The organism is Acinetobacter sp. YH12023, assembly GCF_013420135.1.
In the GTDB taxonomy this organism is placed as follows: Bacteria; Pseudomonadota; Gammaproteobacteria; order Pseudomonadales; family Moraxellaceae; genus Acinetobacter; species Acinetobacter amyesii.
On sequence record NZ_VOYU01000013.1, the window covers coordinates 1 to 55326 of the forward strand.

Consider the following 55326-nt stretch of genomic DNA (forward strand, 5'->3'; position numbering starts at 1 on the left):
TTTTTAAACTTATCAAATAAAACCCAACTTAATCAATTCAACCAAGTCATTGTTTTATCAGAAGTTTTAATCTTCATCACCGCCGATGGATGTGCATTCTACAGCATTTCACATCCGTTGCAACACCCTTTTCCATTTATTTTTAATTTTTCATTACGTTTGTTTATTTATTCTACTAAATTGAGTTTTTTTACTATTTTTTGAGCATAAAAGGCACAATATTTCCATATTTGTCCGTTAATTTATCTTTTTCATTCTTTTCTTGCCATTTTAAAGCTCGACAATCGACATATTCACAGTAGCCACCCTCCCCACACTCGATTTCGTCGTTAATTTTAATTTGATAGTTAAAGCTTCCTGCATAGCCAGCGCCGAGTCCAAATTTAAAATCCCCACGGCTCTGCGCCTGTATATGTATTTTTAGTTTGTCATTTTGGTAAATCCATTCAAATTCACGTGGTAAATACATTTTTTGCAAATTGGGGGTTTTAACCACAGGATAAACGCGCATGACTTTAAAGAACACGCCTTGGTCTGCCATGAACACTTGCTTCTGATTTAAATCTCTTAGATATAAACGTGAGCTCAAAATATTGTTATAGCGATCTCGCGTTTGCATAAAGATGATTTGACGCTGTCGGCTGAGGTTGATTACCTGATGGGTATAAAATGCTAAAGGTAAATATGGGAACTTGCGTATTTGTGCATAGGATAATACCGCCAGCTGATTTACATCATACATCTGGCCCTGAAATTTGATTTGACCTTCACATTGGCACATCACCGACCAATATTCAGCAAGACCTAATCTCAACTTAATTAAACACGAAGAAATATCGGTAGTTTGTACGGACAAATCTAAACTGAGTTCAGTATCTTCTCGATGGATTTGAAATACCGCTCCATCCCAACCAATCTGCTCTTTATCTCTAAATTTAAAGACGGTATCACTCAGACTACAGTCGTCTTTGATGGAATATGATTGTAATTGCCCAACCATATGACCGCTCACACTGGTCAATACTGTGGCTGTATTGAGTTCGTCTTGTTGAATGGACACAGGATTTTGAAAAGCGGGAATCTGAGGCTGACCGAGCCAACTTATAAAGTTAAGATAATGTAAGGGCGCAGGAAGATTCGGTAGACAGAGTCCATAATGGACTGAAGGGTAAGGCGTATTCGGCGCATGTAGATTTATTTTTTTATGTTGCATATCTGGAGCTTGATTCAATCGTCTTGATTGATCCAAGAAATCTTGAAATATCTGCATATCAAGCTCCTTTTCATTTTTATTTCATGTTTTAACTCATGCTTCAGCCTTTTTTGCCATTAAGGTTGTGACAAAGCCAGACAATGCATAAATTACTGAAATAATTAAAATACCCATTGGAATATTATACGTTACAGCAGCTAAAATGAAGACTATGATTGGCAACACCGCAAATGGAACACGGCGACGATCCACAGTTTTAAATGAATAGTATTTTACATTTGAGATCATCAATAGACCCACTGCAATAATCACTACCGCATTAAAAATCTGAATACCTGTTTCGCGTAAGTCGAAGACCGCAGGGATATCCATACCTACCCATACCAATGAAATAATCATAACGGCTGCGAGTGGACTTGCAACACCAATAAAATAACGTTTATCGACAACCCCAATTTGTACGTTAAAACGTGCTAAACGGAAGGCTGCACATGCGGTGTAAACAAAACATGCTGCAAGGCCAATACGGCCTAAGTCATTTAGACTCCAGCTATACATTAAAATGGCAGGTGCAACACCAAATGCTAGCAAGTCCGACAACGAGTCAAACTGTTCACCAAAAGGACTTTGTGCGCCGATAGCACGTGCGACACGTCCATCCAAACCATCAAATAATGCTGCAAGGAAAATGGCATAAATGGCTTGTTGAAACTCACCATTCATACTGGCAATTATTGAATAAAAGCCGGATAACAACGCTGCAGTTGTAATCAAGTTTGGCCACAGATAGATCCCACGACGTTTCACTTTATGCCCTTCATGGGTATGCTCCTCTTCTTCAACTTCAAATGTAATGCCATCAAATGCATTTTCATCCTTTGAAGAAATTTCCCGCTCAGGTTTATTTGTATTTGTCATTGTTCGATCCTAACTGTGACCTTTCTTTTTCAAGTTTAAAATTATTCGCCAACCAACCAACGTACGGCTGCATGACCACCATTTTCATTCATACGAAGATGTGGGAACAACCATTGTAATGCTTCGTCCGCATCTTCAGAGAATTTCCAAGGTGGGTTAATCACCAATAAACCACAACCATTTAGACCGACTGGAGTGTCATCTGGCCATACACAAATTTCGCAAACTAACTGACGACGAATGCCGGTTTTGTACATTTTCTTTTCAAAACGTTCAATCATCGCGCGGTCTTTAATTGGATACCATACCGCAAAAACGCCTGTCGGCCATTTTTTATAAGCAGCCACCAACAATTCTACAAGCTGTGGAAAATCTTTACGTTCTAATTCGTAAGGCGGGTCAATCATGACCAAACCACGTTTTTCTTTTGGTGGAATTACAGCCAGTAAACCTTCGTAAGCATCACGCTCATGCAAGCCTGCACGTTTATCAAAAATATTGTGGCGCAATTGTTGGAATACATCGCGCTGCATTTCAAAAATCGTTGCCTTATCAGTTTCACGCATGCCTTCAAGTGCGAACCACGGAGAGCCTGGATAAGCGCCTTTGCCAAAGTTTTCACGCATTTTTTCAACAACTTTTAAATATTGTTGAACACCTTCAGGCGCATTGCGTTTAATCGAATCATCGAGCTTAACTAAACGATGAATACCATTTAAAAACTCACCTGATTTCTGTGCTTCAGAGGTCGAAAGATCATATTTACCTGCACCACCATGTGTATCTACATAGCGATAAGGTTTATCTTTTGCATTCAGTCGACTTAATAACTGAAGCAGCAAAACGTGCTTCATCACGTCGGCAAAGTTGCCTGCATGGAAATGGTGACGGTAATTCATGTTTCTTTAATTCCTAATATCAACGGACATTTTAGCATGAAAAATAGTTTCATTCCGATGCTATTCTTGCTCTAGAATACGTCACCTTTTTTTCCACAACTTTATGGATCGTATATGGAAACAGCCTTTCTCCCAAAGTCTTGGCCGGTTGATCAAATCCTCGATGATTTAGATCAACACGGGTTTAGCATTATTGATGACGCTTATCCTGCTGAATATATACATGCACTTGTTGAAGAATGTATGTCAAATTTAAATAAATTTAGGGATGCAGCCGTACAAAATGGGGTCATCAGTAAAATTAGAAGTGATCATATTTTATGGATTAACGACACATTAGATGTCGCACAAGAACACGTTCAAGCCTTAGAACATTTATCAGAACAATTTAATCGCGCATTTTTTTCTGGCATTCACGAAGTCGAAGCACATTTTGCTTGTTATAACGCAGGTGAGTTTTATGCACTACACAAAGATAATCCTCAAGGCAAAAATGGACGTGTCATTTCAGCGGTTTATTATTTGCATGAATATTGGCAAGCCGACTGGGGCGGTGAATTGCGCTTACAAGATAAGAATGATGTTTGGCATATTTTAGAACCTAAACCGAATCGCATTGCGTTATTCCAAAGTGACCTATTACACGAGGTACTCGAAGCTAAACATCAACGTTTATCGATTACGGCTTGGCTACGTAATGACAACTCGATGTGGTAATTCGAGATTCCTCCTTTAAATCCCTTAAACTATCCTCATATATGAGTCATTCATAGATGAGGATGTACCCGATGCGTCAAAACAGTCATAAAATTATTCAGCGTATTGGCGAAACCGATCAATTATTTCTACAAGGCAACAGCCCTGAACTTGCTCTTGAGCGCGCAGACTTACGCCTGCAATTGGTTAATTTAAGTAAGAACCATCAAGAACAAGTGTATTTTCTGCAAGAAGCCATTGTTCTACTTGAGCAAAGCCGGATTGAATTTGAAGAAATGCCGATTGAGCTATACATCAATTTGTCTGTACATTTAGCCAAAGCCTATATGGTATTTTTTGAAATCACCCAAGAGCAGCGCTATGCCTTGATTACCCAGCAGATTATGAAACCGATGTCAAAAGCTGAACATGGCGACATTTACTTCTACTTGGCCTATGCCTCTGCGGTAAAACAGGAACCTGCGTTAACCCGCCACTGGTTAAATAAATACTGCAAATCTCAAGAATTCAAACTGACCACTTTACTTGAGCATCCTGCATTTAATCCTTATCGCCAAGAAGACTGGTTTTCAGAATTACGCCAAAGCAAATTGCACTAAATAAAAAAACACCTCCGAGGAGGTGTTTTTTTATTTGTGGAGAAATGAAATCTATGCTGGCTGCAGCTTATATGCATCCATATGCAACTGTTGATTCAGCTCATCAATCCAAATAGCCCAATCATCATCTTGTACTAAATGACTGATTAGAAAATCACGCTGCGCTTTATTCCAAAACGGCGCATCATGTAAATTTTCACTTGCAGCAAGCTGATGCGTACGCACGTATAACTCGATCGCAGCTGGACTGCTGGCTAACCCCAATTGAGAAAACAATAAAGCTAAGGATGGTTTATTTTGATTGAGCATCTCGCCCTCCTTATCAACTAATCTGTCATTTATTATTTAATTAACTTATATGATGCCGATAAAAAAACCTAGCGTTAAAACTAGGTTTGTTGTTTCAAATTGTATTTAGATTTTGCATGATCCGGAAAGCTTATGTTCTGTATGCAATTGTTCATTTAAAATATCGACCACTATGGCCCAGTCATCATCTTTTTTCCAATGACTGATAATAAAGTCACGCTGTGACTTCGTCCAAAATGGCGCTTCATGCAATGGAACATCCATGGTGATTTGATGCGTTTCGATAAATTGATCGATGCCTTCCGGAGTTGCATCCAACCCCAATTGTTCAAAAAATAGTTCCAACGTCGGTTGTTGATCAAACATTGCCGTTCTCCTCAAGCCAATAACATTTCTCCCATCTTTATAGTTATCTGTTTATTTGACTTTGTCAGTTGCAACAGCATCTCAACGTGTTATTTTTTGTTCAAAACTTAAGCGTGATATTTTTCGCAGGCCATAAAAAAGCACCCCAAATGGAGTGCCTTTTTATAATTTAATTTAAAAAATTAAATTATTTAACCATGTCAGCAACTGCTGCACGTTCTTCTTCAAGCTCGTTTAGAGTGAAGTTGATACGCTCACGGCTGAATTCGTCGATTTCAAGACCTTGAACGATTTTGTACTCGCCATTTTCACAAGTTACAGGGAAACCGAACATTACGCCTTCAGGAATACCGTAAGAACCGTCAGAAGGAATACCCATAGTTACCCATTCGCCGTTTGTGCCAAGCGCCCAATCACGCATATGGTCGATTGCAGCGTTTGCAGCAGAAGCAGCAGAAGAAAGACCACGTGCTTCGATGATCGCAGCACCACGTTTACCAACAGTTGGAAGGAACACGTCTTTGTTCCAAGCAGCATCGTTGATTTTGTCTTTTAAGCTTTCGCCGTTTACATTTGCAAAACGGTAGTCCGCATACATTGTTGGAGAGTGGTTACCCCAAACAGTCATGTTTTTGATGTCAGAAACTGCAACACCCGCTTTTTGAGCAAGTTGAGTTAACGCACGGTTGTGGTCAAGACGTAACATTGCTGTGAAGTTTTTCGCTGGAAGATCTGGAGCAGATTTCATTGCGATGTAAGCGTTAGTGTTTGCAGGGTTACCTACAACAAGAACTTTAACGTCACGGCTAGCAACTTCGTTAAGTGCTTGGCCTTGACCGATGAAGATTTCACCGTTTACTTTAAGAAGGTCAGCACGTTCCATACCAGGACCACGTGGACGTGAACCTACAAGAAGAGCGTAGTCAGCATCTTTGAATGCAACTTTAGGATCATCAGTACCGATCATACCTTCTAAAAGAGGGAATGCGCAGTCATCAAGTTCCATCATTACGCCTTTAAGCGCTTGTTGAGCTTTCTCAACTGGAATTTCTAATAATTGAAGGATAACTGGTTGGTCTTTACCCAACATTTCACCGCTTGCGATACGGAATAATAAGCTATAACCGATTTGACCAGCTGCGCCAGTAACGGCAACACGAACTGCTTGCTTCATGTAATTATCTCCAATTGAGGAAGGTCATAATGATTAAATAGCTGTTCTATCTAATCTTAATAATCATAAACGGCAAAGATTGTACTCCAATCTTTTGACGCTTGCATGTAAAAGAGAATGCTTTTCAACAAAAGTATGATAGGAAATATAAATAAAATGCCGAAAAAAGCTTAGAAAGAACCTTTAATTATGAAAGTTGCAGGACAATTTCCGACAATAGTCGTAGGGCAACTTTTATACTGCCCATTGTTTTTATAGCAAATTTTAATCTCGGTCAGTAAACTGCCACCACGGGTTTGCATACAGTTAAATTCAATACTTTGGGATACCAATCCGCTGTTCATACGCAACATTTTATTACGCAAGACATTGGCTTGAATGGATTGGGTTTCTTGGCTAGTCAATTCATCTGGAATTTTTAGCTTATCTGCATGATTAATAATGGTTCTGAAATACTGGCTGGCATTCATTGGGACACAGCCGCCGGTAGTGTGCCAAAGCGCCACACGAGCATTTTCATCAGGCATAATCCGTGCAACCACTTTGGCTTGCAACGGAGAAAGTTTAGCTGAACTATTGGTGGTGCAATCACGGGTAGAAGTTTCTGGATATAGTCCCGTGATATTGAGTGAATACCCTTCCAGACATTTACGTTTTTTACTTTTTAAAGGGTCATAGGCGCAAACAGCTGGCACCATTTGCACATCCATCACATAGCCATTAACCACGGGTGCTGCCGAAAGCACAGACACACCAAAGCCAGCACCACTGCCGATGAGCAGTGATGTCAGTATTCGATAAACAGGTCTAATGTTCAATTCGGCATTCATTATTTACCCATATTGCGCCTCAAAACAGGCGCGTTGCTTCAATGCTTATTGCGCATTCCGTAATGGAATCATTTGCATTCGTTTTTCAATCGATTGCGGCCCCTGACCCAATAAAAGGCCGTAATGGGTTGCATTGGTCATCACATGTTTTACATAGTCTCGAGTTTCCGTTAATGGAATCGATTCCGTATATTGGTCCGCTGCAATCGCTTGATACTCAGGCTGCCAGCGTCGAGCACGATTTGGACCCGCATTGTAGCCTGCAGTCGCTAATACTGGACTATTACTCAATTGACGTTGAATCATTGATAAATAGAAAGTGCCATAACGGATATTGGTATTCATATCCGTTAATGCAGCGGGGTTATAACTCTCCCCCATCTGACGAGCCACCAATTTTGCTGTGTCTGGCATAATTTGCATTAAACCACCGGCACCGACATGTGAACGTGCGCTAGTAACAAACCGACTTTCTTGACGCATCAAGCCATAAGCCCATGCAGGGTCAATCCCTGCATTACGACTATGACTCACCACATAATTTTGATGTGGCATGGCATAACGTAAAGCATAGTTATGCTGTTTGGTGGTTCGATCTGCTGCATAAATCGCCCGATCATACCAACCCATATCGGTTGCTCGTTTAGCTGCGGCAAGAATCATGCCATCATCATGCTTTAAATAGGCTTGACGCACCGCCCAGTTCCATTCACGGTTAATATAGCTGTCAGATGCATTAATATTGCGCAATGCAAAGGCACGACGGAAGTGAATATCCTGACTGAGACGTTGCGCATCTTGTGACGAAGGCTGCACATTTGACGGAATATTGTTATAAGACTGACCAATTTTGTCACGTGCTAACAAATTATGGTAATCATCGCCAGCAGCGAGCTTGCGATAAATTTCTTTAGCCGCACGTTTAGATGAGGCATCGCCACGTTGTTCAGAGGCACGTGCTAACCAATATTGCCAACGATCTTCTTGCTTTTGCGAAACGCTCATCGCATCAATTGCACGAATGACACTTTCCCATGCGCCAAAACGAATGGCTTGTCGCGCATAAATCTCGGCTTCTTCTGCACTAAAAGGCAAGCCATAACTCAAATCAAGATAATTTAATACTTCACGGTTGAAATTGTTTTTCATCACCGTTGTACCACCGATATACCCGACACTACGGTATAGGGCTTTTTGTACATCGGCTGGTGTGCCTTCTGCTGCACGTTTCACCGAAGAAATTGCGCCATTTAAGTCGCTATCTGCCAAGCGTCCCATCGCATAAATCAGGTATGCATGATCTTCAACTGTGGCTTTGGGTGCAGACCATAAATAATTCAGTGGATTGGCTTGAATGGTGTTGAGTTGCGATAAATTAATATTCACGCCAATGGTTTGCGCAGTCGCAATCGCTTGTCCTGACTGACCCGCTCTTAACTGTCCCCACATCCGTTGATGGCGGTCATCTTGAGTCATTAAAGGACTCGACAGCATCATACGGCCCAAGCCCGTACACGAGTCAGGTTGTGAGTTTGTGGTCAACCATACATCTTTAAATTCTGCGTAAACCAGAGGGTCGCCCGACTTTGCGCGGACTTGAGCCATGGCACATGTTTCAGCACGGTCAGCATTAGTCACATATTGCAAGACAGGCTGTGCTGTAGCGAAATCAGCTTGTTTGACTTTTTCTTCAACATAATCTGCGGCTAATTTTTCTGCCATTGCCGAATTTGGATAGCGCTGTGCAAAATTAATAATGGCACTTGCTGGCTGTGAAGCCAAATTGTTATTCAGTAACCAATATTCTGGATAATAGCCCAAAACGTCATTTTGCATGGATGATTGGTATTGTTGTAATAAACTAATATTGCCTGCATTCGCAGCACCTAAAGCATCGTTAAACTGCTCATCTGCGGCTTGGGCAAACGCAGAAATTCCGGAGAGCCCGACACTCAAAGCAAGTAATTTAGCGTAATTTTTCTGTTTAAAATTATGTTTTAACATCCACTTGCCTTCTTTCATGTCATTCTGCTCAGTTACAGCACATCGAACTTTGTTTAGGAATTAGTTTAATAATTCTAAACTATGCATTGTGTTCTGTTATGTAACCTTATGATTAGCCAATATTAATTTTCAAACATTTTTGCTTCATAAATCAATATGGCAGAGTTGTAATTTTAGGCTGTAAGTTTCTAGTGAATTACTGCTAAAATATTGCCCATTCTTAAAATCCCCTTTTTGACCTCCGCAGCTGCACAATTCAATTGATTGAATTGTCTGTCAGCCACGTATGGTTATTGATTTTCATAAAATTCCTTTAGGAGCCTACATGACGGTTCAAACCTTCATCCCCAATAGTGCCCAAGCTGCCCCAGATAACACTGTTACCCAGCCACAGCACACCCCAGCTCAAGATGGAGCAGTGAAAAAACTGTACATCGAAACGCAAGGGTGTCAGATGAATGAGTATGACAGTCAACGTATGGGCGACCTTTTAGGTGATTCTCACGGCTATGTGCTGACAAACGATCCAAAAGAAGCTGATATTCTGCTGATGAATACCTGTTCTATTCGTGAAAAAGCACAAGAAAAAGTATTTTCAGAGTTAGGTCGCTGGCGCAAACTGAAAGAAAAAAATCCAGACTTGGTGATTGGTGTTGGTGGTTGTGTTGCTTCTCAGGAAGGTGACAACATTCAAAAACGTGCGCCTTATGTCGATATGGTCTTTGGCCCACAAACTTTGCATCGTTTACCGCAAATGCTGGATCAACACACTGAACAAGTGGTTAAGCCGAAAAAAGAAAAAATTCAATTGGTGGATATTTCATTCCCTGACATTGAAAAATTCGACTTTTTGCCGGAACCGCGTGTAGAAGGTTTTAAAGCCTTTGTCTCGATTATGGAAGGCTGCTCAAAATACTGTTCTTTCTGTGTGGTTCCTTACACACGTGGAGAAGAGGTATCACGTCCACTGGATGATGTATTGGCTGAAATTGCAACTTTGGCTGAAAAAGGTGTCCGTGAAATCAGTCTTTTAGGTCAAAACGTTAATGGTTACCGTGGTGAAACCTTCGAAGGTAATATTTGCACCTTTGCAGACTTATTACGTTTAGTTGCTGAGATTCCAGGGATTGGTCGTATTCGTTACACCACATCGCACCCGCTTGAATTTAATGATGACTTGATTCAATGCTACCGTGACTTACCGCAAATGGTTTCTCACTTGCATCTACCAGTTCAAAGTGGTTCGAATGACGTGCTACAAGCCATGAAACGTAACCACACGATTGATGTATATATCGATAAAATTGCTAAATTACGTCAAGTTCGCCCTGATATGCATTTATCTAGTGACTTTATTATTGGCTTCCCGGGTGAGACTGACGAAAACTTCGAAGAAACTTATCAATTTATCCAAGATATGGACTTCGATCATTCATACAGTTTCATCTACTCAAAACGTCCGGGTACTCCTGCCTCAGAACTTGAAGACACAACCCCTGAAGATGTGAAAAAAGAACGTCTTGCAAAAGTTCAACAATGGATTAAACAATCCAGTATCGATAAAACTGATGCCATGCTGGGCACCATTCAGCGTGTCTTGATTGAGTCTGTTTCAGACAAAGATCCGAACTTGCTGATTGGTACTGCAGACAATACACGTTTGGTTAGCTTTATCGGTGATCCTGCATGGGTTGGGCGTTTTGCAGAGATTGAAGTGACCGATATTAAAACTTTGAAGTTTGTTTACGGTGAACTCTTGAATCTTGAGCCTGACGTGGCGTAATGTAAGCTTAATCGTCAGACCAATTTAAAGGAATTCTCTTGACTGCAGCGATTCGACGTACTGTAACTTTTGCTGGTATTCCACTTGACCGTTTACAAAGCATGCTCGGTGCCTATAACGGTCATCTCAAACAAATTGAACAACGTTTAGATGTCAAAATTTCTCATCGTGCAGATGCTTTTTTTGTCGATGGGGAAATCGATGCGGTAGAGAGAGCCGAAAGTCTCCTTCACCGTCTTTATGAGGAGTCCGAAACCAATCCACAGATTAGTGCGGACATTTTACACATGATGATTCAAGGCAGTCAGACTGACCGCGAAATTCAGGAAGATTTTTCTGAAAATGAGCATACCGGTTTAGACAATGTTTATCTACAAACCCGTAAAGGTCGGATCAATCCACGTGGTGCCAATCAAAAACGCTATGTACAGCGTATTTTACAAAGCGATATTTCATTTGGTATCGGCCCAGCGGGTACAGGTAAAACTTATCTCGCGGTCGCCGCTGCTGTAGATATGCTAGAACGTAACGAAATTCAACGCATTTTATTGGTTCGCCCTGCGGTTGAAGCCGGTGAAAAATTGGGTTTTTTACCCGGTGATTTGAGCCAAAAAATTGACCCTTACTTACGTCCGCTATACGACGCTTTGTATGAAATGCTCGGTTTTGAAAAAGTCGCTAAACTAATTGAACGTCAAGTGATTGAAGTTGCACCACTGGCCTATATGCGTGGTCGTACCTTAAATCATTCTTTTGTGATTTTAGATGAAGCACAAAACACGACCCCTGAACAAATGAAAATGTTCCTCACCCGTTTAGGTTTTGGTTCTCGTGCAGTAATCACGGGCGACATTACACAGGTCGATTTACCTCGTGGTCAACAATCTGGTTTGGCACATGCCTTACGTGTGATTGAAAAAATCAAAGAAATTCATATTACTCGCTTCCACTCTCGTGACGTGGTACGTCATCAATTGGTTCAAAAAATTGTTGAAGCCTATGAGGGATGGGACAGCGAACAACATCGCCTTACAGCTGAACAACGTGCAGAACGTAAAGCACGTCAGGAAGCCTTGGTGGCGGACAATGATGCTAAAGCTGATGGGCAGCATCAAGACGAAAACATTTAAGGATTCATTTTGAAACTTAATCTCTCCTTGCAGCAAAATTTTCAGTCACCTGAATTGGTGGTGAAACGTGCGCATATCAAAAAAGTCGTGGAAACGGCTTTACGTCATATCGATACACAAAGTGATTGTGAGATCGGTATTGCATGTGTGGACAATGACGAAAGCCACAAATTGAACTTGGAATATCGTGGTAAAGACAAACCGACTAATGTGTTGTCTTTTCCGAGCGATCTCCCCGATGAAATGGCTGCAGTTTTAGACTCATTTCCGATTGGCGACTTGGTGATTTGTATTCCTGTGGTTCTTCGTGAAGCACAAGAACAAAGCAAAGCACCCCTGACCCACTTTACGCATATGCTGGTACACGGTACGTTGCACCTCATGGGCTATGACCATGAAACCTCTGATGAAGATGCTGAAGAAATGGAAGCGTTGGAAATCGAGATTTTAGCCAAATTAGGGTTTGATAACCCTTATCTGGAAAGAGATTAAGAACAAAAAAGCGAGCTACGGCTCGCTTTTTTTATCGTCATAAAAACCAAGGAAGGAAAGATATGCAATATGTCGTGATTTTTAAAGCACGCATTTGTACGCTTGATGAGCTGTATTTTTCGACTGCACAGCAGCTTAGAGACAAAGCCTTGACACACTTTAACTGTCAACATTTTGAAGCGCTGACAGAGGGTGAGCATGAAATCGCCCTTTCCTACTGGAATACATTAGAAGACATTCGAGCTTGGCAACAAGATGCACAACATCTAGTGGCGCAGCAATTGGGAAAAAACCAATGGTATACGAATTTTAGCGTCGAAATCTGCGAAGTTTTGCGACGCTATCGCGACTGATTAACGCACCTCAAACTCTGCTTCTGCAGGATCAAAGCGCCAAGTACGCACAATACGAAGTTCTGAGATGTCTTTCATTTTGGCATCAAACAAACCAAAAGGTGCCGCCTTACGCACAGAGGTTTTTGCTGCTTCATCCAATAAACTTGAACCTGAACTTTCGATCAAACGAATGGCACGAATCCCGCCATTACTGTTCAAAATAACCATTAAACGTACTTCACCGCGTAGCTGTTGCTGTTTTGCCGCTTCAGGATAATAACGGTTGCCATAAAACTCGACTTTTTCGCGGAATTTTTCCATATAGGCCGCAGAAACATCTTGCTTGGCTTGAATACCATCAATGGTTTTAATTTTTTGCTGACGGCTAAAGTTTTGCTGACGTTGTAAATATTGAGCTTCGATACTCGCCACCATCGCAGCCTTGGCCTGAAACTGACTATTCAACTCCTCAACGGCTTTTTTTCGACTGTTTTCTTCCGCTTGTTTTTGCCAACTCAAGGTTGTCATCAACACTTTGTCTTCAAAGCTCAGCTCTTTCTTTTGTTGCAGTTGTTCTAAAGCTTCGCTTTTTTGCTCCCCGGCTTTTTGTTCGATCATCGGTGCAGGCATGTCACTCGACATACGATGTGACTCACGGAATGTCCCTGAGCCCTGCTGATCGGCTTGTGCTAAAAAGTCTGCATGTTCAATTTTTTCCGTCGTAGAACGTAAAGAAACTGCAATTTCTTTGGTGTTATAATCCGCCTCTTGGGGCATGGAAAATTGCATGGTTAAAAAAGCCAAATGCAACACAGCAGCAAACGCCAATGCAGTTGCAAATATGGGATCTTTCCACCACTCTTTCATCAAGGGCATGAACGTTATTTTTTTCAGCATCTCATTAAACCGACAATTTGCCGCATTCCCCAAACTGCTTAAAACAGTATAAAATAAAACTCGTATTCATTTTTTGATGAAAACGAGAAATCCATCAACACATCGATAATGCACAATTAAAATCATGAAAATGGTGCAATTTATTTTGCTAAACTGCAAGATCAAAACCTTGTGTTTTTATAGAAATCGACAAGATACACATCGTCAAAAAACATAATTTGTCAGGATGCACTTCTTATGCAAACGCTAGTTTCCAATATCGCTAAACGTATACGTCAAGTGTACCAAAAAGCTGAAGGATTTATTGAAGATGAGCGTGAATTCCCAATGTCTCAAGTGTTTTTAAATGCGACGTTTCAGCGCTTTGTGACCGATAATGTGAAAATGCTCAAAGACTTGCATGCTGACCTGCATGATGACTGGCTTCGACTGTATGCCACATTGGATTATAACGGGCTGATCATAACACTCTCTGTCGATTTAAAACTGGTACAGATGGAACTCAACAAACAAACCCAATTGATCGTATTTGAACAAATTAGTGATACACAAGTGATTGAAGCGAAGTATCCAAATGTTCTGTATAAGATGGGCGTGCGCATGGCGTTATGGTTCTATCAAAAAGTACTCAACCAAGATCCATTGGGTATGATTTTGGAAAAGCTCAATGTGATCAAAGTTAAAGATGATTTACTGTATTTAGACCTGAATCGCTGGCTCGGTAAAAGTCGATCGATTATCGACACACTGGGCAAAGTCCATGTCAACCATGCTGTTTTACGTGAGGCCGAATTGGTGGTGATTGGTAATGTTAATTTAACCGCATTGTTCACCAAGATATCGCAAGAACGGATTGAAGACTGGGATGATTCAAATTTAAAAGACGATGAAGTCACGCCAATTAAGCAAAAGGAAAGCTAGACTTATCCTGTACTTAGATATCTTGAGCCTATAAAACGCTACACAACATATACATTAGGCACGGATTTGCGACGAGATTCTCCACAATCCAGCCGCATAATAAATATATCAGGTGGTTTAGCCCACCACACTTCTATTGAATAGGAAAACCATACTTATGGCACATTCAGTTTTGAAAAATTTAGGTCTTGTTGCTGGGGTATCGACTACACTGCTTTTGACTGGTTTCTCAAGTCAGTCATTTGCCATGAGTCCATTCCAAGCAAGCTACCAGTTTAACTACAACGGCAAAAACTTGGGTTCTGCAACACGTACCCTAAAACAATCTGGGAATAACTGGACGTATGTTTTCGCAGCAAAAGCTGGTGCGATGGCCTCTGCAACTGAAACCAGTCGTTTTAGTTTAAATGGCAGCCAAATTCACTCGAACAGCTTTAGCCGCAGCAGCAAAATTTTGGTGCACAACAACACCATGAATATTAATTTTAATGCTGGCGCAAAAACCATTAATACCAAAAAAGATGATAAAGCGCGTTCATTTGCGTGGAAATCAGGTGTGTTAGATGAACTCAATGCTGAATTGCAAATTCGTGAAGATTTAAAAAATGGTGGTTTGAAATCTAATTACTACATTGCCGATGCCAAAGAGGTTGAAGCTCGTAAGTTCGTGAAACAAGGCACTGAAAAAGTGAAAACCACTTATGGAACTTTTGACACCGTGAAAGTCGTGATGCGTCATGACAAACCAGGCCGTCAAACGACTTTCTGGTTAGCACCAAAACTAGATTATCTACCTGTCAAAGTTTCCCACCAAGACAATAAAACCTCTTACGGTTTATTGTTAACGGGCTATAAAGGTGCAACAAATTAATTGATTTGATCAATTTCGCTTGCATTTTTCACGGTGCTTTTTAAAATACGCTTTTGCTTTAAAAAGCACCTGCCCCTCGAGGATTCTCCCGTGCACGCTCTGGAACAGAAAATCTTAGCTGAAGGTATCGTTCTCTCTGAAGAAGTTCTGAAAGTCGATTCTTTCCTGAACCACCAAATTGACCCTGTGATGATGCAACAAATTGGTCAAGAATTTGCCCGTCTTTTTAAAGATGCTGGCATCACAAAAATCATTACGATTGAAGCATCAGGTATTGCACCTGCAGTAATGGCTGGTCTTGAACTTGGTGTTCCTGTGATTTTTGCACGTAAATATCAATCTTTGACCTTAAAAGATGATTTGTATCGCTCAAAAGTGTTTTCTTTTACCAAACAAACTGAAAGCACGATCGCGATTTCTAAAAAGCACATCAATGCTGAAGATAAAGTTTTAGTGATTGATGACTTCTTGGCCAATGGTCAAGCGGCTTTAGGTCTTGCAGATCTTATTCATCAAGCAAGTGCTGAAGTGTTGGGTATCGGTATCGTGATTGAAAAATCATTCCAACCTGGTCGTGATATTTTGCTTGAAAAAGGTTATCGCGTTGAATCATTGGCACGTGTGAAATCGCTGGCGAATGGTACAGTTGAATTTGTTCGTGACTAGTTTACGTTCAAAAGAAAAAAGAACACATCAGGTGTTCTTTTTTTTGCTAAAAATTTGCCATTAAGGTGACATAGAGCGCACTTTTTAACGCCTTAGTTACAAGCAGACAAAACATCGGTGTGCAAAACTCGATAAAATTCAGGAAAATCGTCACATTTGATCGAATGGGTCAACTACTCATCTGTCAAATTACATTATGCTGCACCATAAATTCGGCCATTTTATTTTTTAAGGCTATGGAAAGTTATGAATACAGAAGAGCAAAACATGGAATCGACAGTTAAATGTCCAAAATGTGGATCAACCCATATTGAAAAGCGTAACCATGAACAAAACTTACAAAAAATTGGTGGTGTCTTACTCAGTGGTGCAGGAACTGCTGCAGGGACTGTTGGTGGTGCGGCATCTGGCGCATCTATTGGTGCTGCGATTGGTGGTGTGACTGCAGGCCCACTTGGCGTGATTATGGGCGGAACCATCGGGACTTTTGTCGGTGCGATTAGCGTCGGTATTACCGGCGGTTTTCTAGGACACCGTTTTGGTAAAAAAGCCGGCGTGATCGTCGATCAAAATATTTTTCTCGACTACCAATGTTTAGACTGCAAACAGCGATTTGAAGTTGAGCAACAGCCTGAAGACGCTGCAAAGACTTCGGATCAAGACTAATTTCGATATTAAAAAAGAGCGCATCAGCGCTCTTTTTTAATAGGTTATTGTTTTTCTAATATGTATTTCTAGTCTATTGAAATGCTATTCGAAACCATGGCGAATCAATTATTTTGAAACATCAGTTAAAGATTTTGAGTCCACTTTAACTTGATCTTGTTTCACTAAAAATTCTTTTTCTTCGGCTTTTTCTCTTGCGGGAAATCCATACTGTATAAACTGGCATTGCCGTACACAAGGAAGATGCAGCCAATACGGAACACAGGAAAGTCATTATAAAATTAATAATAGACATCACACACCCCAAAGAAGAAATTTAAATACAAATCATGTAATCAAAAATAAAAATAACGCGCCCAAAGACAGAGCAATATTCGACTCGAAACCATCACTGAGCAGGCTGTATTTAAAAACTTTCAATATATTGTTGATATCATTTATTTTTAATATTTCAGGAATAGTTCGACAGATTTATTTTTATATTTTGGTCGGTATACAACGACATAAATAAAAAGACGTCACACGTAAATAAAGCAAGAAAAGTGCAATATTTAAGCCTTTTCTTGCCCGTTCGCTACAAAGTTAGCGCAACTTCCTAGAGCAAGTAAGTATCAAATCAACTTTTTGACGACTTCGCCTAGGCGTTTACCCAGCTCTTCACACAAGTTACGCTCATCTTGACTCAATGACTGATCATGGCGTGGACCACTGACATGGCTTGCACCATAAGGTGTACCACCCGTTTTGGTATTCGATAATGCAGGATGGGCATTACTTAAACCCATAACCATCATTCCGTGATGAAACAAAGGTGGCAGCATGGTCAGCAAAGTACTTTCCTGTCCCCCATGCATTGAACCTGAACTGGTAAACACACAGGCAGGTTTACCATGTAATGCGCCATTGAGCCAAAGCGCTGTGGTTTGATCCCAGAAATATTTCATTTCCGACGCCATATTACCAAAACGTGTTGGCGAACCAAGGGCTAAACCTGAGCAATGCGCTAAGTCATCTAAGCTACAGTAAATATCGCCTTCGGCAGGAATACTGGGCTGCACGTCAGTCACCACAGCGGATAAATTTGGAACGGTTCGTATTTTTACCGCCATTCCAGACGCTTCAATTCCATTGGCAATCAAATGTGCCATCTCACGTGTTGAACCATATTTGCTGTAATACAGCACTAGTACATAAGCTTGCGTCATTTTTATAAATTCAATGAAAAAAGAAAACTATACGGTATTTTTCCTATTTTTTGGTTAAGCTAAGTGATGAAAATTGCATAAACATGACTAAAATAACTCGAGACTTGAACGAATGATCGAAGCATTTTTAAAAAAACTTCCCTTTTACGACAAGAAATGGTTTCAGTTTGTTTTATTTGTCATTCGACGTTTTGAAGCAGATCGCTGCCGTGAACAAGCAGGATCATTAACCTATACCACCTTGTTTGCAGTGGTACCCATGTTGACCGTATTCTTGGTCATCATCTCCTCAATTAAAGCTTTAGAACCTGCTCGTCAACAGCTTCAACAATTGATTTATAGTAATTTCCTACCGAAAACGACAATTGCTTTTGATAAAGCACTGAATGCATTCACCGATAAATCCAGTAACCTGACCGTGATAGGTGTACTGTTTTTATTCATTACCACAGTTATGATGCTGACCAGCATTGAGACAGTATTTAACCGAATTTGGCGGGTGCGTGAGACACGTGGCGGCATTATTGGCTTTATGCGCTATTGGACTATTATCTCATTAGGCCCAATCTTACTGGGTAGCGCATTTGTTGTGTCATCTACCTTGGCCTCTATGAATGTCCTCAGCAATAATTTTGCCGGCTATGAACTGGATGGGGCTTTTCTGCTGTGGATCTTGTCTTTTTCATTGACCATTTTAGGTTTTTTCATTCTGTATTGGACGATTCCCAACCGCAGTGTGCCGATTAAGGCGGCGCTGATCGCGGGTGTCTTTAGTGCGGTGGTATTTGAATTACTCAAAAACCTCTTTGGTTTTGTCATGTCAAATTTCACCAGTTATCAAATCGTTTACGGTGCTTTTGCTGCAGTGCCAATTTTCCTGCTTTGGATATTCCTTTCATGGAATATCGTACTGATTGGGGTAGAAATTAGTTATGCACTGACCGCTTTCAATTCGGGCAACGACCAAAAACGTCATCCTGTGATTATGTTGATGGATTTGCTTGAATTATTTTATAAAAAGCAAAAACTCGGTCAGAGCGTGACAGAAAAAGAAGCGCTTGAGGTTTTAGGGCGTGATGAAATCGGCCGCCTGCCAAGCTATATTTTATTGTTTGAAGAGCAACACCTGATTAAACGTACAGATGATGATCATTATGTTTTAGTTCGTAATTTAACCCAAGTGGACTTTTGGAGTTTTTACAGTAAGCTGCCCTATCCGCTCCCTAAACGGCAAGATTTAGGTCGCGTCGATCCAGATGATGTTTGGATGGAAAAAATTGGGCCGCAACTGGTCGAATCGGATGATTATCTCGCGGCCAAACTCTCGATTCCACTTGCGACTATTTTTGAAGAAAAATAACCGTACATATAAAAAAGGAGAGCCGTAGCTCTCCTTTTTTATTTATACATGATATTAGATCGCTGTGCGCTGACGTCCCATCAATTTAGACAACCACCGATGCAAGGTTACCGTCATCACTCCGACCATTACTAAGGCCGTCCCCAAGATAAAATTCAGTTCAATCGTTTCATTTAAGATCAATACGCCAAAGACCAGTCCAAAGATTGGGGTAAGGAATGAAAAAACGCCCAGACCATTGGCCAGATATTTACTTAACAGCCAAAACCAAAGCATCAGGCTAAAAAATGAAATAATGAGCACATGAAAAATCATACTGCTGATGGACAACACCGTCCAATGCACGGTCATTTGTCCTGTCAGCCACGCCACGGGTAATAAAAACACGCAACCACCAACCAACTGATAAAACAAGGTCTGAGTCGGAGGTGCATCAGAGAGTTTGGTGAGTCTTAATGAAATGGTGGTCAAGGCCCACATCACCCCAGCAAGTAATGCCATCGCATCACCCAACAGGGCTTGAGTGTTGACTGTAGTACTACTTTCACGTCCCATAAACGACAGTACTATTCCTGAAAAGGCAATAAAAATACCGACCCATTGGATCGCTGTAAGCTTTTCTTCAGGCAACTTCCAATGTAAACCTAGTGCCACGAATATCGGTGCGGTATAGAGCAAGACAACGGTATGTGATGCAGAGGTATAGCGCAGGGATTCTGCCACTAAAATAAATTCGGCTGAAAATAAAAACGCCAACCAAATACCCGGCAGCAAGTATTCGCGTGTATATAAATGTGTTCCCAGCTTGAGATGAATCAGTGGAAAGACCAACAGCGCAGCCAAACCCGATCGGATGGCAATTTGCATGATCGGCGCAATATCAACCGCGGCCAATTTCAAAATGACCTGCTGAATCCCTAAAATCATGCACAAAATAATCATCAGGCCAGAAGCTTTTGCATCTAGCGCCTTACGCTGTTCCACACTATTTACTCGACAATACGACAAGCAACACTATAGAACTGTCAGAAATAAAATATATACTTCAAAATAGACAAGTGATCTTCTTATTCAGGCAAAATTTCTCATGCGTCATAAAGCTCGTGCAGATCATACGCAGTTGCAACAACTTCCCACCAACGATGAAATTCAAGCAGCGCTGTGGATCAGTTTTCGTGACGCTCCTGCACTGTCTGTTTATCCCGTCCATGGGCATGCTTGGGGCGAGTTTGTCTATGCCTTTAATGGCGTAATGGAAGTGAACATCAACCAGATAGACTATATTACCCCTCCACCTTATGGCATCTGGCTTCCCCCACATTTAGAACATAGTGGTTTAAATCGTACAGCGGTTTCACATGGAACCTTATATGTACATGAATCGCTATGTACTCACTTACCGAAACAACCGGGGATTTTACTCAGTTCCCCCTTAGTCACCGCGATCTTCAGCCATTTGCGTCTCTTACACCAACAAGCCGACCTCATGGAAAATACGGCCGAATATCAACGCTTACTCCAAGTGATCTTAGATCAACTGCATCAAGCCAAATTGGTCAGTAGCTATTTACCGCATTCGGAACACCCTGCCCTTAAACAACTGCTTGATTATTTACATCAACATCCTGCGGATCAGAGCGCGCTTGAGCAATTAGCACAGCAGATAAACATGACGGAACGTACTCTAGCGCGATATTGTCAAAAAGAACTCGGGATGTCACTGCATGAATGGCGACAACGTCTCAAAGTTATGAAAGCCATGTCCATGCTCAACGCAGGCCAAACCGTCGAAAATATTGCCTTAGAACTTGGCTATGCCAATGCCTCGGCGTTTATTAATATGTTTAAAAAATGGATGCTTTGCACCCCAGATCAGTTTAGGAAATCCGCTTTAAAGCCCTAAATGTGTTTAAATTTAGCTATAAGTGTCTCTATAAAGTGATTCAACAATCCGTTAAGATCAAAAAATCTAGGAAAAATGATAATAATTCCATTTCGAATGAATAAAAAAACCATTTTAGCGCTGTGTTTATCTGCCGTATTTTTAACGGCTTGTAGTTCCAAAGAACAGCGTGAATTTAAATCTACACTCAAAACCGCTCAAACGGGCGATGCGACTGCACAAATGAAAGTGGGTGATTTATACCTCAGTGGAACGGGCACAGAACAAAATATCGAACAAAGTGTACATTGGTACAAAGCTGCTGCGGATCAAGGCACTACGGACGCATTCGCATGGTTGATGACTCAAGCCTACCAAGGAAACCCGTATGCAGATCAAGTGATTCGAAAGATGCAGCAAGATGGCAATATTTTCCTTGCACACTGGGTGCTAGACCTTGCAAAAAAGACTCATGATCCTGCTGCTGAATATACCGTTGGTTGGATGTACGACACGGGAAAAGGCTTAATTCAAGATAAGCACCAAGCGCAAATTTGGTATGAAAAAGCTGCCAAACAAAAGAATGTCGAAGCGATCAAAGTCTTGGGAAATCAACATTATTTTTCTGAACATCCTTCGTCTACACCCGACAAAGCAGCTGAATATTTAAGCTATGCCGCAGAACAAGGGCAAGATGCTGACGCGGCGATGAAAATGGCACATTATTATCATTATGATATTCGAGATGGTGAAAAAGCGCGACAATGGTATGCCAAAGTAGGTGCATTGGGAGACACCGACTCACAGCATATGGCCGAGACCTATGAAGCATGGAAAGATACTGGTCCTTTACAACCGAATGAGCCACCGCCATCAAGCAGTACCGAATAGATCAATCAAAAAAGGCTGCATTAAGCAGCCTTTTTTGTATTTTTTTCACAGATTATTTGACAAAAGTTGTCCAAACAAAATCCTGATTTTTGCCTTTTAGGGTCATTTTCAACTGCTCACCTGACTGTAGTGCCGCGACACCTGCAGGCGTACCCGTCATGACCACATCACCCGCCTCAAGACTAAACACTTGGCTAATATCGGCCAACAAAGTACCCACATCAAAAATCAGCAATGCAGTATCACCGTTCTGGCGCAGTTCATCATTGATATGCAAGGTGTAATGCACATTTTTCCAATCTTGAACCACCTCTTGGACATCGATCCAATCCGCAAGGATGCAAGAACCATCATAAGCTTTGGCACGTTCCCACGGCTGACCTTTTTTCTTTAAGTCATCTTGTAGATCACGCAAAGTCAGATCTAAGCCCAAAGTCACAGCTCCAACTGCTTCTAAGGCTTTGAGAGGATCAGTTTCAGCCGATAAAGGACGATCAATACGTAAACTTAATTCGCATTCATAGTGACAACTGCCCCATACAGGATTCCATGAGATGCCTTGGTCTAATGCGGTTAATGCACTTGGCGGCTTCATAAAAAGTACAGGACGGTCAGGAATTGCATTGCCTAATTCTTTGGCATGATCTGCATAACTACGACCGACGCAAACAATTTTAGATGGACGTGACTGCATACTACTCCCTCTTTTGTTATGAATAGATTGTCTTAGTGCTGAAAAGTATTGGTAAAAATCGCTTGGTCCGCAGTATTTTTAAATGCACTTTTCGGCACAATAATCACGGTTTTATTTTTCAGTTCAAGCATATAGGTCAATTTGCCTTCAGCAAAATTTGCCACTTCAGCATAATGGAAGACATTCTTACGACCATTGGCATGAATTTCTGCATAGTCTTGAAATAAATCAATACCTTGTTCACTTTTGCCTAATTGGTATTTTACAAACTGGCGTTTAAACATCATCGGTAAAAACCAATAACGCATGATGCCTTGAAGGAGTAAAAAGAAAGCACCCAGCCCAACATAGTAGGCACCAACTCCATCTACACCCAAGTAAAAACCCCAGATGATAATCCCAAGGCTAATCGCTGGTGTTAAAAAACGCGTAAATTGCTTTTTGCCAAAAGTTGCTAGTGCAAAACCATCCTGTGATTCTTCTAGATTTAAAAAATAGCGCAGCGATAATGCAGGTAGATTCTCAGACATAAGCGTATGAATATTTAAAAATGAATTGCGCTAAATACTACACCACAATTCAAACTTGCTTCATGCTTTTTAATGGTCGGTTGTAACACTTCACTACTTCCCTTCTCTCTAGAAATACGTTAAAAACAGCAACAAATAAAAGATTGCATACGCAGGATGTGACATGCAGATAACAAAAATAATCATGGTACTGGTGTTTCTGAGTGGACTGAGCATATCGACCAGTTGGGCCAAATTCGTTCAATGGCAACCCCAAATTCCTAGTAGTTTGGACTTGTTTAATGGCAATGCCAAAGCCTTGGCCAATCTTGCTGGTGATCACATCGTGATTTTTGCGCATCCCTCACAACAGATTAGTTTGCCCACGATGAAAGCAGGTCAAAAAGTCGTTGGTAAATTTCAAAGTGCCGCCGTGGTTGTCCCAACCAACAGCAAAAATGTGGCAAGATTACTCAGTAATTATCCAAACTATGCTGGCTTATTTCCCACACTAAAATCTGCTGAGGTTTTGCAACAGCAAGGTTCAACCAGCCAAGTTGAATATCGCATCCACATCCCGACGCCGATTCCAGTTTTAAACTTTAAAGAAACCGTGGTGATGCAGCACCAAATTGATCACAACAGCATTAATAGTTTGGTTCTGCAAGCACCGGTGCCCTTTGGTGCAGGAAAAATTGAATGGTTTGAGATCGATGCTCAACACACCTTGATTAGTGTGACCCAATGGGGCGATTTAAATCAGCCCAAAGGTTTTTTGTTTAGCAAAATATTAAATGCCTTACCCGATGCTAAATTAGGGATTCCTGCGGGAACCAATGGTTTTTTACTCGAATCATTACAGCGTCGATTTAAAGCTTTTAGTAGTGAAACTCTCGCTGCAAATCAATTGCCTGAACTCAAATTAAATGCCTCTCAACTCGACAAAGTCACTCAATTAAGTCAAAGCTCGAAAGAACCTGTGTCCTTTATTTTGACAGCGCAGCGCGTTCCCTTTGGGCAAAATTATGAATTGATGCGCTTTAGCACCAGTTTTCAATATTATGCACAAGAGCCTTCGAGCTTACAGCGTTGGATTAATGTGTCTTCGTTCAAGCATTTATTTCCAAGACAAGTCAAACATATGCAAGTGCAGAAAATTAATCCGCACCTCATGGATGCCGACTATAAAATTTCGGTGGGTTTAGGTGTGATCAATATTCCCTTCGATTTTAAAATGCGTTTTAACTATCCCGATTTATTGCAAAATCAATACACCGCAACCGGTGGGGACTTAAAGTTTGTCCGAGGTGCTATGCATATTCGCCCCTTACAACAAGGGTCGTTATTACAATTGACCAGTGCGGTGAAGATTGATGACAAAGCACCGTTTTTACTTCGCGCCATGCGCAGTATGCCGTATCACGACATGCTGCCGGCTTTAGGCGGTAATACAGTCTTTGCACTCAAAGTTAAACAGAAGTTAAATTAGAACCTTAATTGATAAGCTGAATTTATTGGTTTTAGCTATATTTCAGACACAAAAAAACCGCACATGTGCGGCTTTTTCAATCTTGATCAAGTTGGTGCGCTCAGAGAGATTCGAACTCCCGACCCCTTAGTTCGTAGCCAAGTGCTCTATCCAGCTGAGCTATGAGCGCGACGTCTTGATGAGGCTCATTATACGTGATTTTTATTTTTTGTTAAGAGCTTTTTCATATAAATTTAACCAAACGCACAGCAAATAAACAATTGCCCTTTAAACACGCTAAAAATCAGCCAGATTTACTTTTTTAATGGCTTTTGCATCACAAGTTTGGAATTTAAACTTAGCAATACTCACGTATAAATGCTCAAGATAGATAACAAATCTATCGCCATCATTGAATCACTGCTTTAACTCACCCAATTCTTTTTAAACTTAGATTTAAAAAAATTGCATTACTATGAATATCTGAAAAAAGGGTTATCTATAGAAGATAAGCAAAATTGAAATTTACTGATGGGTAGTTTTATGAAATAGAACGCTTAATAGAATCCAAACAAAAGACAGCTATATCAAAGCGATAAATCACAAGCACAAAAAAACCGCAACATGTGCGGTAATTTGTTCAAGTTGGTGCGCTCAGAGAGATTCGAACTCCCGACCCCTTAGTTCGTAGCCAAGTGCTCTATCCAGCTGAGCTATGAGCGCGTAACTTGTGTCGTCTTAAAAGACTACGTTTTCAGATTTACTTATTGGTGCGCTCAGAGAGATTCGAACTCCCGACCCCTTAGTTCGTAGCCAAGTGCTCTATCCAGCTGAGCTATGAGCGCGACATAAGTAAATCGTGGCGGTGAGAGAGGGATTCGAACCCTCGATACAGTTGCCCGTATGCATCCTTAGCAGGGATGTGGTTTCAGCCACTCACCCATCTCACCGTAACGTGCCGCCATAATACAAAGATCATGATACGACTGCAAGCACAGTCGTTATATTTTTTTCATTTTTTTACTCAATTAGATATTTTTTAAACGATTTTCAAAAAATTAGTGCAAAATTAGTTCAGCACGCACTGCTGTCCCCTACTTTTCAGCTTTAAACCTTATAAAATATCGGCATAAAACACTTTATTGCAATCAATTGCGTGCAGTATCTGCTTGCATGACTTATGCTAATCCTAATCTTCTGATTTGAAGCCAAATACATATGAAAAACTGGGTCGACCCTGAAGCAAAAGCTGAAGCCGAACGTTATGACAATCCAATTCCAAGCCGTACTCTGATTCAAGAGACGATTGAACAACTGAAAACTGCAATGTCGCATGCCGATCTTGTAGAACATTTTGAAATTGCCGATCAAAAAAGTATTGATGCACTGAGTCATCGTCTGATTGCGATGGTTCGAGATGGTCAGTTGATGAAAGATGGATTTAAGTTCCAGCTTGCAGCTGAGCAACCGACTCATGAAGCAACGGTTTATATCAACTCAAAAGGTTTAGGCACAGCCAATATTAGCGGTGAAGATGACCTTTTACTTCCTGAGCGTGAGTTACGTCAGGTGTTTAATGGTGACCGTGTTAAAGTCCGCCAAACTTCGGTAGACCGTAAAGGCAAAGCATGGGGCTTTATTACTGAAGTTCTACAGCATCGTGTCAAAGAAATTATCGGTAAAGTGTCTGAGTATGAAGGCGAATATTTTATTCAGCCGGCAAATCCCAATGCACACCAACCGATTACGTTAGAAAGAGAATTAATCGAGCATGCCAAAGTCAAACTCGGTGACTCTGTACGTATTGCGATTGACAGCTACCCAACCAAAGAAGAATTTGCGACAGGTCATATTGTTCAGTCGATGGCTGATAAAGCAGACACTGAAATTATTATTCCGCAAACCATTTTAGAATTTGGTTTACCTTACGAATTCCCTGAAGCAGTACAACAAGAAGCCGACAGCTTTAAAGAACCGTCAGAACAAGACCGTGAAGGTCGTGTCGATTTACGTGATTTAGCACTTGTCACCATTGATGGTGAAGATGCCCGTGACTTCGATGATGCCGTGTATGCGGAAAAACGTCCGGGTGGTGGTTATCGCGTTGTGGTAGCAATTGCCGATGTCAGCCATTATGTACGTCCGGGTAAACCGCTCGATGACGAAGCTCAAGAGCGCGGTACATCGGTGTACTTCCCTCATTTTGTATTGCCGATGTTGCCTGAAGCGCTGTCGAATGGTTTATGTTCTTTGAACCCACACGTAGACCGTTTATGTATGGTCTGTGATTTAAACTTATCTCGCGCGGGTCGTGTCACTAAGTTTGAGTTCTATCCGGGTGTAATGCATTCAAAAGCTCGTTTGACCTATACTCAAGTGGCCGAATATTTTGAGGGTAATAGTCAAGCCATTCCTGACGACCGTGATGTACGTAAATCGGTCAATACCTTATTCCAATTGTATCAAGTGTTGAAAGGCTTACGTGCTGAACGCCACGCGATGGAATTTGAAACCGTTGAAACTTATATGACCTTTGATGAGCTAGGCGGTATTAATGAAATCCTACCGCGCAGCCGTAATGATGCACATAAGCTAATTGAAGAATGTATGTTGTTGGCAAACGTCGCAGCGGCAGAATATGCATTAAAAAATGAAATTCCAATGCTGTACCGTGTGCATGAGCCACCTGAGTTTTCACGCATTCAAAAGGTTCGTGATTTTGTGAAATTATTGGGGCTGCCATTCCCTGAACAGCCGACTCAAGCTGACTATCAAGCCGTGATTGATGCCACCAAAGACCGTATTGATGCTCCAAGCATTCATGCCGTTTTACTCCGCTCAATGATGCAAGCTTATTATGGCGCGAACAATGCAGGTCACTTTGGCTTGGCTTATGAAGCGTATACGCATTTCACATCTCCAATCCGTCGTTATCCAGACTTGTTACTTCACCGTGCCATCAAAGCACAATTGAAGAAAAAGCCTTACCCAATTTCTGGTGCTTCGCTGGATGATGCAGGTGAACACTTCTCTGCGACCGAACGCCGTGCAGATGAAGCTTCACGTTCTGTCACTACATGGTTGAAGTGCCATTACATGCAGCAGCATTTGGGTGAAGAGTTTGTCGGCACCATCAGTGCGACTGCTGAATTTGGCCTGTTTGTAACGCTCAAAGACTTATATGTTGATGGCATGATCCACGTCAGCCAATTGGGTGATGACTTCTTTGTCTATGACCAACCAAGTCAGAGCTTAATTGGTCAATCTCGCGGTCAAGTTTTCAGTCTCGGCGATGAAGTGAAAATTAAAGTCGCTGGTGTAAACCTAGAAGAGCGCAAAATTGACTTTGAATTGATTCAACAATTGAGCCATGCAGGTCGCGCTATTCGCGCACGTGCCCCTCGTGTTGCAAAACCTACAGCCAAAGAAGAAGTCTTTTCAGAACGTAAAACCAACGTTGCTGAAGATAGAGAACAGCCCATACGACGCAAAAAGTCGAAATCTAAGCCCAGTTCATTCGGTAAAAAGCCTGCTAAAAAATCTGCAGGCAAATCTGAAGCGAAGGCTAAAGATAAAGTGAAGAAAAAATCCAAACCGAAAAAGAAAAAATCCAATGCAAAATCATCTGCGGATTAAGGTTGAAAGAAAAGAGCGCTTCGGCGCTCTTTTTGATTCTGAAATTAAAATTAAATGTTTGACATTTCAACAAATATTGCTATCTTCTAGCCGTCTTTTAACGGGGGTTATTATGAAAACAATATTTACTGCACTACTAACATGTTCAATTTTATTCAGCACAGGCTGTGCAACCATGTTTAATGGTTCATCTCAAACGGTCAACATTCGTAGTAACGATGCCGATGCCAAGCTCTATGTGAATGAAGAGTATATGGGTAAAAACAATGCTGTTTATACTTTTAAAAAGAAAGAAAACTATGTTTTAAAGGCTGAAAAAACAGGCTGTAAAACGACTACAGTCGTTCCTACAAAAACGTTTGACCCTACAACCCTTCTCGGGGTTTTAGTCGACTGGGGAATTATTTCTATTTTAGTGGTTGATGGTGCGGCAACAGGCTCGTGGCAGAAATTCAATCAAACAAGTTTTGTGATTGATCCTGATTGTTAATTCATCATTAAGCCTGCATTACATGTAGGCTTTTTATTTCATAATAAAGAATAAAAATATAAACCTTGATTTAACCCGCAACAAACCCTACATCTATAAATAACTCAGGATTTATATGAAGTAGAAAATATGACTTTAGAAAAGGCAACTTTGCCCGTTCCTCAATTTGATCAAATCACTTTAGATCAACTCAAAGAAAAAATTCAAAATGCGATTCAACACGGTCAACAATTTCTAAATGAACTGACAGTTATTCCAGATTCGGTACAAAAACAACTAAATACGTTAGAACAGGTCGATGATCTTGAAAATAATATGAGTGAAGCTTGGGGCGTGCTGTCGCATCTGAACGCCGTGATGAATAATGCTGAAACTCGAGAGCTCTACCAATCTTTATTACCCAGCCTGAGTGAGTACTATACGCAGCTAGGTCAACATACAGTGTTGTATCAAACGTATCAGCATGTACATGACAACAGTGTATTTGACACGCTTCCTGCAGCACAGCAAAGCGCGATTAAACTTGCGTTACGAGATTTTAAACTTTCAGGCGTAGCCTTAGAAGGTGAAGCGAAAAAACGCTATGCAGAAATATCTGCACGACTTTCACAGTTATCATCAGACTTTTCCAATCACGTATTGGATGCCACCCAAGCCTACTTCAAACCTTTAACTGAAGCGCAGCTCAAAGGACTACCTCAAGGCAGTATTGAACTTCTGAAACAATATGGTCAGCAACGCGAACTCGAACAGGCTGTAGCCACACTCGACTTCCCGTCTTATATTGCCATTATGACCTATGCAGAAGACCGCGAAGTGCGTGAAGCACTCTATAAAGCCTATACCACACGTGCTTCTGATCAGGCAGACTCTGCTGAATTTGATAATACAGCGGTCATGGAAGAAATCTTGAAACTACGTCAGGAAATGGCTAGCCTGCTTGGTTTTAACAACTACGCCGAATTGTCTTTAGCAAGCAAAATGGCACCCGATGTGGCAACTGTAGATCAGTTCCTGATTGAACTGGCAGAACATGCGCGTGCGCCAGCAGAGAAAGAAATCGCTGAACTGAAAGCCATTGCAGCGCAAGACGGTATCACTGAGTTGCAACCGTGGGATGCCACTTTCTATTCAGAAAAACTCAAAGTTAAACAATTTAATTTGTCACAAGAAGACCTGAAGCCCTACTTCCCTGCACCTAAAATTATTCAAGGCTTGTTCAGCATTGTAAATCGTCTCTATGGCATCAATGTAATCGAGCGTGAAGCGCCTGTTTGGCATCCCGATGCACGTTATTTTGAACTTGAAGATCAAGGCAACGTGATTGGCGGTTTCTACTTTGACCTGTATGCACGAAGTGGCAAACGTGGCGGCGCATGGATGAGCGGCTTCCGTTCACGCATGCAAACTGAAAATGGTCTGCAAAAACCAATTTGCTACATGGTCTGCAACTTTACCCCACCTGTCGGTGAGCAAGCTGCTTTACTCACTCATGATGAAGTAACAACGCTGTTCCACGAATTTGGTCATGGCTTACATCACATGCTTACTGAAGTCGATAATATTGCTGTGGCTGGTACACATGGCGTGGCGTGGGATGCTGTAGAGCTGCCAAGTCAATTCATGGAGTTTTGGACTTGGGATCAAGAAAGTTTAGATTTACTCAGTGAACATATCGAATCAAAACAAACTTTACCAGCCGATCTGCTAAAAGCACTGCAAGATGCACGTTTCTTCCAGTCTGGGATGCAAACTTTACGTCAAATTGAATTTGCCATGTTTGACTTAAATATCCATAAGGCCAACCCTGCTTTGGACGCTGCAGGCATCCAACAAACCTTAGATGATATTCGTCAAAAATATGCAGTTGCACCCACCACTTCGTACAACCGTTTCCAACATGGTTTCAGTCATATCTTCGCAGGTGGTTACGCTGCTGGCTATTATTCATACAAATGGGCAGAGGTTTTGGCAAGTGATGCCTTCGACCGATTCGAAAATGAAGGAATTTTTAATACTTCGACTGGCAAGTCGTTTAGACAATTTATTCTAGCAGTTGGCGGAAAAGATACGGCACTTGACGCATTTATCAATTTCCGCGGACGCGAGCCAAAAATAGATGCTTTGCTGCGTCATCAAGGTTGGACGAACGCATCTAAAAACGCTTAAACTAGGGACCTTAGTTAGATTCAAGGTAAGTATGATGACCATTAAACGACGCTTCATTGCAGGTGCAAAATGTCCAAAATGCCAAGCGATGGACCGGGTTGTCATGCTGACCTCTGGCGAAGACGAATGGATCGAATGCATTGATTGTGGTTACAGTGAAAATCGACCGACTCATGTCGATCAACCTGAACAACCTGCCGTGCCAGACGATATCGGTGTGATCCAATTTAAGCCACGTCAGCCTAAATAAAAATTAAGGTCAAGCAATGACAGAAGATCAAAGACATAATCCAAAATTGTTAGTTGGAATCATTGGGGGCTTAACGTTATTGATTGCTATCTTTTTTGCATATCAATGGTTAAGCAGCAGTACAGCAGATAAATCTGCGCTTCAAGAAGAAATGGTCGCTGCACCGGCTAAACCGCCTGTTGCAGTCCCAGTCCAATCTGAAACTGAAGCATCAGTCCCTGTCGCAGAGACTGAAACCCTTAAATTGGTCGAAGAAGACATTTTAGATGCAGCTGTACCTGAAAATGCCTCTTTAGCCAAAGAGGAAATTGCCAAATTAGATGACATTCAACAACAATTGAATGATCAGGAGCAAAGTTTAAAACAGCAGCATTCTGATGCAGATGAGCTGATTAAACTGAAAGAAGAACAAATTAAATTACTCGAAGCCCAGTTAGCACAACAAGCAAAATAACCGACTTCTGCTACACCATGCATACTTATAGGCTAGAATATCATCAGATTTTCTAGCCTTTTTGTTATGTCCACTACTACAACGCCACAAAATATCCCCAAAGCAATTGGCTTTCTCATGCTATCAGCGCTGCTTTTTTCCATCATGGGGGTTTGTATACGCTATGCATCTCACACGGTAGATAATGCCACCATCGTATTTTTTCGCAATGCGGTTGGCTTATTGATCTTTCTACCTTTGATCCTACAAAAAGGCAGCACATTTTTTAGAACTGAAAAACTGTGGATGCATACATGGCGTTCAATCGTAGGCTTGGTGGCAATGTATGGCTTTTTTTATGCCATTGCCCACTTAAAACTCTCCAATGCCATGGTCTTCACCTATTCCTCGCCGATCTTCATCCCCTTAATTGCATGGTTATTTTTAAAAGAAAAAATGACCCTGAGTATGCTCATTGCCGCAGTCATTGGTTTGATTGGCGTCCTCTTCGTCGCAAAGCCCGATGCAGGAATGTTCAATCAGTTATCACTCATCGGACTAACCGCAAGCTTCTTGGCAGCCATGGCATTTGTCACTGTCCGTGCCCTTACAGCAACTGAACCACCTGAACGCATCGTGTTTTATTTCTGCTTTTTTGGCACGTTCATATCGATGATCCCGATGCTCTGGCTCTGGCGTCCTTATAGTTTAAAGGAGTTAGCTTTTCTGATTACAGCGGGACTTTTGGCCAATATCAGTCAAATTTTTATGTCCAATGCCTATAAGCTTGCACCCGCAGGTCAAATTGGTCCTGTCAACTATATAGCGATTATTTTTGCCGGTATTTGGGGCTTTACACTGTGGCAAGAATTGCCAGATATTTACAGCCTATTCGGCTTTGCTTTTATATTTTTAGCGATTTTGCTTTGTAGTCCGATCCTACAAAATAAATTTAAAGAGTCATAATAGTCTCATTCACTTACCATCAATCGCACAGCCCCTTATTCAATAAAAAAGCACCCGAAGGTGCTTTTTGTATAGCTCACTGCGAATTTATTGGTACCAACCAAACAGTTTCAGAATATAAGGCGCATAAGTCACGATCACCAAAGCTGGGAACAATACAAGGATCGGTAAAATCCAACGTTCATAGCGATAATAGAAATTGGTGTATTGGGCTTTTGCTTCTGCATCTGCTGCCCGCACCTCCTCATCCCCGACGGAGAGTCGTGTCAACAAGTGATTCAGCGCTACAGGTGGCGAAACATAACCGAGCTCAAAGGCAACCAAAACGATCATCCAGAAGTGAATCGGATGGATACCATTTTCGTAGGCTACTGGTGCAATCGTTGCTGCAACCAAAATTACTGCCCCGAATGGATCTGTCGTCATACCAATAATCGCCAATAACAATGCGATAAAGGCCAACGAAATATAGATATTGCCCAAATGCGTTGGTAATAATTCAACGATTTCTGTCCGTTCAATCAAACCGCCGACACTTGCCGACAAGGCCATTAAGATAATTAATGCGCCAATGTGTCCAACCGTTTCTGAAGAAGCAAACCAAATTGAACTACCGAAACCACGACGGTTAGCCCCATGTCCACCATGTTCACGCATGAACTCAGAACTTTGCTCATGTTGTAAGCTGAGTTGTTCATGTGCATCTACAGTTTGCGAAGTAAAACGATCTGCAAACCAACGGTCAAACATAATGTAAACAATCAGAATAATCGGTAGAACCACAGGCGCGGTGAACTCATCCATTTGTGTATCTAAACCGTACTTGTAGAAAGCAATGACAAGCAAGGTCAGTACGATATACGGAATCACAGGAATGAACGCTTTCAGCATGCCCGGAATAGCCACTTTCGGCGATGCCACACGGAAACGTGTTTCTGCCAAGAACAGTGAAATACCCAAGAACAAGAATGCTGTGAGCCAGAACACATAGATACCGTGATCAAATAGCTCATCTGACGTCACATGGCGGCTATCAAGCATCGAGATCAGGATAATCAATAGACATGGACGGATGACCACACCTAAGGAACCTGACATTGCAGATACAGCGAGTGCGAACTGACGACGAGAGCCAGAGTTCCACACTTCTTTATAAATAATTGCACCTGCTGCTACAACAAAGATCCCCGAAGCACCGGTATAAGCAGTTGGAATAGCCGCGGCAATCAGAATTAACCACGTCAAAGTCTCAGGTGCTAAGTTCCATGGACGTAAAATCCCCAAGAACAAATCCATCACGCGCGTTTGGGTCAATAACATCCCGGCCCAAATAAACAGTGCAAGGTTCAGGAAAATCCCAGAGAATTCGACCAATTGTCCGAGGTAAATCCCCTGACCCATTGGGTAGTCCATAAAGAAGGTAAATGCTACACCCGTAATAATCGCCATAAAGGCATACAACGGTACACTCAATAGCGCAAAACCAATATTCCCCGGCCCCGGTTCTTTCGCCGCAGGTGGTTTAAAGAACTGATAAATACTGATGAGGGTGACAATACCAAACAGGGCTAGCCACAACCAATATACCGCCAAGGTTTCTGTGGTCGATTTCACCCCAGAATTTAGGACTGAATTAAACTGACTATATACCGAGAAGGTTAATAGGCCATTCCCAATCGCCATGAATAAAGCATAGACTTTATAATCCAAGCGTGTTGTTGGCGCACGTAGACCAATATGATGGAACTTCACTGAAGCAGTAATGGCAGACACCAAGACCATCAGTAAAAGAATCAATACACGGTTTTCGGAACCAAATTTAAAGATGCCAAAGAATGTCGTTTCAATCGCACGATAAGTACGAATACTTGGATGCTCATCTAAATAAGCTTTTGCTTTGTCATAAAATTGGAATTTTTCTTCACATTGCTGTACACCCGCCATGACCGATGCACGTACATCGGATTCAGATGCTGTACCAAAAATGTCAGCAAATTCATCCGCCGCATTGGCTTTCATTTGCGTTTGCACCATTTTTTCTACATCTGGGTGGCGGTCACAATCTGGCTTGGTCGGTTCTGCACGTAAAAATGAATACTGCATCCCAATGCTTTCATTACCATACAAACGCTCACCAGTACGCAGAAGCTGACCATGAATCATCTCCCCTGTCCCGATAATCAATGTAAGCAGAAGCAAGATCAACACGACTAGAGTCGAAATCCATTCTGTCCAGACATACCTTAACAGCCCGACGATGCCGGATCTGTTTTGTGCATCATTTTGCATGAGTCTTCCTATTTTTTATTTTGGAGCCTAGCGGGGCTAAGCATCCTTTTCCTTATCGGCTCGAGAAGTTCCTTTCCCTGACCTAACTGTTTTATTATTACGTTTAAATTTGCATCAATATTCAAAACATTAAAATGACAATATGTATTTTCTTTTCGGTTTTTTTTGTCAACCCAATCACCTAAAGTGCGCTAGCGATCCCAGAAATAATTACCAATAAGATAAAACACGGCGATGACAATGCCCCAAATCACCCCCAATAAATGAGCTTCGACTAAAACGGGGCTTCCTATTAATTCAGCCGTTCCGGTGTTCCCCACGGTATTTTCCCACACCAATTTTGCCAAAATCAGCAAGAGGACAAAGGCTGCAAAATTTCGCTCCCGCTTATACATTAAATGTACGCAAGCGACCGCAACATAGGCGCCATGCAAGACACCAGATAATCCTGCATAGGCTTCAATATCGGGAAGGAAAAAATAGAAACTTAGACTGATTAAAGGGGATAAAATCAATAAGATGGCAACAAAGTGCCATATTGAAACTCTTGGAAAAATAAACGGTAAGCAGATAAAGGCCAACATATTTAAAGCAAAATGAATCCAACCAACATGAACCCAATGGGCCGTCCATAAGCGCCAAAAGTCATGAAATAAATCATCTTGCCAGTAGATAAAATAGTCTTTAAATACCTGTAGCGAGGCACAGATCGAAACGAATACGGCAAGAAAGACAATTTTCGGAATTAAAAATTGTGTTTTCATTTTCGCTCCTCCTGTACCTCACATTTGGACTACATGCTTTATTAATTTGTTGCAGCACCACTCGTTTCTGTAGCACCACTGCTTTCAGCATCACCACTAAACAAATCATCAAGCTCGGAACTATTGGCACTTTCATCCCAGAAATGTTCCATACCATCATCACCGGTACGAACGCCTGTATGTTCAGTCCAATAACGATCTGAAATCCCTTTCACCATGCTTTCAGCCATACTGTCGATAAGCTTAAATTGCGGGTTAACAGGTTTTTCATCACTACGCGCTTGTGCAAAGGTACGTAAGGCATCACGGATTTTCGCATCATCGCCACTGGCTTGTGCAGCAACTGCATATAACGCATGTGACAGTCTTACGCCTTTTTGCTCACCAATTTGCGCCGATTGTTTTAAGGTTTGGTATGGATCAGGTTTTCCATCTCCTGCACCCGGCAATAACGTCCAGATCACAGCGCGGGTTGCATTTGGTGCGCCCCAGAATTTTTCATTATTCAGACACACCATACCGCGTTCAACGATCGCAGCAATGTCTTTCGGAACGTTTACCGCCCCACCTGAGTTAATATCATTGGTCATGGCCTGTAAGCCACTTAACATTCCCAACATATACACTGTTTGGTCAATGTCGCTGTTCATTTTTGGACAGCCTTCACCTAGACTTTTCTTATACTTCTTTTCAAAACGATCTTGAAATAATTGATAGCCGGTATATTGACGCTGTGCCGCAAGTGCCGCCCAACGCTTTTGCTCAACACGGGCATCCTGTGCTTCGGTCACTTGGTTGGCTTTAGATGCACGTAAATAGCGTAACTCTGCGTCCAAGGCTTTTTGTTCTGCACAAATCCCTGCTGCTGAATACATCAACACAGCCACACGTGTTGGGTCTGCGCCCATATCTTTGGTGGCCATAATGGCTGGAGTTAATGAATTACCTGAATTACACACCATTTCAGCATCTTCCATGGCTAAAATGGGTGGCACAATATGTTTTTCAGTAAATCCGAGTGCGACATTAGCACCGGTTTTTACAACCTGCGAACAACCCGCGAATAATGTACTTGTTATTGCTACAACTGCCACACCCTGGCATATTTTTTGGACGCTCGACATTTTCCTGTCCTCTATAATTGTGTTATGTCCATCACGACAAACATATCAGAAGCAAAAAATGAATAAAAGAGTATTTGCTCTAATTTGAACGACACACTGTGCCATGAATCACGCTGAATGCAATTGACTGATTTTTTAGAAAGACTAAATTTTAGGCAAAAAAAAGTAGCATAGCGACGGTTCGGCACATGCTACTTATTAACTGTGAAAGCGTTTGACTGCTTATTTTTGAGTTAACTGTTCCTTCAGCACTGTTCCTAGTCGTCCTATAACAATTGCTAACACAATCGCTATTACCAGAAACATCCAAGTTGGCATCATCATGATGATTTCCTTTAAGGGCTGTTGGTAAGGCTAATATATAGGCAGAGGATCACCGCACAGCTTAAAATTGTCTGACAATTTAAATATTTTGCCAATAAAATCCAATCCTGTCAGACAAGATTATTTTACCTACAAGATAAGATAATGAAATATTTGTATTTTATTGAATTTTAAAAAATAAGGCTGTCTAACAATTAGATCATTTTGGCCAATACTTTGAGTGATTTCCACTGTTTCAATGACAATTGATCGCGCCAAATAATCACCGGTTTTGCACGTGCATGCATAAAGTACACCACAATATACATTTGATGATCCAAAATATGGCTAATTTGAACACGTTGTACTGGGCGGTTCAGTCGTTGCAAAGACCAATCAGTTCCATCCAAATATTCTAGACTGGTGACGTGTAAATGCTTACGGAAAAACAGAACATAAACCACTAGCCCGATGAGAAAAAATATCCCCCAAAGCATGGGCGTTAGTAACTGATAAAGCAGCGTCATCAATACCGCAAAAATAAAAAACTGAAACGCATGCGATAAAAAACTGCGTTTCAGTTTGAATTGCCGATTATCCATGAACGTAATGTTTTAATTTTTGAATAAACGTTTTTAATTCAGGACGTGGCGGTTCACTAACTTCCATAAACCAATCCAACAAATCTGGATCTTCTGCAGCAACGAGTTCTGCAAACATGTCTTTTTCAGCTGCATCGGCTTGTAAATAGTAATTTTTGACGTAGGGATCAAAATAAACATCAATCTCTTTTAAACCACGACGTGCACGGTAGATCACTTTACGCTCTTCTAAGCTGATTTCATCAGTCATTGTCTTCCCCAATCTTTGAACCCGTCTAGTGTAACTCATCCACCCCATTGAAGTGGAGTGTTTTCACAGATTGACCGAATGCTTCATCGCATTTCCTGCTTTTGAATGTTCTGCACATTGCAGTCACTCGCTGCATCTTATAAGTTGAGACAAAGCCATAAAAATGAATAGGATATTCAAAATGCAATCTGGAGCGATTCGCCCACTCAACAACATGCTGCCACGTCAATTATTTAATGCAGAACATGATACATTTCGTGAAACAGTACGAAAATTTTATGAAAAAGAAGTTGTGCCCAATATCGAAAAATATGAAAAACAACAACATATTGACCGTGACTTATGGAATAAAGCCGGTGCCATGGGCTTGCTTTGTCCAACAATGCCCGAAGCTTATGGCGGCTATGGTGTAGACCGGCTTTATAGCATGATTCTGATTGAAGAGCAGGCCTATGCCATGGACTCCTCTACCGGCTTTTCACTGCATTCCGACATCGTGGCCAATTATATTCATAACTTTGGCAATGAAGAACAAAAGCTGCATTGGCTGCCGAAAATGGCTTCTGGCGAAACTGTGACTGCCATTGCAATGACCGAACCGGGCACAGGTTCAGACCTACAAGCCGTACGCACAACTGCTACAGAAGATGGTGATGACTATATTATTAATGGGTCAAAAATTTTTATCACCAATGGCTATTTATGTGACATGGCGATTGTGGTCTGTAAGACAGGCAATAGTGAAAAAGGCTCAGCTAATTTATCGCTAATTATCGTCGAGGCAGATCGCGTCGGTTTTAGTAAAGGCAAACCTTTAAACAAAATTGGCATGAAAGGTCAGGATACCTGTGAACTGTTCTTTGATAATGTCCGCGTCCCTAAAAGCAACTTACTCGGCATGCAAGGTATGGGCTTTATGATGCTGATGAAGGAATTGGCTTGGGAGCGCATGTTGGTTGCGATTATTTGCCAAGCCGGTGCAGAAGCAGCCTTTGCGCACACAGTTCAATACACCAAAGAACGTAAGGCATTTGGCAAGACCGTATCAAGTTTCCAAAACACCCGTTTTAAATTGGCAGAACTACGTACTGAGATCGATTTTTGTCGAGCTTATCTAGATCGCTGTATGGAACTACAACTTGAGGAACAGCTCGGTATTGACGCTGCAGCCGCTGCTAAATACAAAATTTCAGAAATGTTTTCCAAAGTTGTGGATGAATGTCTGCAGTTGCATGGTGGCTATGGCTATATGCTTGAATATCCAATTGCACGGGCTTATATCGACAATCGAGCCAATCGTATTTATGCAGGTACCAATGAAATTATGAAAGAGCTGATTTCCCGCTCTTTATAACAACAAAGCCCATCATCTGATGGGCTTTTTTCATTCTTTCGATATCAACTTAAATCATTCACAAAATCACAGATCAGTGCAGTGGCCAATGCGGGTTGCTCTTTATGCGGCATGTGATGAAGCCCTTCCAAAATCTCTAGTTCAGCATCACCTTGTATACCCGAAAAAAGTTTCTGAGCTTGTGCTGTCGTCCCGTATTCATCCAGTTCTCCATGGATGATCAAGCTTGCACACTGTACTTTTCCAACATATTGCTCGAGGTTCCATTGACGAAAACTCGGTGAGAGCCAAGTTTCAGTCCAAGCATCCAAAACCCATTGGGCTTTATCCCCATGATATTTAGCCAAGCGTTCAAGCTGTCCAGGCTGCGCAAACCCTGTTTTAGCTTCACGTATACCCGATAATGTGAGTTCTTCCACTTCATACTGTGCTGATATAGTAATCAGACCTTGACATTGTTCAGTATATTCACTGGCAATCACAACAGACATTCCTCCGCCAACACTATGCCCCATCACGATAAACTGTTGAATAGAATAATGTTGAAGAAGCGCCTTAAAGCCCTGCTGTGCTTCGGCATAGACAAAATCCGTACTTAATGCATCAGGGTTCGCTGATGATTTCCCGAAGCCCAAGCGATCATACGCTATTACCGTTCTGCTAGACTCAGCAGCCAATTGCGCAGGAAAATCACGCCACAAATCCACACTCCCCAGTGAATCATGCATCAATATAATCGGGGCCAAAGTTACATCTTTATCTGCTGTTTCAGGCTGCCAAGCTTGGGTATATAGCTCATAATCATTTAATTTTATAAATTCTGAATGTTCTTGAATATTCACATTAACCCTGTGTGCTTTTCCTTATTTTCAACATGATATATTTTTCAACAAATAAAGCGCATCAAATAAAACCCTAAAGTCACTCATCTAAAGCAAAAAAAAGGAGCATGATGCTCCTTTTTCTATAACTGCCTTAAGATACTAATCTGGGTTTAGCCGCCACTTGATCTGACTTTTTTTCAAATTTCAGCACTCCATCTTCAAATGAAGCATGCTTTAATTCTTTACGATCTGCCAAATAGTTATTGCTGACTTTCCACGGTGCATGTTTACCCTGTTTTGGCATCACATCTGCTGCACGTGCAATATAGCCTGACGTCAAACTGCCCATCACCGTATCTTCTAACAACTCGGTCGCATCACCTTGAGGAATCACTTGGTTATAACCATTTTGATCCATATAGTTAATCAATTTACAGATGTATTCAGAAGCAATATCCACTTTTAAAGTCCATGATGCATTAATATAGCCAATAATCATCGCCATATTGGGTACATCACTGACCATAACACCACGATATAACATATGTTTTGAGGTATTCAGTGGCTGTCCATCGATTGTGGCACTAATGCCGCCTAAAATTTGAATGTTGAGACCTGTAGCAGAAATTACTACATCTGCATCAAGATGTTTACCTGATTTCAATTGAATGCCATTTTCAGTAAAACTTTCAATTTGATCGGTTTCAACAGATGCACGGCCATCGCGTAAAATTTTAAACAAATCACCATCTGGCACCACACAAAGGCGCTGATCCCAAGGATTGTAATCTGGGGTAAAGTGTTTCATATCCACTTTACCTTTCAACTGCAACTCAATTGATTTTAATAAAAACTTACGGAGTAATTTAGGTTGCTTTTGTGCAACAGCATAAACAGCCCGCTGTACACCGATATTCCGTGCACGGGTAAGTTTATAAGCAACATCTTCAGGTAATACTTTACGCATCTTGTCATAAATGATGTCAATAGAAGGTACTGAGGCAATATAGGTTGGAGAACGCTGTAGCATGGTCACATGCCCTGCACCGCCTTTTGCCATAGCTGGTACCAGTGTAATCGCTGTTGCTCCACTGCCAATAATCACCACTTTTTTGCCTGCATAATTAAAATTTTCAGGCCAATGTTGTGGATGAATGAAGGTACCTTTAAAGTTTTCCTGCCCTTTAAACTCAGGTTGGAACCCTTGGTCATAATTATAATAACCTGTACAGCCAAAGACGAAATTTGCAACCCAAGTTTGTTGTTTCTTCTTCGCATCTTCAATAACAACAGACCATTTACGAGTTTGTGAGTCGTAATTTGCACTCACAACACGATGTTGAAAATGAATTTTTTCTTTAATCTTATATTCGTCAATTACTTCAGAAAGATAGCCTTTGATCGAAGGACCGTCTGCAAGCACACTAGATTTTTTCCACGGCTTAAAATTAAAGCCAAAAGTTGACATGTCCGAATCAGAACGAATACCAGGATATTTAAAAAGATCCCATGTACCACCGAAACTTTCACGACGTTCAATAATTTCAAATGAACGATTAGGACAATTTTTTGAAAGATGAGCAGCCAAACCTACACCGGAGATCCCTGCACCTACAATGAGAATATCAACTTGTTTTTCCATGTTGTTCTTTTAACCTATCTTAGATTTATATTTATTAAATCACATTTTTGACAATGCACAATGTCAAGTTTAAGCAAAAGGCGTTTTATTTTTATCTTTTAAGGACAAATTGAATTATTGTCTAACAATATATAGCCACCACAAAACTGCAGGCATTAAAAAAGGTCGGTTAAAAACCGACCTTTTTTAGAACAACGTACGCTGCTCTTCACGAAATTAGTTAACTTCGCGATCTACTAGCTCAACGTAAGCCATCGGTGCAGCATCACCTGCACGGAAGCCCGCTTTAAGAACACGTAGATAACCGCCGTTACGTTCTTTGTAACGAGGGCCAAGAACGGTAAATAATTTACCAACAGTTGCAGCTGAACGAGTACGAGCAAACGCTAAACGACGGTTTGCTACAGAATCGACTTTAGCTAAAGTGATTAAAGGCTCAGCAACACGACGTAATTCTTTTGCTTTAGGAACAGTAGTTTTAATTAACTCGTGTTCGAACAAAGAATTAGCCATGTTTTGGAACATCGCTTTACGATGACTGCTTGTACGGCCTAATTTCACACCACTATTACGATGACGCATGGTGATAGTCCTACTTAATTAACGGCTACGATAAGCAAAGCGATCGTCCATGCGGAGGCTAGCCGGTGGCCAGTTCTCTAAACGCATGCCCAATTGCAAGCCTTTCGATGCCAGAACATCTTTAATCTCAGTCAACGATTTTTTACCTAGGTTAGGAGTTTTAAGCAACTCAACTTCAGTACGTTGAACAAGATCGCCAATGTAGTAAATATTTTCTGCTTTCAAACAGTTAGCAGAACGAACAGTAAGCTCTAGATCATCTACTGGACGAAGCAAAATCGGATCAACTTCTTCACGAGGCTCTTGAGCAACTGGTGCTTGATCTTTCTGAAGATCAACAAAAATTGCAATTTGTTGTTGCAAGATTGTTGCCGCTTTGCGGATAGCTTCTTCAGGATCAACAGTACCGTTGGTTTCAAGATCAATGATCAATTTATCAAGGTCAGTACGTTGTTCTACACGAGCGTTTTCCACTGTGTAAGACACACGTTTGATTGGGCTGTAAGAAGCATCTAATTGCAAACGACCCACTGGGCGAGTTTCACCCTCAGGGAAGCGTGAATCAGAAGTCTCATAACCACGACCTTGAGAAACTTTCAGGCGCATTTTTAATGAGCCAGAAGCACTTAAAGTACCGATCAAATGTTCAGGGTTAACCACTTCAACATTGTGTGGTAAACGAAGGTCAGCGGCTGTAACGTCGCCAGGACCTTGTTTTTCCAATGTCAGATAAGCTTCATTTTGATCGAACAGCTTAATAGACAATCCTTTTAGGTTCAGCAAGAGCTCGACGATGTCCTGCTGCAAGCCTTCCAAAGTACTGTACTCGTGCTCGACACCTTCAATCTCTACTTCAACCACGGCTGCGCCAGGTAAAGAAGACAAAAGGATACGACGTAAAGCATTACCAAGAGTATGACCAAAGCCACGCTCTAATGGTTCTAGAATAACTTTTGCCGAGGTCCCGCTTGCCGCTTCGACCTTAATCGCTTGCGGAGTTAGAAACTCATTTGCAGTACGCGTCATTATTGCTACCTCAAGGATTATTTAGAATACAATTCTACAATCAAGCTTTCGTTGATTTCAGCAGGTAAATCAGAGCGATCTGGTGCAGCTTTGAATGTACCTTCCAATTTAGAATGATCAATTTCAATCCAAGATGGAATGCCACGTTGAGTCGCTAACTCAATTGCGTTTTTAATACGCAATTGTTGTTTAGCACCTTCGTGAACCGCAACAACGTCACCAGCTTTAACTTGGATAGACGCGATGTTAACACGACGACCATTTAAAGTGATTGAACGGTGAGATACAAGCTGACGAGCTTCTGCACGTGTAGAACCAAAACCCATGCGATAAACAACGTTATCTAGACGGCTTTCAAGAAGTTTCAACAAGTTTTCACCTGTTGCGCCTTTAACACGAGCAGCTTCTTTGTAGTAGTTACTAAATTGACGCTCTAAAACACCGTACATACGACGTACTTTTTGTTTTTCACGTAATTGTAGTGAGTACTCAGATTGTTTGCCGCCACGAGCGCCACCATGTTGGCCAGGTGCTTTAGCAGCTTTTTTTGTTTTGACGTCAAATGGTTTAACGCCAGATTTTAATTGCAGGTCTGTCCCTTCGCGGCGAGAGAGTTTGCATTTTGGACCAATATAACGAGCCATGAATGTTTCTCCTTACACGCGACGTTTTTTAGGTGGACGGCAACCGTTGTGCGGGATTGGCGTCACATCGGTAATGCTGTTAATTTTATAACCCACTGCACCTAAAGCACGAACCGCAGATTCACGACCTGGACCAGGACCTTTTACAAGGACGTCCAAGTTTTTCAAACCGTAATCTAAAGCAGCTTTACCAGCAACCTCAGCAGCTACCTGAGCAGCAAACGGAGTTGATTTACGTGATCCACGGAAGCCTTGTCCACCAGAGGTAGCCCAAGCCAGTGCATTACCTTGACGATCGGTAATAGTCACAATGGTGTTATTAAAAGAAGCGTGAATGTGTGCAACACCTTCAGAGACGGTACGAGTGACCTTCTTGCGTGTGCGAGTATCTTTAGCCATCTTTTAGCTTCCAGAAATCTTATTTCTTAATAGGTTTGCGCGGACCTTTACGGGTACGTGCGTTAGTTTTGGTGCGTTGACCACGGACAGGCAAGCTGCGACGATGACGAAGACCGCGGTAGCAGCCTAAATCCATTAAACGTTTAATGTTCATGGAAATTTCGCGACGTAAATCACCTTCGGTAGGAACCTTAGTAACTTCTGCACGAATCGCATCAAGCTGAGCGTCATCTAATTCACGAATTTTAGTTGTTGGTGCAATACCAGCAGCAGCTAAGATAGCTTTTGCAGTGTGGCGACCAATACCAAAAATGTACGTTAGAGAGATAACAGCATGCTTGTTATCCGGAATGTTTACACCGGCAATACGAGCCATTCAATTTTCTCCAAAAAGGCAGTTAAGATAATCAACCGCCCGACAAAATCTTTGAGGGGCGGATAATAACCTAATTAGCCTACTGAAATCAACAGGTCTTGATCAGATTAACCTTGACGCTGCTTATGACGAGGTTCTGCGCTGCAAATTACGCGAATAACCCCATTACGACGGATAACTTTACAGCTACCACAAATTTTCTTTACAGAAGCTTGAACTTTCATAATGAAACCTCTAAGTGCGCTTATCCTTTCGGATGAGCAGTCGTTTTACGCATTAACGATTGATTGTCATATTGATGCGATGTGAGATGAGCTTGAAGCTGAGCCATAAAGTCCATCACCACCACCACTACGATCAGTAAAGACGTACCACCTAAGCTAAATGGAATACCAAATGAACTTTGTAGAATCATCGGCATTAAACAGATGATTGTGATATAAACCGCGCCAATAAAAGTCAAACGATTCAAAATATGATCTAAATAGCGTGCAGTTTGCTCACCAGGACGAATACCCGGTACATAAGCACCACTACGTTTTAAATTCTCTGACACTTCTTTCGGGCTAAATACTAGCGCAGTATAGAAGTAACAGAAGAAGATAATTAATGCGCCAAATAGCACCAAATACATCGGTTGACCCGGCGACAATACGAGTGCCAAATCTTGTAGGCCACGTTTAATCACGCCAGCATTTGGATCTGCGCTGCCTACCCATTGCCCTAAGCTCGCTGGGAACAATAGCAATGAACTAGCAAAAATTGCAGGAATCACACCCGCCATATTAATTTTTAATGGCAAATGTGTTTGCTGGGCAGTAAATACACGACGACCTTGTTGTTTTTGAGCATAGTTTACCGGAATACGACGCTGCGCCTTCTCAATAAACACAATTGCTGCTAACACTGCAACAGACAGCAATGCAAAAATTGCAAGACCAATTAAACTTGATTGGCCATTATCTACTGAGGTTAAAGATTGCAGAACCAAGTTCGGCAAACCAGCAACAATACCAGCGAAGATGATCATGGAAATACCATTCCCTACTCCACGCTCTGTAATTTGCTCACCTAACCACATCAGGAACATTGTACCTGCAACTAAAGAAGTTACAGCAGGAACGTAAAAAGCAAGTCCACTAGTCAAAGTAATATTTTGACTAATCAGACCTGCGCACATCCCAACAGCTTGCACAAGTGCAAGAAACAATGTGCCTTGTCGCGTATATTGATTGATCTTACGCTTACCTTGTTCGCCTTCTTTCTTTAAAGCTTCCAGCGAAGGAACAACCGTAGACATTAACTGCACAATAATCGATGCAGAGATATACGGCATAATCCCAAGAGCAAGAATTGACATACGCTCTAATGCACCACCTGAGAACATGTTAAACAAACCAAGGATCGTACCTTGGTTTGCATTAAACAGATTCTCTAGTGCGGCATTGTTAATGCCCGGTACTGGAATATGTGCTCCCAGTCGAAAAACCAACAACGCCCCGATGAGGAACATCATACGGCGGATAATTTCACGATATTTCACATGAAAAGGCTGGCCTTTCATCATGTTAACATGACCTGTCGAACTAGGAGTCATAGACACTGGGGATTACTCCTCGACTTTACCGCCAGCAGCTTCAACAGCAGCTTTAGCGCCTTTAGTCAATGCAACACCTTGAACAGTGAACGCACGAGTAATTTCACCAGAAAGTACGATACGTGCACGTAACATATCTTTACGCACAACGTTAGCAGCTTTTAAAGTTTCAAGAGACACGATGTCGCCTTCAACTTTAGCGAGTTCTGATAAACGTACTTCAGCAGTTTTCAAAGCCATTTGGCTAGTGAAACCGAATTTAGGTAAACGACGATATAACGCAGTTTGACCACCTTCGAAACCAGGACGTGTACCACCGCTCTTACGTGAGTTTTGACCTTTGACACCACGGCCACCAGTCTTACCAACGCCAGAACCGATACCACGGCCTAAACGTAGGTTGTCACGCTTAGCACCTTCTGCAGGTGCAATTGTATTTAAACGCAGAGTCATGGCTTATTCCTCTACACTAACCATATAGTAAACTTGGTTGATCATACCACGGTTAGAAGGCGTATCTTGCACTTCAACTGTATGACCAATACGACGCAGACCTAAACCTTTAAGGCTAAGCTTGTGATTTTTCAAGCGATGCGATGAAGATTTAGTCTGGGTAACTTTAATCGTTTTCATGATTGATTACCCTTGAATTTGTGCTACTGATAAACCACGTTTCGCAGCAACTTTCTCAGGAGAAGTCATATCACGCAAACCGTTAAAAGTTGCGTTTACTACGTTAGCAGCGTTAGTAGAACCATAACACTTAGTTAATACGTTACGTACACCTACAGCTTCTAAAACTGCACGCATAGCGCCACCAGCAATTACACCAGTACCTTCAGAAGCAGGTTGCATGTAAACGCGGCTTGCACCGTGACGAGCATTGATAGGGTGCTGAACAGTACCGTCAACAAGGTCAACAGTAATCATGTTGCGACGAGCAGCTTCAAGTGCTTTAGAAATAGCAGCTGGAACTTCACGTGCTTTACCACGACCAAAACCTACGCGACCATTACCATCACCCACAACAGTTAATGCTGTGAAAGAGAAGATACGACCACCCTTAACAACTTTGGCTACACGATCAACGGCAACCAGCTTTTCAACAAGACCTTCGTTTTGTTCAACTTTAGCCATGATTAGAACTCCAAGCCGTTTTCACGAGCAGCATCAGCCAAGGCTTTGATACGACCATGATATTTGAAACCAGAACGGTCAAATGCAACTTTAGTTACACCAGCCGCTTTAGCACGTTCTGCAATTAAAGCACCAACTTTCTGAGCCGATTCAACGTTACCAGTAGTACCAGCACGTAGAGTAGCGTCTAAAGTAGAAGCTTGCGCTAATACTTTGCCACCATCTGCAGAGATAACTTGAGCATAGATGTGACGCGGAGTGCGGTTTACACACAAACGAGTCGCACCCAATGCACGGATGTGCAAGCGTGTGCTTTTCGCACGACGCAAACGGGATTGTTTCTTTTCGTTCATAAGAACCTCGCGCCTTATTTCTTCTTAGCTTCTTTACGAAGTACAACTTCGTCAGAATAACGAACACCTTTACCTTTATAAGGCTCTGGCGGACGGTAACCACGGATTTCTGCAGCAACTTGACCTAATTTAGCTTTATCAGCTGATTTAAGTACAATTTCAGTTGCAGTAGGAGTTTCTGCAGTTACACCTTCAGGAAGGTTGTAGTCGATCGGGTGAGAGAAACCAAGGTTAAGGTTAACAATGTTACCTTTAACCGCAGCTTTATAACCAACACCGATAAGCTGTAACTTACGTTCGAAACCTTCGTTAACACCTTTTACAAGGTTGTTAAGCACAGCGCGAGCAGTACCAGCCTGCATCCAAGCATCTTTAGATTCAGCTTTAGGAGCAATAACTAGAGTACCGTCTTCCTGTTTTAGCTCGACCAGCGCATGCAGGTTGAAAGACAATGTACCTTTGCTGCCTTTCACTTCGACCTGCCGGCCGTTCTGAGTAACTGTAACACCGTTAGGTACAGTTACTGGGGCTTTAGCCACACGAGACATGAGGAATCACCTATTAAGAAACAAAAGCAATAACTTCACCACCGATACCTGCAGCACGTGCAGCGCGATCAGTCATGATGCCTTTGCTTGTAGAAACAATTGCAATACCTAAACCTTGCTTAACGCTAGGAAGTGCATCTTTACCGCGATATTGACGTAGACCAGGACGGCTTACGCGTTTCACAGTATCGATAACTGGTTTGCCTTCGAAATATTTTAAAGTAATCGTTAAAGTCGCTTTGCCTTCATTGTCAGCAACAGCTACATCAGCGATATAACCTTCTTGTTGAAGTACGTTAGCAATCGCAACTTTCAACTTTGAGTTTGGCATAGAAACAGTTTGTTTCTTTGCCATTTGTGCGTTACGAACACGTGTTAGCATGTCGGCAACGGTATCTTGCATACTCATTTATAGTGCTCCTTACCAGCTTGCCTTAACAACGCCCGGTACATCACCTTGCATTACTGTTTCACGTAATTTGTTACGGCTTAAACCGAACTTACGGAAGTAACCATGAGGACGACCAGTTAAACCACAACGGTTACGTAGACGTACTGGAGACGCATTACGTGGTAATGCTTGAAATTTCATCATCGCTTCGAAACGTTCTTCGTCTGATGCATTTACGTTTGCGATAATTGCTTTTAATTCAGCACGTTTCGCAGCGTATTTAGCAACAGTAGCTTCGCGTTTCAATTCGCGATTAATCATACCTTTCTTAGCCATATCGACCTCTTATTTGAACGGGAAGCCGAATGCACGCATAAGCGCACGGCCTTCGTCATCGGTGCGAGCAGTCGTAGTGATGGTAATGTCCATACCACGAATACGATCAATCTTATCAAAATCGATTTCAGGGAACATGATTTGTTCCTTAAGACCCATTGAGTAGTTACCACGACCATCAAATGATTTCGCAGAGAAACCACGGAAGTCACGGATACGAGGGATCGCGATAGAGATCAAACGGTCTAAGAATTCGTACATACGTTCGCCACGTAAAGTAACTTTACAGCCGATCGGCCAACCATCACGGATTTTGAAACCAGCGATAGATTTACGAGCTAAAGTAAGTACTGGTTTTTGACCAGCAATTGCTTGCATATCAGAAAGAGCGCCATCTAACAATTTCTTGTCAGCTGATGCAGCACCAACACCCATGTTGATGGTAATTTTTGTAATGCGAGGGATATCCATCACATTCTTAACGCCCAATGTTTCTTTTAATTGAGCCTTAAGTTCGTCGTTGTAACGCGTTTTAAGTCTGGCCATTGCCTAGTCAACCTATTACTTCGCTACCGCCACTGATTCACCATTAGATTTGAATACGCGAGTTTTCACGCCTTCAATCACTTGGTAACCAACACGGTCAGCCTTTTGGGTTGTAGCATTAAAAATTGCCACGTTAGAGATATGAAGCTCAGCTTCTTGAGTTACGATGCCGCCTTCAGCGCCAGTAGCTCGGTTAGGCTTTTGATGCTTCGTTACCAAGTTAAGGCCTTCAACCTTAACACGGTCATTTGAAACAGACAAAACAGTACCTTGTTTGCCTTTTTCTTTACCTGCGATCACAATTACTTGATCGCCCTTTTTAATCTTAGCCATGAGTGCCTCTTATAGAACTTCAGGAGCCAATGAAATAATTTTCATGAACTGTTCAGTACGAAGTTCACGAGTCACTGGTCCGAAAATACGAGTTGCAATCGGCGCTTTGTTGTTGTTCAAAATAACAGCTGCGTTATCGTCGAAACGAATAACTGAACCATCTGCACGACGGATGCCGAATTTTGTACGTACAACTACAGCATTCATCACGTCACCTTTTTTAACACGTGCGCGTGGAATAGCTTCTTTTACAGTAACTTTAATAATGTCGCCAACAGAAGCATAACGACGATGTGAACCACCAAGTACTTTAATACATTGTACGCGGCGAGCACCACTGTTGTCTGCTACGTCGAGCATACTTTCGGTTTGAATCATTGCCCTACTCCAAAACCGAGCATCACCGGTCGCAATTTCGAAAGGCTCAAAGAGTACTCGAAATTGACCGATGATGCAAGAACGTTTAATTACTCAGCAGCAGCTTCAACAACTTCAACTAAAGTCCAAGACTTAGTTTTAGACATTGGGCGGCTTTCTTTGATGCTTACTACGTCGCCAACTTTAGCAACATTGTTTTCATCATGAGCGTGTAATTTAGTTGAACGGCGGATTAATTTGCCATACAACGGGTGTTGAACGCGGCGTTCGATAAGAACAACGATAGACTTGTCCATCTTGTCGCTAACTACTTTACCGGTTAACGTGCGAACTGTTTGTTCACTCATTGTCCGTTCCCCTGTTTTTCGGTAAGGAGGGTCTTAATACGAGCAATTGTCTTACGAGTAAGCGCAACTTCGTGCGATTTACCCAATTGACCAGTTGCTTTCGCCATACGAAGACGGAATTGGTTAAGCTGTTGCTCATCAAGCAAAGCTGTCAACTCTTCTACCGACTTTTCACGTAGATCATTAGTTTTCATTACATTACCGTCCGAGTCACGATAGTGGTTTTAAACGGAAGTTTTGCAGCAGCAAGCGTAAACGCTTCGCGAGCAAGTTCTTCGTTAACACCATCAATTTCGTACAAGACTTTACCTGGTTTGATTTGGCAAACCCAGTATTCCACAGAACCTTTACCTTTACCCATACGAACTTCTAATGGTTTTTCAGTAATTGGTTTGTCTGGGAAAACACGGATAAAGATCTTACCACCACGTTTAATACGACGGCTGATTGTACGACGCGCTGCTTCAATTTGACGTGCTGTCATTTGACCACGTTCAACTGATTTAAGTGCAATAGTACCAAAAGATACTGAGCTACCGCGATGTGCTAGACCAGTGTTACGGCCTTTTTGCACTTTACGGAATTTAGTACGTTTAGGTTGTAACATGGATTATTCTCCTTTTTCAGCAGAACGATCATTGCGACGACCACGACGCTCTTGACCTTCACCACGACCACGGCCACGTTTAGCTGGACGTTCTTCAGCTGGAGCTGGGTTCATGACTTGTTTCATGCCGCCCAAGATCTCACCACGGAAGATCCATACTTTAACGCCGATCGTACCGTAAGTAGTCTCAGCACGCATAGTAGCATAGTCGATGTCAGCACGAAGAGTATGAAGAGGTACACGACCTTCACGATACCATTCAGTACGAGCAATCTCAGCACCACCTAGACGGCCTGAAACTTCTACTTTGATACCTTTAGCACCAGCACGCATAGAGTTTTGAACCGCACGCTTCATAGCACGACGGAACATTACACGTTTTTCTAATTGAGAAGCGATTGCCTCAGCAACTAAACGAGCGTCTAAATCTGGGCGATCGATTTCGTTGATACTTACTTGCGCAGGAACACCCATAATGGCTGTTAATTCGCGTTGTAATTTCTCAATGTCTTCGCCTTTTTTACCGATCACGATACCAGGACGTGCAGTGCTAATAGTTACTTTAGCTGCGCCTGTAGGGCGTTCGATAAGAATATTGCTCACCATCGCATTCTTAAGTTTTTTAGTTAAAAACTCACGAACTTGAAGATCTTTTAGCAAATATTCAGCATATTGTTTCGGATTCGCATACCAGTTAGCGTTATGACGTTTCACAACACCTAGGCGGATACCGATTGGATGAACCTTCTGACCCATATCAAACCCCTACCTTAACGGTAATGTGACAAGTACGCTTAGTAATACGATCTGCACGGCCTTTAGCACGTGGCAAAATACGTTTCAGGCTCATGCCTTCATCAACGTAGATCGTAGAAACTTTAAGGTCGTCTACATCTAAACTGTTATTGTGTTCAGCGTTTGCAATCGCAGATTCCAATGCTTTTTTAACTAAAACTGCAGCTTTTTTGTTGCTGAAGTTTAAGATATTTAAAGCATGCGCAACAGATTTGCCGCGAATTAGGTCTGCAACCAAACGTGCTTTTTGTGCCGAGATAGCGGCACCGCGTAATTTAGCAGTTACTTCCATCATAGCACCTATTAACGTTTAGACTTCTTGTCAACACCGTGACCACGATAGGTACGAGTTGGCGCGAATTCACCTAATTTATGACCAACCATATGCTCAGATACAATCACTGGAACATGGTTACGGCCATTGTGTACAGAAATTGTTAGACCAACAAAATCCGGTAAGATCATCGAACGACGCGACCAAGTTTTGATCGGCTTACGGTTATTAGCCGCGATAGCCGCTTCAACCTTAGCGAACAAGTGCGCATCGACGAATGGGCCTTTTTTCAGAGAACGAGGCATTGTCAGATTCCTTTACTTGTTACTTAACGCGACGGTCGCGAATGATCATCTTAGTCGTACGCTTGTTGGTACGTGTTTTGTACCCTTTAGCTTTTTGACCCCATGGACTTACAGGTTGAATACCTTTGTTACGTCCTTCACCACCACCATGTGGATGGTCTACTGGGTTCATCGCCATACCACGTACGGTAGGACGAACGCCACGCCAGCGTGATGCACCTGCTTTACCAAGTGAACGAAGGTTGCTTTCTGAGTTAGAAACTTCACCTAACACAGCACGGCATTCAACGTGTACTTTACGCATTTCGCCTGAACGAAGACGAATGATAGCGTAAGAACCGTCACGACCCAACAATTGAGCAGATGTACCAGCAGAACGTACTAATTGTGCGCCTTTACCGATTTTAAGCTCGATGTTGTGAAGAGTAGAACCGATAGGCATGTTGCGAAGTGGTAAGCAGTTACCTGGACGGATTGGAGCATCGTTACCAGATTGAACTTGATCACCAGCGCGAAGGCCTTTAGGTGCAATAATATAGCGACGTTCACCGTCAGCATATTTCAATAAAGCAATATGAGCTGTACGGTTTGGATCGTATTCAATACGTTCAACTACAGCTGGGATGCTGTCTTTGTTACGTTTGAAGTCTACGATACGGTAGTGCTGTTTATGACCACCACCAACGTGACGAGTTGTAATGTGACCGTTGTTATTACGACCGCCAGTACGTTTTTTAGCTTCAACCAACGGAGCATATGGCGCGCCTTTGTGAAGGTGGTTATGAACCACTTTCTCTACAAAGCGACGTCCTGGAGACGTTGGCTTACATTTTTGAATCGGCATAATTTTCGTCCTTATTCCGCTGCGTTTTCAGCGGTATCGCCCAAGTCAGCCATTTCAACATCTTGGCCAGCTTTCAGGGTGACGTATGCTTTTTTAACATCAGAACGACGTCCTAATGTTTTACCAAAGCGTTTAGTCTTACCTTTAGTGATCGTTGTGTTAACTTTAACAACTTGAACACCAAATAGTTGCTCAACAGCTTTTTTGATTTCAAGTTTGTTTGCATCTAGTGCAACTTTGAACACTTGAACACCAGCAGTTTCGCCTAAAACTTGTGCTTTTTCTGAGAATACAGGTCCTTGTAGGACTTGATAGATACGTTCGTTGTTCATCCGAGTTCTACCTCAATTTTCTTAGCAGCAGCAACAGACATAACAACTTTATCGAACGCGATCAAGCTAACAGGATCGATTGCAGCAGCATCAACCACATCAACGTGTGGAATGTTGCGAGCAGCAAGATACAAGTTCTCATCAACAGCATCTGTAACGATTAATGCACGAGGTGCATTCAAGTCGTTAAGTTTTGCAAGCAATTCTTTAGTTTTTGGAGCTGCAACAGCAATCTCTTCAACTAAAACAAGGCGATCTTGACGAACAAGCTCAGCCAGGATGCATTGCATAGCACCGCGATACATTTTACGGTTTACTTTTTGAGACCAGTCTTGTGGACGAGCAGCAAAAGTTTTACCACCGCCAACCCAGATTGGGCTACGAATAGAACCAGCACGAGCGCGGCCAGTACCTTTTTGACGGAAAGGTTTTTTACCACCGCCAGAAACGTCAGCACGTGATTTTTGCGCTTTAGAACCTTGACGACCACCAGCTAAGTAAGCTGTAACAACTTGGTGTACAAGAGCTTCGTTAAAATCACGACCAAACGCAACTTCAGATAACTCAACAGCAGAGCCGGAAACAGTATTTAAATTCACGTTATTTCCCCTCAGGCCTTGATAGTAGGACGAACAGTAACGTCGCCACCAGTAGCACCAGGAACCGCGCCTTTAACAACTAGAACTGAACGTTCTGCGTCGATAGCAACGATTTCAAGACCCTGTGTAGTTACACGTTCAGCACCTAAGTGACCAGGCATTTTTTTGCCTTTGAACACGCGACCAGGAGTCTGGTTTTGACCTGTAGAACCGATAACACGGTGAGATACAGAGTTACCATGTGTAGCGTCTTGAGTACGGAAGTTCCAACGCTTAACACCACCTTGGAAACCTTTACCTTTAGATGTACCAGTAACGTCAACAATTTGACCCACTGTAAACACATCTACACCGATAGTTCCGCCAACTTCACGACCTTCAAGATCAGCTTCTGTAGCGCGGAATTCTTGAACTAGACGACCAGCAGCAACACCAGCTTTCGCAAAGTGACCTTTCTGAGCATTAGTTACGCGAGATTCGCGACGTTCACCAGTAGTGATTTGAATCGCTTGATAACCATCAGTTTCAAGCGTTTTGATTTGTGTGATGCGGTTAGGATCAACCTCAATCACTGTTACAGGTACAGAAACACCAGCATCTGTAAAGATACGTGTCATACCGCACTTGCGACCGACTAAACCAATAGCCATGTGCATAAACCTCTAAAAAAGCGGCCTAATTA

At 41.9% G+C, this 55326-nt stretch carries 68 protein-coding genes, 4 tRNA genes and 1 pseudogene; 22 read left to right on the top strand and 51 right to left on the bottom strand.

The window, feature by feature from the left end:
* Positions 1-204: pseudogene (locus FTT92_RS16600) on the top strand (hypothetical protein); the annotation flags it as partial.
* Here FTT92_RS16600 and FTT92_RS13580 read toward each other — a convergent pair.
* The 3 genes from FTT92_RS13580 to FTT92_RS13590 are packed head-to-tail and all read right to left on the bottom strand — an operon-like array spanning position 194 to position 3030.
* Positions 194-1270, bottom strand: coding sequence for a DUF6670 family protein (locus tag FTT92_RS13580; RefSeq protein ID WP_180172374.1), 1077 nt, complete (start codon positions 1268-1270; stop codon positions 194-196). The pseudogene FTT92_RS16600 and the gene FTT92_RS13580 overlap by 11 nt on opposite strands.
* Before the next feature lie 36 nt (positions 1271-1306).
* Positions 1307-2131 carry a CDP-diacylglycerol--serine O-phosphatidyltransferase gene (pssA, locus tag FTT92_RS13585; RefSeq protein ID WP_078192422.1) on the bottom strand — a complete coding sequence of 275 codons (825 nt, stop codon included), beginning with the start codon at positions 2129-2131 and terminating at the stop codon, positions 1307-1309.
* Between the two features lie 41 nt (positions 2132-2172).
* The gene (locus FTT92_RS13590; protein WP_180106962.1) at positions 2173-3030 is read right to left on the bottom strand and encodes a 23S rRNA (adenine(2030)-N(6))-methyltransferase RlmJ; all 858 of its coding nucleotides are present in this window, start codon (positions 3028-3030) and stop codon (positions 2173-2175) included.
* A gap of 114 nt (positions 3031-3144) precedes the next feature.
* Between FTT92_RS13590 and FTT92_RS13595 the strand changes: the two genes are divergently transcribed.
* Together FTT92_RS13595 and FTT92_RS13600 are read left to right on the top strand one after the other, a co-directional pair.
* The gene (locus FTT92_RS13595; RefSeq protein ID WP_078192423.1) at positions 3145-3747 is read left to right on the top strand and encodes a 2OG-Fe(II) oxygenase; all 603 of its coding nucleotides are present in this window, start codon (positions 3145-3147) and stop codon (positions 3745-3747) included.
* A 71-nt stretch (positions 3748-3818) separates the two neighbouring features.
* Positions 3819-4346 (top strand): hypothetical protein, encoded by a 528-nt coding sequence (locus tag FTT92_RS13600; RefSeq protein ID WP_180103031.1) that lies wholly within the window; start codon positions 3819-3821, stop codon positions 4344-4346.
* Between the two features lie 51 nt (positions 4347-4397).
* Here FTT92_RS13600 and FTT92_RS13605 read toward each other — a convergent pair whose 3' ends face one another.
* The 5 genes from FTT92_RS13605 to FTT92_RS13625 all read right to left on the bottom strand — a co-directional run bounded on the left by FTT92_RS13605 (position 4398) and on the right by FTT92_RS13625 (position 9047).
* Positions 4398-4655, bottom strand: a complete 258-nt coding sequence (locus tag FTT92_RS13605; RefSeq protein WP_078189234.1) for a DUF2789 family protein — start codon at positions 4653-4655, stop codon at positions 4398-4400.
* A 105-nt stretch (positions 4656-4760) separates the two neighbouring features.
* Positions 4761-5021 carry a DUF2789 family protein gene (locus FTT92_RS13610; protein WP_180003486.1) on the bottom strand — a complete coding sequence of 87 codons (261 nt, stop codon included), beginning with the start codon at positions 5019-5021 and terminating at the stop codon, positions 4761-4763.
* 187 nt (positions 5022-5208) lie between these two features.
* A complete protein-coding gene (locus tag FTT92_RS13615; protein ID WP_111885948.1) occupies positions 5209-6195 on the bottom strand; it encodes a malate dehydrogenase in 987 nt (328 codons plus the stop codon).
* 170 nt (positions 6196-6365) lie between these two features.
* Entirely contained in the window at positions 6366-7025 is a 660-nt protein-coding gene (locus FTT92_RS13620) for a ribonuclease I (protein ID WP_180103029.1), read from the bottom strand.
* 45 nt (positions 7026-7070) lie between these two features.
* Positions 7071-9047 carry a lytic transglycosylase domain-containing protein gene (locus tag FTT92_RS13625; protein WP_180172375.1) on the bottom strand — a complete coding sequence of 659 codons (1977 nt, stop codon included), beginning with the start codon at positions 9045-9047 and terminating at the stop codon, positions 7071-7073.
* A 307-nt stretch (positions 9048-9354) separates the two neighbouring features.
* On the opposite strand from FTT92_RS13625, the gene miaB reads away from it, so the two are divergent.
* From miaB to FTT92_RS13645, 4 genes are all read left to right on the top strand, one after another.
* Positions 9355-10812, top strand: coding sequence for a tRNA (N6-isopentenyl adenosine(37)-C2)-methylthiotransferase MiaB (gene miaB / locus FTT92_RS13630; protein ID WP_180172376.1), 1458 nt, complete (start codon positions 9355-9357; stop codon positions 10810-10812).
* 38 nt (positions 10813-10850) lie between these two features.
* Positions 10851-11942, top strand: coding sequence for a PhoH family protein (locus FTT92_RS13635; RefSeq protein ID WP_111885944.1), 1092 nt, complete (start codon positions 10851-10853; stop codon positions 11940-11942).
* 9 nt (positions 11943-11951) lie between these two features.
* A complete protein-coding gene (gene ybeY, locus FTT92_RS13640) occupies positions 11952-12434 on the top strand; it encodes an rRNA maturation RNase YbeY (RefSeq protein ID WP_078192431.1) in 483 nt (160 codons plus the stop codon).
* Positions 12435-12496: 62 nt separating this feature from the next.
* On the top strand, positions 12497-12787 hold the full coding sequence (locus FTT92_RS13645) for an antibiotic biosynthesis monooxygenase (protein WP_168379135.1): 291 nt from the start codon (positions 12497-12499) through the stop codon (positions 12785-12787).
* On the opposite strand, the gene FTT92_RS13650 is transcribed toward FTT92_RS13645, so the two are convergent.
* A complete protein-coding gene (locus FTT92_RS13650) occupies positions 12788-13645 on the bottom strand; it encodes an energy transducer TonB (protein WP_213032932.1) in 858 nt (285 codons plus the stop codon).
* Between the two features lie 258 nt (positions 13646-13903).
* On the opposite strand from FTT92_RS13650, the gene FTT92_RS13655 reads away from it, so the two are divergent.
* The 4 genes from FTT92_RS13655 to FTT92_RS13670 all read left to right on the top strand — a co-directional run bounded on the left by FTT92_RS13655 (position 13904) and on the right by FTT92_RS13670 (position 16790).
* Positions 13904-14587 carry a hypothetical protein gene (locus tag FTT92_RS13655; protein WP_180172377.1) on the top strand — a complete coding sequence of 228 codons (684 nt, stop codon included), beginning with the start codon at positions 13904-13906 and terminating at the stop codon, positions 14585-14587.
* A 157-nt stretch (positions 14588-14744) separates the two neighbouring features.
* Positions 14745-15458: a DUF3108 domain-containing protein gene (locus FTT92_RS13660; RefSeq protein ID WP_180010540.1), complete on the top strand. Its 714-nt coding sequence runs from the start codon at positions 14745-14747 to the stop codon at positions 15456-15458.
* Between the two features lie 90 nt (positions 15459-15548).
* The gene (locus FTT92_RS13665; protein ID WP_078189246.1) at positions 15549-16124 is read left to right on the top strand and encodes a xanthine phosphoribosyltransferase; all 576 of its coding nucleotides are present in this window, start codon (positions 15549-15551) and stop codon (positions 16122-16124) included.
* Between the two features lie 267 nt (positions 16125-16391).
* On the top strand, positions 16392-16790 hold the full coding sequence (locus tag FTT92_RS13670) for a hypothetical protein (protein ID WP_143221668.1): 399 nt from the start codon (positions 16392-16394) through the stop codon (positions 16788-16790).
* Between the two features lie 611 nt (positions 16791-17401).
* Here the strand turns inward: FTT92_RS13670 and wrbA are convergent.
* A complete protein-coding gene (gene wrbA, locus FTT92_RS13675; protein WP_180021639.1) occupies positions 17402-17995 on the bottom strand; it encodes an NAD(P)H:quinone oxidoreductase in 594 nt (197 codons plus the stop codon).
* 112 nt (positions 17996-18107) lie between these two features.
* Between wrbA and FTT92_RS13680 the strand changes: the two genes are divergently transcribed.
* Positions 18108-19355, top strand: coding sequence for a YihY family inner membrane protein (locus FTT92_RS13680; RefSeq protein ID WP_078192438.1), 1248 nt, complete (start codon positions 18108-18110; stop codon positions 19353-19355).
* A gap of 54 nt (positions 19356-19409) precedes the next feature.
* Here FTT92_RS13680 and FTT92_RS13685 read toward each other — a convergent pair whose 3' ends face one another.
* A complete protein-coding gene (locus FTT92_RS13685) occupies positions 19410-20339 on the bottom strand; it encodes a DMT family transporter (protein ID WP_180172378.1) in 930 nt (309 codons plus the stop codon).
* A gap of 103 nt (positions 20340-20442) precedes the next feature.
* Here FTT92_RS13685 and FTT92_RS13690 point away from each other — a divergent pair, with 103 nt between their 5' ends.
* Together FTT92_RS13690 and FTT92_RS13695 are read left to right on the top strand one after the other, a co-directional pair.
* On the top strand, positions 20443-21258 hold the full coding sequence (locus FTT92_RS13690) for a helix-turn-helix domain-containing protein (protein ID WP_180172379.1): 816 nt from the start codon (positions 20443-20445) through the stop codon (positions 21256-21258).
* Positions 21259-21354: 96 nt separating this feature from the next.
* Positions 21355-22128: a tetratricopeptide repeat protein gene (locus FTT92_RS13695; protein ID WP_180172380.1), complete on the top strand. Its 774-nt coding sequence runs from the start codon at positions 21355-21357 to the stop codon at positions 22126-22128.
* A gap of 52 nt (positions 22129-22180) precedes the next feature.
* Here FTT92_RS13695 and FTT92_RS13700 read toward each other — a convergent pair whose 3' ends face one another.
* Both FTT92_RS13700 and FTT92_RS13705 read right to left on the bottom strand, forming a co-directional pair.
* On the bottom strand, positions 22181-22822 hold the full coding sequence (locus tag FTT92_RS13700; protein ID WP_180172381.1) for a fumarylacetoacetate hydrolase family protein: 642 nt from the start codon (positions 22820-22822) through the stop codon (positions 22181-22183).
* Between the two features lie 32 nt (positions 22823-22854).
* Positions 22855-23352 (bottom strand): YcxB family protein, encoded by a 498-nt coding sequence (locus FTT92_RS13705; RefSeq protein ID WP_180172382.1) that lies wholly within the window; start codon positions 23350-23352, stop codon positions 22855-22857.
* 163 nt (positions 23353-23515) lie between these two features.
* Here FTT92_RS13705 and FTT92_RS13710 point away from each other — a divergent pair, with 163 nt between their 5' ends.
* A complete protein-coding gene (locus FTT92_RS13710; RefSeq protein WP_180172383.1) occupies positions 23516-24820 on the top strand; it encodes an SRPBCC family protein in 1305 nt (434 codons plus the stop codon).
* 92 nt (positions 24821-24912) lie between these two features.
* Here FTT92_RS13710 and FTT92_RS13715 read toward each other — a convergent pair.
* From FTT92_RS13715 to FTT92_RS13730, 4 genes are all read right to left on the bottom strand, one after another.
* Positions 24913-24989, bottom strand: a tRNA-Arg gene (locus tag FTT92_RS13715).
* 456 nt (positions 24990-25445) lie between these two features.
* Positions 25446-25522, bottom strand: a tRNA-Arg gene (locus FTT92_RS13720).
* A 45-nt stretch (positions 25523-25567) separates the two neighbouring features.
* A tRNA-Arg gene (locus FTT92_RS13725) sits at positions 25568-25644 on the bottom strand.
* Positions 25645-25659: 15 nt separating this feature from the next.
* Positions 25660-25749: transfer RNA gene (locus FTT92_RS13730), tRNA-Ser, on the bottom strand.
* Positions 25750-26017: 268 nt separating this feature from the next.
* On the opposite strand from FTT92_RS13730, the gene rnr reads away from it, so the two are divergent.
* The 6 genes from rnr (at position 26018) to FTT92_RS13760 (ending at position 32743) form a co-directional block, all read left to right on the top strand.
* The gene (gene rnr / locus FTT92_RS13735) at positions 26018-28435 is read left to right on the top strand and encodes a ribonuclease R (RefSeq protein ID WP_180172384.1); all 2418 of its coding nucleotides are present in this window, start codon (positions 26018-26020) and stop codon (positions 28433-28435) included.
* Positions 28413-28925, top strand: a complete 513-nt coding sequence (locus FTT92_RS13740; protein ID WP_257231731.1) for a hypothetical protein — start codon at positions 28413-28415, stop codon at positions 28923-28925. The genes rnr and FTT92_RS13740 overlap by 23 nt, the downstream gene beginning before the upstream one ends.
* A 129-nt stretch (positions 28926-29054) precedes the next feature.
* Positions 29055-31094 (top strand): M3 family metallopeptidase, encoded by a 2040-nt coding sequence (locus FTT92_RS13745; RefSeq protein ID WP_180172385.1) that lies wholly within the window; start codon positions 29055-29057, stop codon positions 31092-31094.
* Between the two features lie 40 nt (positions 31095-31134).
* Positions 31135-31344: a YheV family putative zinc ribbon protein gene (locus FTT92_RS13750; protein WP_171256675.1), complete on the top strand. Its 210-nt coding sequence runs from the start codon at positions 31135-31137 to the stop codon at positions 31342-31344.
* Between the two features lie 16 nt (positions 31345-31360).
* Positions 31361-31798, top strand: coding sequence for a hypothetical protein (locus FTT92_RS13755; protein WP_078192446.1), 438 nt, complete (start codon positions 31361-31363; stop codon positions 31796-31798).
* Positions 31799-31864: 66 nt separating this feature from the next.
* Complete coding sequence (locus FTT92_RS13760; protein ID WP_180172386.1) at positions 31865-32743, top strand: DMT family transporter; 879 nt, start codon at positions 31865-31867, stop codon at positions 32741-32743.
* An 87-nt stretch (positions 32744-32830) separates the two neighbouring features.
* On the opposite strand, the gene FTT92_RS13765 is transcribed toward FTT92_RS13760, so the two are convergent.
* From FTT92_RS13765 to FTT92_RS13785, 5 genes are all read right to left on the bottom strand, one after another.
* Positions 32831-35032, bottom strand: coding sequence for a TRAP transporter large permease subunit (locus tag FTT92_RS13765; RefSeq protein ID WP_078189260.1), 2202 nt, complete (start codon positions 35030-35032; stop codon positions 32831-32833).
* Between the two features lie 191 nt (positions 35033-35223).
* Positions 35224-35796 carry a rhombosortase gene (gene rrtA, locus FTT92_RS13770; RefSeq protein WP_078192449.1) on the bottom strand — a complete coding sequence of 191 codons (573 nt, stop codon included), beginning with the start codon at positions 35794-35796 and terminating at the stop codon, positions 35224-35226.
* Positions 35797-35837: 41 nt separating this feature from the next.
* Positions 35838-36920, bottom strand: coding sequence for a hypothetical protein (locus FTT92_RS13775; protein ID WP_180077067.1), 1083 nt, complete (start codon positions 36918-36920; stop codon positions 35838-35840).
* Between the two features lie 518 nt (positions 36921-37438).
* The gene (locus FTT92_RS13780; protein ID WP_111885419.1) at positions 37439-37825 is read right to left on the bottom strand and encodes a hypothetical protein; all 387 of its coding nucleotides are present in this window, start codon (positions 37823-37825) and stop codon (positions 37439-37441) included.
* Positions 37818-38075: a succinate dehydrogenase assembly factor 2 gene (locus FTT92_RS13785; protein WP_078189264.1), complete on the bottom strand. Its 258-nt coding sequence runs from the start codon at positions 38073-38075 to the stop codon at positions 37818-37820. Before FTT92_RS13785 ends, FTT92_RS13780 begins: the two co-directional genes overlap by 8 nt.
* A 181-nt stretch (positions 38076-38256) precedes the next feature.
* Between FTT92_RS13785 and FTT92_RS13790 the strand changes: the two genes are divergently transcribed.
* Positions 38257-39429, top strand: a complete 1173-nt coding sequence (locus FTT92_RS13790) for an acyl-CoA dehydrogenase family protein (RefSeq protein ID WP_180172387.1) — start codon at positions 38257-38259, stop codon at positions 39427-39429.
* A gap of 44 nt (positions 39430-39473) precedes the next feature.
* Here the strand turns inward: FTT92_RS13790 and FTT92_RS13795 are convergent, their stop codons facing one another.
* The 29 genes from FTT92_RS13795 to rplC form a co-directional block, all read right to left on the bottom strand.
* Entirely contained in the window at positions 39474-40271 is a 798-nt protein-coding gene (locus FTT92_RS13795; RefSeq protein WP_373684121.1) for an alpha/beta fold hydrolase, read from the bottom strand.
* Positions 40272-40404: 133 nt separating this feature from the next.
* Positions 40405-41895 carry an NAD(P)/FAD-dependent oxidoreductase gene (locus FTT92_RS13800; protein WP_180172388.1) on the bottom strand — a complete coding sequence of 497 codons (1491 nt, stop codon included), beginning with the start codon at positions 41893-41895 and terminating at the stop codon, positions 40405-40407.
* A 216-nt stretch (positions 41896-42111) separates the two neighbouring features.
* The gene (rplQ, locus tag FTT92_RS13805) at positions 42112-42477 is read right to left on the bottom strand and encodes a 50S ribosomal protein L17 (protein ID WP_005012953.1); all 366 of its coding nucleotides are present in this window, start codon (positions 42475-42477) and stop codon (positions 42112-42114) included.
* 18 nt (positions 42478-42495) lie between these two features.
* Entirely contained in the window at positions 42496-43503 is a 1008-nt protein-coding gene (locus FTT92_RS13810; protein WP_004650465.1) for a DNA-directed RNA polymerase subunit alpha, read from the bottom strand.
* A gap of 17 nt (positions 43504-43520) precedes the next feature.
* Complete coding sequence (gene rpsD, locus FTT92_RS13815; RefSeq protein WP_180172389.1) at positions 43521-44147, bottom strand: 30S ribosomal protein S4; 627 nt, start codon at positions 44145-44147, stop codon at positions 43521-43523.
* Positions 44148-44159: 12 nt separating this feature from the next.
* Positions 44160-44546: a 30S ribosomal protein S11 gene (gene rpsK, locus FTT92_RS13820; protein ID WP_001040166.1), complete on the bottom strand. Its 387-nt coding sequence runs from the start codon at positions 44544-44546 to the stop codon at positions 44160-44162.
* 19 nt (positions 44547-44565) lie between these two features.
* A complete protein-coding gene (rpsM, locus tag FTT92_RS13825) occupies positions 44566-44922 on the bottom strand; it encodes a 30S ribosomal protein S13 (RefSeq protein ID WP_078189269.1) in 357 nt (118 codons plus the stop codon).
* Between the two features lie 107 nt (positions 44923-45029).
* A complete protein-coding gene (gene rpmJ, locus FTT92_RS13830; RefSeq protein ID WP_000867907.1) occupies positions 45030-45146 on the bottom strand; it encodes a 50S ribosomal protein L36 in 117 nt (38 codons plus the stop codon).
* A gap of 20 nt (positions 45147-45166) precedes the next feature.
* Positions 45167-46486, bottom strand: a complete 1320-nt coding sequence (gene secY / locus FTT92_RS13835; protein WP_171263746.1) for a preprotein translocase subunit SecY — start codon at positions 46484-46486, stop codon at positions 45167-45169.
* A 45-nt stretch (positions 46487-46531) separates the two neighbouring features.
* On the bottom strand, positions 46532-46972 hold the full coding sequence (rplO, locus tag FTT92_RS13840; RefSeq protein WP_078189271.1) for a 50S ribosomal protein L15: 441 nt from the start codon (positions 46970-46972) through the stop codon (positions 46532-46534).
* A 3-nt stretch (positions 46973-46975) separates the two neighbouring features.
* Entirely contained in the window at positions 46976-47152 is a 177-nt protein-coding gene (gene rpmD, locus FTT92_RS13845) for a 50S ribosomal protein L30 (RefSeq protein WP_005012961.1), read from the bottom strand.
* Between the two features lie 6 nt (positions 47153-47158).
* Positions 47159-47656, bottom strand: a complete 498-nt coding sequence (gene rpsE / locus FTT92_RS13850) for a 30S ribosomal protein S5 (protein WP_067762902.1) — start codon at positions 47654-47656, stop codon at positions 47159-47161.
* Between the two features lie 2 nt (positions 47657-47658).
* The gene (gene rplR / locus FTT92_RS13855) at positions 47659-48009 is read right to left on the bottom strand and encodes a 50S ribosomal protein L18 (protein WP_067762903.1); all 351 of its coding nucleotides are present in this window, start codon (positions 48007-48009) and stop codon (positions 47659-47661) included.
* Between the two features lie 14 nt (positions 48010-48023).
* Positions 48024-48557, bottom strand: coding sequence for a 50S ribosomal protein L6 (rplF, locus tag FTT92_RS13860; protein ID WP_078189272.1), 534 nt, complete (start codon positions 48555-48557; stop codon positions 48024-48026).
* 13 nt (positions 48558-48570) lie between these two features.
* A complete protein-coding gene (gene rpsH, locus FTT92_RS13865) occupies positions 48571-48966 on the bottom strand; it encodes a 30S ribosomal protein S8 (RefSeq protein WP_078189273.1) in 396 nt (131 codons plus the stop codon).
* A 12-nt stretch (positions 48967-48978) separates the two neighbouring features.
* The gene (rpsN, locus tag FTT92_RS13870) at positions 48979-49284 is read right to left on the bottom strand and encodes a 30S ribosomal protein S14 (RefSeq protein WP_067762906.1); all 306 of its coding nucleotides are present in this window, start codon (positions 49282-49284) and stop codon (positions 48979-48981) included.
* Between the two features lie 9 nt (positions 49285-49293).
* Positions 49294-49830, bottom strand: coding sequence for a 50S ribosomal protein L5 (gene rplE / locus FTT92_RS13875; RefSeq protein ID WP_067762907.1), 537 nt, complete (start codon positions 49828-49830; stop codon positions 49294-49296).
* A 15-nt stretch (positions 49831-49845) separates the two neighbouring features.
* Positions 49846-50163 carry a 50S ribosomal protein L24 gene (rplX, locus tag FTT92_RS13880; RefSeq protein ID WP_078189274.1) on the bottom strand — a complete coding sequence of 106 codons (318 nt, stop codon included), beginning with the start codon at positions 50161-50163 and terminating at the stop codon, positions 49846-49848.
* Positions 50164-50172: 9 nt separating this feature from the next.
* A complete protein-coding gene (gene rplN, locus FTT92_RS13885; RefSeq protein ID WP_005012978.1) occupies positions 50173-50541 on the bottom strand; it encodes a 50S ribosomal protein L14 in 369 nt (122 codons plus the stop codon).
* An 89-nt stretch (positions 50542-50630) separates the two neighbouring features.
* A complete protein-coding gene (rpsQ, locus tag FTT92_RS13890) occupies positions 50631-50888 on the bottom strand; it encodes a 30S ribosomal protein S17 (protein ID WP_078192456.1) in 258 nt (85 codons plus the stop codon).
* On the bottom strand, positions 50885-51082 hold the full coding sequence (gene rpmC, locus FTT92_RS13895) for a 50S ribosomal protein L29 (RefSeq protein ID WP_005012982.1): 198 nt from the start codon (positions 51080-51082) through the stop codon (positions 50885-50887). The genes rpsQ and rpmC overlap by 4 nt, the downstream gene beginning before the upstream one ends.
* Complete coding sequence (rplP, locus tag FTT92_RS13900; RefSeq protein ID WP_068909575.1) at positions 51082-51495, bottom strand: 50S ribosomal protein L16; 414 nt, start codon at positions 51493-51495, stop codon at positions 51082-51084. The genes rpmC and rplP overlap by 1 nt, the downstream gene beginning before the upstream one ends.
* A 3-nt stretch (positions 51496-51498) precedes the next feature.
* Positions 51499-52251 (bottom strand): 30S ribosomal protein S3, encoded by a 753-nt coding sequence (gene rpsC, locus FTT92_RS13905; RefSeq protein WP_078189277.1) that lies wholly within the window; start codon positions 52249-52251, stop codon positions 51499-51501.
* A gap of 1 nt (position 52252) precedes the next feature.
* The gene (gene rplV, locus FTT92_RS13910) at positions 52253-52582 is read right to left on the bottom strand and encodes a 50S ribosomal protein L22 (RefSeq protein ID WP_035265103.1); all 330 of its coding nucleotides are present in this window, start codon (positions 52580-52582) and stop codon (positions 52253-52255) included.
* An 11-nt stretch (positions 52583-52593) separates the two neighbouring features.
* Positions 52594-52869: a 30S ribosomal protein S19 gene (gene rpsS / locus FTT92_RS13915; protein ID WP_004281508.1), complete on the bottom strand. Its 276-nt coding sequence runs from the start codon at positions 52867-52869 to the stop codon at positions 52594-52596.
* Between the two features lie 19 nt (positions 52870-52888).
* Positions 52889-53713: a 50S ribosomal protein L2 gene (gene rplB / locus FTT92_RS13920; RefSeq protein WP_078189278.1), complete on the bottom strand. Its 825-nt coding sequence runs from the start codon at positions 53711-53713 to the stop codon at positions 52889-52891.
* A gap of 11 nt (positions 53714-53724) precedes the next feature.
* Entirely contained in the window at positions 53725-54045 is a 321-nt protein-coding gene (gene rplW, locus FTT92_RS13925; RefSeq protein WP_005012992.1) for a 50S ribosomal protein L23, read from the bottom strand.
* Positions 54042-54644 (bottom strand): 50S ribosomal protein L4, encoded by a 603-nt coding sequence (gene rplD / locus FTT92_RS13930; RefSeq protein WP_078189279.1) that lies wholly within the window; start codon positions 54642-54644, stop codon positions 54042-54044. Before rplD ends, rplW begins: the two co-directional genes overlap by 4 nt.
* Before the next feature lie 11 nt (positions 54645-54655).
* Positions 54656-55294, bottom strand: coding sequence for a 50S ribosomal protein L3 (rplC, locus tag FTT92_RS13935; protein WP_078189280.1), 639 nt, complete (start codon positions 55292-55294; stop codon positions 54656-54658).
* Between the last annotated feature and the right edge of the window lie 32 nt (positions 55295-55326).

Bases quoted from the DNA above. Each gene is read 5' to 3' on its own strand.
- FTT92_RS13580 (WP_180172374.1), bottom strand. From the start codon at position 1,270: ATGCAGATATTTCAAGATTTCTTGGATCAATCAAGACGATTGAATCAA.
- pssA (WP_078192422.1), bottom strand. From the start codon at position 2,131: ATGACAAATACAAATAAACCTGAGCGGGAAATTTCTTCAAAGGATGAA.
- FTT92_RS13590 (WP_180106962.1), bottom strand. From the start codon at position 3,030: ATGAATTACCGTCACCATTTCCATGCAGGCAACTTTGCCGACGTGATG.
- FTT92_RS13595 (WP_078192423.1), top strand. From the start codon at position 3,145: ATGGAAACAGCCTTTCTCCCAAAGTCTTGGCCGGTTGATCAAATCCTC.
- FTT92_RS13600 (WP_180103031.1), top strand. From the start codon at position 3,819: ATGCGTCAAAACAGTCATAAAATTATTCAGCGTATTGGCGAAACCGAT.
- FTT92_RS13605 (WP_078189234.1), bottom strand. From the start codon at position 4,655: ATGCTCAATCAAAATAAACCATCCTTAGCTTTATTGTTTTCTCAATTG.
- FTT92_RS13610 (WP_180003486.1), bottom strand. From the start codon at position 5,021: ATGTTTGATCAACAACCGACGTTGGAACTATTTTTTGAACAATTGGGG.
- FTT92_RS13615 (WP_111885948.1), bottom strand. From the start codon at position 6,195: ATGAAGCAAGCAGTTCGTGTTGCCGTTACTGGCGCAGCTGGTCAAATC.
- FTT92_RS13620 (WP_180103029.1), bottom strand. From the start codon at position 7,025: ATGAATGCCGAATTGAACATTAGACCTGTTTATCGAATACTGACATCA.
- FTT92_RS13625 (WP_180172375.1), bottom strand. From the start codon at position 9,047: ATGAAAGAAGGCAAGTGGATGTTAAAACATAATTTTAAACAGAAAAAT.
- miaB (WP_180172376.1), top strand. From the start codon at position 9,355: ATGACGGTTCAAACCTTCATCCCCAATAGTGCCCAAGCTGCCCCAGAT.
- FTT92_RS13645 (WP_168379135.1), top strand. From the start codon at position 12,497: ATGCAATATGTCGTGATTTTTAAAGCACGCATTTGTACGCTTGATGAG.
- FTT92_RS13650 (WP_213032932.1), bottom strand. From the start codon at position 13,645: ATGCCCTTGATGAAAGAGTGGTGGAAAGATCCCATATTTGCAACTGCA.
- FTT92_RS13655 (WP_180172377.1), top strand. From the start codon at position 13,904: ATGCAAACGCTAGTTTCCAATATCGCTAAACGTATACGTCAAGTGTAC.
- FTT92_RS13660 (WP_180010540.1), top strand. From the start codon at position 14,745: ATGGCACATTCAGTTTTGAAAAATTTAGGTCTTGTTGCTGGGGTATCG.
- FTT92_RS13670 (WP_143221668.1), top strand. From the start codon at position 16,392: ATGGAATCGACAGTTAAATGTCCAAAATGTGGATCAACCCATATTGAA.
- wrbA (WP_180021639.1), bottom strand. From the start codon at position 17,995: ATGACGCAAGCTTATGTACTAGTGCTGTATTACAGCAAATATGGTTCA.
- FTT92_RS13680 (WP_078192438.1), top strand. From the start codon at position 18,108: ATGATCGAAGCATTTTTAAAAAAACTTCCCTTTTACGACAAGAAATGG.
- FTT92_RS13690 (WP_180172379.1), top strand. From the start codon at position 20,443: ATGCGTCATAAAGCTCGTGCAGATCATACGCAGTTGCAACAACTTCCC.
- FTT92_RS13695 (WP_180172380.1), top strand. From the start codon at position 21,355: ATGAATAAAAAAACCATTTTAGCGCTGTGTTTATCTGCCGTATTTTTA.
- FTT92_RS13700 (WP_180172381.1), bottom strand. From the start codon at position 22,822: ATGCAGTCACGTCCATCTAAAATTGTTTGCGTCGGTCGTAGTTATGCA.
- FTT92_RS13705 (WP_180172382.1), bottom strand. From the start codon at position 23,352: ATGTCTGAGAATCTACCTGCATTATCGCTGCGCTATTTTTTAAATCTA.
- FTT92_RS13710 (WP_180172383.1), top strand. From the start codon at position 23,516: ATGCAGATAACAAAAATAATCATGGTACTGGTGTTTCTGAGTGGACTG.
- rnr (WP_180172384.1), top strand. From the start codon at position 26,018: ATGAAAAACTGGGTCGACCCTGAAGCAAAAGCTGAAGCCGAACGTTAT.
- FTT92_RS13740 (WP_257231731.1), top strand. From the start codon at position 28,413: ATGCAAAATCATCTGCGGATTAAGGTTGAAAGAAAAGAGCGCTTCGGC.
- FTT92_RS13745 (WP_180172385.1), top strand. From the start codon at position 29,055: ATGACTTTAGAAAAGGCAACTTTGCCCGTTCCTCAATTTGATCAAATC.
- FTT92_RS13755 (WP_078192446.1), top strand. From the start codon at position 31,361: ATGACAGAAGATCAAAGACATAATCCAAAATTGTTAGTTGGAATCATT.
- FTT92_RS13760 (WP_180172386.1), top strand. From the start codon at position 31,865: ATGTCCACTACTACAACGCCACAAAATATCCCCAAAGCAATTGGCTTT.
- FTT92_RS13765 (WP_078189260.1), bottom strand. From the start codon at position 35,032: ATGCAAAATGATGCACAAAACAGATCCGGCATCGTCGGGCTGTTAAGG.
- rrtA (WP_078192449.1), bottom strand. From the start codon at position 35,796: ATGAAAACACAATTTTTAATTCCGAAAATTGTCTTTCTTGCCGTATTC.
- FTT92_RS13775 (WP_180077067.1), bottom strand. From the start codon at position 36,920: ATGTCGAGCGTCCAAAAAATATGCCAGGGTGTGGCAGTTGTAGCAATA.
- FTT92_RS13780 (WP_111885419.1), bottom strand. From the start codon at position 37,825: ATGGATAATCGGCAATTCAAACTGAAACGCAGTTTTTTATCGCATGCG.
- FTT92_RS13785 (WP_078189264.1), bottom strand. From the start codon at position 38,075: ATGACTGATGAAATCAGCTTAGAAGAGCGTAAAGTGATCTACCGTGCA.
- FTT92_RS13790 (WP_180172387.1), top strand. From the start codon at position 38,257: ATGCAATCTGGAGCGATTCGCCCACTCAACAACATGCTGCCACGTCAA.
- FTT92_RS13800 (WP_180172388.1), bottom strand. From the start codon at position 41,895: ATGGAAAAACAAGTTGATATTCTCATTGTAGGTGCAGGGATCTCCGGT.
- rplQ (WP_005012953.1), bottom strand. From the start codon at position 42,477: ATGCGTCATCGTAATAGTGGTGTGAAATTAGGCCGTACAAGCAGTCAT.
- FTT92_RS13810 (WP_004650465.1), bottom strand. From the start codon at position 43,503: ATGACGCGTACTGCAAATGAGTTTCTAACTCCGCAAGCGATTAAGGTC.
- rpsD (WP_180172389.1), bottom strand. From the start codon at position 44,147: ATGGCTCGTTATATTGGTCCAAAATGCAAACTCTCTCGCCGCGAAGGG.
- rpsK (WP_001040166.1), bottom strand. From the start codon at position 44,546: ATGGCTAAAGATACTCGCACACGCAAGAAGGTCACTCGTACCGTCTCT.
- rpsM (WP_078189269.1), bottom strand. From the start codon at position 44,922: ATGGCTCGTATTGCCGGTGTAAACATTCCGGATAACAAGCATGCTGTT.
- rpmJ (WP_000867907.1), bottom strand. From the start codon at position 45,146: ATGAAAGTTCAAGCTTCTGTAAAGAAAATTTGTGGTAGCTGTAAAGTT.
- secY (WP_171263746.1), bottom strand. From the start codon at position 46,486: ATGAAAGGCCAGCCTTTTCATGTGAAATATCGTGAAATTATCCGCCGT.
- rplO (WP_078189271.1), bottom strand. From the start codon at position 46,972: ATGACTCTGCGTTTAAATACAATTGCACCTGCAGAAGGTGCTAAGCGT.
- rpmD (WP_005012961.1), bottom strand. From the start codon at position 47,152: ATGAAAACGATTAAAGTTACCCAGACTAAATCTTCATCGCATCGCTTG.
- rpsE (WP_067762902.1), bottom strand. From the start codon at position 47,656: ATGGCTAAAGTTGAACAAAACGAAGGTCTTGTTGAAAAGCTGGTTGCC.
- rplR (WP_067762903.1), bottom strand. From the start codon at position 48,009: ATGAACGAAAAGAAACAATCCCGTTTGCGTCGTGCGAAAAGCACACGC.
- rplF (WP_078189272.1), bottom strand. From the start codon at position 48,557: ATGTCTCGTGTGGCTAAAGCCCCAGTAACTGTACCTAACGGTGTTACA.
- rpsH (WP_078189273.1), bottom strand. From the start codon at position 48,966: ATGAGTATGCAAGATACCGTTGCCGACATGCTAACACGTGTTCGTAAC.
- rpsN (WP_067762906.1), bottom strand. From the start codon at position 49,284: ATGGCTAAGAAAGGTATGATTAATCGCGAATTGAAACGCGAAGCTACT.
- rplE (WP_067762907.1), bottom strand. From the start codon at position 49,830: ATGGCCAGACTTAAAACGCGTTACAACGACGAACTTAAGGCTCAATTA.
- rplX (WP_078189274.1), bottom strand. From the start codon at position 50,163: ATGGCTAAGATTAAAAAGGGCGATCAAGTAATTGTGATCGCAGGTAAA.
- rplN (WP_005012978.1), bottom strand. From the start codon at position 50,541: ATGATTCAAACCGAAAGTATGCTCGACGTAGCAGACAACAGTGGTGCT.
- rpsQ (WP_078192456.1), bottom strand. From the start codon at position 50,888: ATGAGTGAACAAACAGTTCGCACGTTAACCGGTAAAGTAGTTAGCGAC.
- rpmC (WP_005012982.1), bottom strand. From the start codon at position 51,082: ATGAAAACTAATGATCTACGTGAAAAGTCGGTAGAAGAGTTGACAGCT.
- rplP (WP_068909575.1), bottom strand. From the start codon at position 51,495: ATGTTACAACCTAAACGTACTAAATTCCGTAAAGTGCAAAAAGGCCGT.
- rpsC (WP_078189277.1), bottom strand. From the start codon at position 52,251: ATGGGTCAGAAGGTTCATCCAATCGGTATCCGCCTAGGTGTTGTGAAA.
- rplV (WP_035265103.1), bottom strand. From the start codon at position 52,582: ATGGAAGTAACTGCTAAATTACGCGGTGCCGCTATCTCGGCACAAAAA.
- rpsS (WP_004281508.1), bottom strand. From the start codon at position 52,869: ATGCCTCGTTCTCTGAAAAAAGGCCCATTCGTCGATGCGCACTTGTTC.
- rplB (WP_078189278.1), bottom strand. From the start codon at position 53,713: ATGCCGATTCAAAAATGTAAGCCAACGTCTCCAGGACGTCGCTTTGTA.
- rplW (WP_005012992.1), bottom strand. From the start codon at position 54,045: ATGAACAACGAACGTATCTATCAAGTCCTACAAGGACCTGTATTCTCA.
- rplC (WP_078189280.1), bottom strand. From the start codon at position 55,294: ATGGCTATTGGTTTAGTCGGTCGCAAGTGCGGTATGACACGTATCTTT.